General features: G+C 64.7%; 37 protein-coding genes and 1 pseudogene. 25 read left to right on the top strand and 13 right to left on the bottom strand.

The window, feature by feature from the left end; all coding sequences use genetic code 11:
- Window positions 1-898 precede the first annotated feature (898 nt).
- Window positions 899-3,316: a hypothetical protein gene (locus tag ACWD0F_RS47765; protein ID WP_449889155.1), complete on the top strand. Its 2,418-nt coding sequence runs from the start codon at window positions 899-901 to the stop codon at window positions 3,314-3,316.
- Between the two features lie 13 nt (window positions 3,317-3,329).
- Here the strand turns inward: ACWD0F_RS47765 and ACWD0F_RS47760 are convergent, their stop codons facing one another.
- Entirely contained in the window at window positions 3,330-3,785 is a 456-nt protein-coding gene (locus ACWD0F_RS47760; protein WP_449889153.1) for a GntR family transcriptional regulator, read from the bottom strand.
- Between the two features lie 138 nt (window positions 3,786-3,923).
- Here ACWD0F_RS47760 and ACWD0F_RS47755 point away from each other — a divergent pair, with 138 nt between their 5' ends.
- The 4 genes from ACWD0F_RS47755 to ACWD0F_RS47740 all read left to right on the top strand — a co-directional run bounded on the left by ACWD0F_RS47755 (window position 3,924) and on the right by ACWD0F_RS47740 (window position 7,574).
- A complete protein-coding gene (locus ACWD0F_RS47755; protein ID WP_449889152.1) occupies window positions 3,924-4,193 on the top strand; it encodes a hypothetical protein in 270 nt (89 codons plus the stop codon).
- 498 nt (window positions 4,194-4,691) lie between these two features.
- Window positions 4,692-5,381 carry a GntR family transcriptional regulator gene (locus ACWD0F_RS47750; protein WP_449889150.1) on the top strand — a complete coding sequence of 230 codons (690 nt, stop codon included), beginning with the start codon at window positions 4,692-4,694 and terminating at the stop codon, window positions 5,379-5,381.
- Window positions 5,381-6,289, top strand: a complete 909-nt coding sequence (locus tag ACWD0F_RS47745; RefSeq protein WP_449889149.1) for a phosphotransferase family protein — start codon at window positions 5,381-5,383, stop codon at window positions 6,287-6,289. The genes ACWD0F_RS47750 and ACWD0F_RS47745 overlap by 1 nt, the downstream gene beginning before the upstream one ends.
- A gap of 133 nt (window positions 6,290-6,422) precedes the next feature.
- Window positions 6,423-7,574, top strand: a complete 1,152-nt coding sequence (locus tag ACWD0F_RS47740) for a DUF3800 domain-containing protein (RefSeq protein WP_449889147.1) — start codon at window positions 6,423-6,425, stop codon at window positions 7,572-7,574.
- Here the strand turns inward: ACWD0F_RS47740 and ACWD0F_RS47735 are convergent.
- Window positions 7,571-8,818, bottom strand: a complete 1,248-nt coding sequence (locus ACWD0F_RS47735) for a hypothetical protein (RefSeq protein ID WP_449889145.1) — start codon at window positions 8,816-8,818, stop codon at window positions 7,571-7,573. The genes ACWD0F_RS47740 and ACWD0F_RS47735 overlap by 4 nt on opposite strands.
- A 446-nt stretch (window positions 8,819-9,264) precedes the next feature.
- Between ACWD0F_RS47735 and ACWD0F_RS47730 the strand changes: the two genes are divergently transcribed.
- The 12 genes from ACWD0F_RS47730 (at window position 9,265) to ACWD0F_RS47675 (ending at window position 18,873) form a co-directional block, all read left to right on the top strand.
- A complete protein-coding gene (locus tag ACWD0F_RS47730; RefSeq protein ID WP_189138686.1) occupies window positions 9,265-9,432 on the top strand; it encodes a hypothetical protein in 168 nt (55 codons plus the stop codon).
- A gap of 22 nt (window positions 9,433-9,454) precedes the next feature.
- Complete coding sequence (locus ACWD0F_RS47725) at window positions 9,455-9,784, top strand: WhiB family transcriptional regulator (RefSeq protein ID WP_449889142.1); 330 nt, start codon at window positions 9,455-9,457, stop codon at window positions 9,782-9,784.
- The gene (locus ACWD0F_RS47720) at window positions 9,784-10,167 is read left to right on the top strand and encodes an RRQRL motif-containing zinc-binding protein (protein WP_449889141.1); all 384 of its coding nucleotides are present in this window, start codon (window positions 9,784-9,786) and stop codon (window positions 10,165-10,167) included. Before ACWD0F_RS47725 ends, ACWD0F_RS47720 begins: the two co-directional genes overlap by 1 nt.
- A gap of 50 nt (window positions 10,168-10,217) precedes the next feature.
- Complete coding sequence (locus tag ACWD0F_RS47715) at window positions 10,218-11,171, top strand: DUF2637 domain-containing protein (protein ID WP_449889139.1); 954 nt, start codon at window positions 10,218-10,220, stop codon at window positions 11,169-11,171.
- The gene (locus ACWD0F_RS47710) at window positions 11,171-11,575 is read left to right on the top strand and encodes a hypothetical protein (RefSeq protein ID WP_449889137.1); all 405 of its coding nucleotides are present in this window, start codon (window positions 11,171-11,173) and stop codon (window positions 11,573-11,575) included. The genes ACWD0F_RS47715 and ACWD0F_RS47710 overlap by 1 nt, the downstream gene beginning before the upstream one ends.
- Window positions 11,572-13,836, top strand: coding sequence for a cell division protein FtsK (locus ACWD0F_RS47705; protein ID WP_449889135.1), 2,265 nt, complete (start codon window positions 11,572-11,574; stop codon window positions 13,834-13,836). The genes ACWD0F_RS47710 and ACWD0F_RS47705 overlap by 4 nt, the downstream gene beginning before the upstream one ends.
- A gap of 138 nt (window positions 13,837-13,974) precedes the next feature.
- A complete protein-coding gene (locus ACWD0F_RS47700) occupies window positions 13,975-14,193 on the top strand; it encodes a hypothetical protein (protein ID WP_449889133.1) in 219 nt (72 codons plus the stop codon).
- A 26-nt stretch (window positions 14,194-14,219) separates the two neighbouring features.
- Window positions 14,220-14,666 carry a single-stranded DNA-binding protein gene (locus ACWD0F_RS47695; protein ID WP_449889131.1) on the top strand — a complete coding sequence of 149 codons (447 nt, stop codon included), beginning with the start codon at window positions 14,220-14,222 and terminating at the stop codon, window positions 14,664-14,666.
- A 290-nt stretch (window positions 14,667-14,956) separates the two neighbouring features.
- The gene (locus tag ACWD0F_RS47690; RefSeq protein WP_449889129.1) at window positions 14,957-15,883 is read left to right on the top strand and encodes a bifunctional DNA primase/polymerase; all 927 of its coding nucleotides are present in this window, start codon (window positions 14,957-14,959) and stop codon (window positions 15,881-15,883) included.
- Window positions 15,884-15,906: 23 nt separating this feature from the next.
- Complete coding sequence (locus ACWD0F_RS47685) at window positions 15,907-17,085, top strand: DUF3631 domain-containing protein (protein WP_449889127.1); 1,179 nt, start codon at window positions 15,907-15,909, stop codon at window positions 17,083-17,085.
- A 172-nt stretch (window positions 17,086-17,257) separates the two neighbouring features.
- Entirely contained in the window at window positions 17,258-17,455 is a 198-nt protein-coding gene (locus tag ACWD0F_RS47680) for a helix-turn-helix transcriptional regulator (protein WP_449889125.1), read from the top strand.
- Window positions 17,455-18,873: a tyrosine-type recombinase/integrase gene (locus ACWD0F_RS47675; RefSeq protein WP_449889124.1), complete on the top strand. Its 1,419-nt coding sequence runs from the start codon at window positions 17,455-17,457 to the stop codon at window positions 18,871-18,873. The genes ACWD0F_RS47680 and ACWD0F_RS47675 overlap by 1 nt, the downstream gene beginning before the upstream one ends.
- 544 nt (window positions 18,874-19,417) lie before the next feature.
- On the opposite strand, the gene ACWD0F_RS47670 is transcribed toward ACWD0F_RS47675, so the two are convergent.
- Window positions 19,418-20,140: a DUF6338 family protein gene (locus tag ACWD0F_RS47670; protein ID WP_449889122.1), complete on the bottom strand. Its 723-nt coding sequence runs from the start codon at window positions 20,138-20,140 to the stop codon at window positions 19,418-19,420.
- Between the two features lie 364 nt (window positions 20,141-20,504).
- On the opposite strand from ACWD0F_RS47670, the gene ACWD0F_RS47665 reads away from it, so the two are divergent.
- Window positions 20,505-20,987 (top strand): hypothetical protein, encoded by a 483-nt coding sequence (locus ACWD0F_RS47665; RefSeq protein ID WP_449889120.1) that lies wholly within the window; start codon window positions 20,505-20,507, stop codon window positions 20,985-20,987.
- A gap of 1,454 nt (window positions 20,988-22,441) precedes the next feature.
- Here the strand turns inward: ACWD0F_RS47665 and ACWD0F_RS47660 are convergent.
- The 5 genes from ACWD0F_RS47660 to ACWD0F_RS47640 all read right to left on the bottom strand — a co-directional run bounded on the left by ACWD0F_RS47660 (window position 22,442) and on the right by ACWD0F_RS47640 (window position 29,674).
- Complete coding sequence (locus tag ACWD0F_RS47660) at window positions 22,442-23,509, bottom strand: integrase core domain-containing protein (protein WP_449889118.1); 1,068 nt, start codon at window positions 23,507-23,509, stop codon at window positions 22,442-22,444.
- Window positions 23,510-24,311: 802 nt separating this feature from the next.
- Window positions 24,312-26,270: a 5'-methylthioadenosine/S-adenosylhomocysteine nucleosidase family protein gene (locus ACWD0F_RS47655; RefSeq protein WP_449889116.1), complete on the bottom strand. Its 1,959-nt coding sequence runs from the start codon at window positions 26,268-26,270 to the stop codon at window positions 24,312-24,314.
- Between the two features lie 103 nt (window positions 26,271-26,373).
- Entirely contained in the window at window positions 26,374-27,018 is a 645-nt protein-coding gene (locus ACWD0F_RS47650) for a hypothetical protein (protein WP_449889115.1), read from the bottom strand.
- 29 nt (window positions 27,019-27,047) lie between these two features.
- On the bottom strand, window positions 27,048-27,929 hold the full coding sequence (locus ACWD0F_RS47645; protein ID WP_449889114.1) for a 5'-methylthioadenosine/S-adenosylhomocysteine nucleosidase family protein: 882 nt from the start codon (window positions 27,927-27,929) through the stop codon (window positions 27,048-27,050).
- Window positions 27,926-29,674: a hypothetical protein gene (locus tag ACWD0F_RS47640; RefSeq protein ID WP_449889113.1), complete on the bottom strand. Its 1,749-nt coding sequence runs from the start codon at window positions 29,672-29,674 to the stop codon at window positions 27,926-27,928. The genes ACWD0F_RS47645 and ACWD0F_RS47640 overlap by 4 nt, the downstream gene beginning before the upstream one ends.
- A gap of 131 nt (window positions 29,675-29,805) precedes the next feature.
- Here ACWD0F_RS47640 and ACWD0F_RS47635 point away from each other — a divergent pair, with 131 nt between their 5' ends.
- A complete protein-coding gene (locus tag ACWD0F_RS47635) occupies window positions 29,806-30,495 on the top strand; it encodes an NUDIX hydrolase (protein ID WP_449889112.1) in 690 nt (229 codons plus the stop codon).
- 173 nt (window positions 30,496-30,668) lie between these two features.
- On the opposite strand, the gene ACWD0F_RS47630 is transcribed toward ACWD0F_RS47635, so the two are convergent.
- Window positions 30,669-31,967: a hypothetical protein gene (locus ACWD0F_RS47630; protein WP_449889110.1), complete on the bottom strand. Its 1,299-nt coding sequence runs from the start codon at window positions 31,965-31,967 to the stop codon at window positions 30,669-30,671.
- An 83-nt stretch (window positions 31,968-32,050) separates the two neighbouring features.
- Here ACWD0F_RS47630 and ACWD0F_RS47625 point away from each other — a divergent pair, with 83 nt between their 5' ends.
- Window positions 32,051-33,259, top strand: a complete 1,209-nt coding sequence (locus tag ACWD0F_RS47625) for a plasmid pRiA4b ORF-3 family protein (RefSeq protein WP_449889109.1) — start codon at window positions 32,051-32,053, stop codon at window positions 33,257-33,259.
- A gap of 146 nt (window positions 33,260-33,405) precedes the next feature.
- Here ACWD0F_RS47625 and ACWD0F_RS47620 read toward each other — a convergent pair whose 3' ends face one another.
- Window positions 33,406-34,914: a hypothetical protein gene (locus ACWD0F_RS47620; protein WP_449889107.1), complete on the bottom strand. Its 1,509-nt coding sequence runs from the start codon at window positions 34,912-34,914 to the stop codon at window positions 33,406-33,408.
- 546 nt (window positions 34,915-35,460) lie between these two features.
- Between ACWD0F_RS47620 and ACWD0F_RS47615 the strand changes: the two genes are divergently transcribed.
- The gene (locus tag ACWD0F_RS47615; RefSeq protein ID WP_449889106.1) at window positions 35,461-36,657 is read left to right on the top strand and encodes a tyrosine-type recombinase/integrase; all 1,197 of its coding nucleotides are present in this window, start codon (window positions 35,461-35,463) and stop codon (window positions 36,655-36,657) included.
- A gap of 764 nt (window positions 36,658-37,421) precedes the next feature.
- Here the strand turns inward: ACWD0F_RS47615 and ACWD0F_RS47610 are convergent.
- Together ACWD0F_RS47610 and ACWD0F_RS47605 are read right to left on the bottom strand one after the other, a co-directional pair.
- Complete coding sequence (locus tag ACWD0F_RS47610; RefSeq protein WP_449889104.1) at window positions 37,422-40,817, bottom strand: NB-ARC domain-containing protein; 3,396 nt, start codon at window positions 40,815-40,817, stop codon at window positions 37,422-37,424.
- 204 nt (window positions 40,818-41,021) lie between these two features.
- Window positions 41,022-42,555 (bottom strand): annotated as a pseudogene (locus ACWD0F_RS47605) (ISL3 family transposase).
- 385 nt (window positions 42,556-42,940) lie between these two features.
- On the opposite strand from ACWD0F_RS47605, the gene ACWD0F_RS47600 reads away from it, so the two are divergent.
- The 4 genes from ACWD0F_RS47600 to ACWD0F_RS47585 are packed head-to-tail and all read left to right on the top strand — an operon-like array spanning window position 42,941 to window position 49,561.
- Window positions 42,941-43,270 (top strand): CU044_2847 family protein, encoded by a 330-nt coding sequence (locus tag ACWD0F_RS47600; protein ID WP_449889102.1) that lies wholly within the window; start codon window positions 42,941-42,943, stop codon window positions 43,268-43,270.
- Entirely contained in the window at window positions 43,254-44,933 is a 1,680-nt protein-coding gene (locus ACWD0F_RS47595) for a VMAP-C domain-containing protein (RefSeq protein ID WP_449889100.1), read from the top strand. Before ACWD0F_RS47600 ends, ACWD0F_RS47595 begins: the two co-directional genes overlap by 17 nt.
- A 1-nt stretch (window position 44,934) precedes the next feature.
- A complete protein-coding gene (locus tag ACWD0F_RS47590; RefSeq protein WP_449889099.1) occupies window positions 44,935-45,909 on the top strand; it encodes an AAA family ATPase in 975 nt (324 codons plus the stop codon).
- The gene (locus ACWD0F_RS47585; RefSeq protein ID WP_449889097.1) at window positions 45,899-49,561 is read left to right on the top strand and encodes a caspase, EACC1-associated type; all 3,663 of its coding nucleotides are present in this window, start codon (window positions 45,899-45,901) and stop codon (window positions 49,559-49,561) included. The genes ACWD0F_RS47590 and ACWD0F_RS47585 overlap by 11 nt, the downstream gene beginning before the upstream one ends.
- Before the next feature lie 586 nt (window positions 49,562-50,147).
- Here ACWD0F_RS47585 and ACWD0F_RS47580 read toward each other — a convergent pair.
- Entirely contained in the window at window positions 50,148-53,837 is a 3,690-nt protein-coding gene (locus ACWD0F_RS47580) for an NACHT domain-containing protein (RefSeq protein ID WP_449889095.1), read from the bottom strand.
- Window positions 53,838-54,285 lie beyond the last annotated feature (448 nt).

The raw sequence follows: 54,285 nt of genomic DNA, 5'->3' as shown, positions 1-54,285 counted from the left end.
GACCTCACCGCGGCATCAGGCAGTTGGCCCCATCGCAAGCCGAAACCGAACCGCCAACCCCCATCGACCTGGCCAACCATCAAGTCCACGGCAGAGCCATCCTCGGCGGCCTCATCAACGAGTACCGGATCGCCAGCTGATCAGGTGACCGGCTGACACCACCCGAGAACCGGCAGGTCAGACACCGCATCCTATTTATGAGCCCCACAGGGTGTTCACGCTCCCTCAGCGCGGGACGTACGTCTCGGCGCGCGAAAAGTGGCCCACTGAGGGCGGTAAGAACTGAGGCTTAGGAGCCGCCAGAGGCGCTCTCGGGACCTCTCCCCTGTCAGTTCCCCTGTCACGAGGCATCTGGCAGCGCACCGTAATCGGGCCGTTTCGGCTGGTCAGACCTAAGCGCGCCCTGCAGGATTCGAACCTGCGACCGTCGGATTAGAAGACGAAGCGGCACGGCAAAGCAAAAGTGCCTCTGAGCTGGACTAACAGGCGAGCATCGGCCTTACGATCTAATGGTTGGGCGAACATTGGGCGATGCTCTCAAAGCCTGAGCCGATCGGACGGTCCTCACTTAAGCTGCTGAGCGCTGGGAATTCCCCGCCCCTCGGACTCGGCTCTCAGCGAGGCGTTCAGGGCCATCCTGCATGAGACGACTCCGACCGGTCAGAGTTTCGGCTCCCGCGCCGCCGTCCCAGACGAGCACTGAAACCGACCGTCCCTCCGCCACAACGGCCTCTTGATCCTTAATCACATGCTGCCTGATCACATGCGCGAGCCGAATAACGCTCGTCTGAAACCACCCATACAGCATGACCGTAACGTGATGGCCTCTCCTCCCGCTATATGTAGTGAAGAGTAGTGACTGGAAGGCGCCTCCCCTGCGGCCCACGGAAGGAAATACGTGGATCCATACGTGTATGGCCGTTCACAACTCGAAGAGATCCTTAAGGAGCACTCTTCTCCCACAGGATTGAACGAGGCCACTACTAGGATTCAAGTGATTGATCGGCTATTGATCGGTTGTCTGGCTTGGAAACCAGAGGATATTCGTGGCGAGGAGCATCATGACGGCGAGTACGTTGATTATGCGATGGGAACGCCTGCCACGAGTTTGATAGTCGAGGCAAAGAAAGAAGGAATCCATTTCAATCTTCCTCCGGGGGTCGCCGGACGTCAGGTGCACCTTTCCTCGCTCCGTGCAGATCCTGTTACAAGATCAGCCATTCAACAGGTTCTTGGGTATTGCCAGAAGCGTGGTGTACCCATAGCAGTCCTTAGCAATGGTCACCAACTTATTGCCTTCTTCGCCTCTAGACAAGATGGCGTCCCACCACTTGAGGGACGGGCGCTGCTCTTCTCGTCGCTCGAAGAGATGCACGAAGACTTCCCCACTCTGTGGAGCCATCTATCCAAAGAAGGCATAACTACTCGTAATCTACAGAGAGCCCTGTTGGGTAAGACTCCACGAGCCCTCTCCCCCGATAAACTTTCCAACAGAATTCGTGGCTATCCTGGATTCCGTCCTCGGACTCAACTCGAGACCGATTTGAATATCCTAGGCAGTCTATTCATTCAAGATCTAGAAGATGAAGAGGCAGTCGAGCAAGATTTCCTGCGGGAATGTTACTGCACTAGCGGCGCTCTATCGCAATACGCCTTGGTAAGCAAGGAGATTCTGCGGGCACGCTATTCCCCACTCCAACGAGAGCACTCCGGACATGTTGCGCCGACACACACTAAAAAAGGAATAAATGCCACCTTAACTTCTGACATCACAAACAGGGCGCTCAGCAGAAGACCTATAATACTACTCGGGGATGTCGGTGTCGGTAAGACCATGTTCCTTCGACACCTGATCAATATAGATGCCGGAGATATCCTGAAGGACTCGCTTATTCTGTACGTTAACTTCGGCAAAGAGCCCGCTCTAGCTTCTGATTTGGAAAGCTTTGTCGCGCGCAAGATCGGCGATCAATTGCGGGACACCTATCAGATAAATATTAGGGCCGGCAACTTCGTTAGGGCTGTGTACAATGGCGAGATCAACAGATTCAAACAGGAAATCTACGGATATCTGGAGGAAGATTCCCCATCTGAATATCGACGCCGCGAACTCTCCATGCTGGAAGAGCATCTACAAAGCGCCTCAACTCACCTGCGCCGCTCCCTTGACCATATAAAGGGCACGGCTGGCCGATCACCGTTGTTCATTCTAGACAATATCGACCAGCGCCCGAAGGACTTCCAAGAGAGAGTTTTCCTTATCGGTCAATCACTCGCGGAAACATGGCCTGGAACTGTCTTCATATCTCTTCGTCCTTCGACCTTTCATGAGTCGCGCACCAGTGGATCTTTGGCAGCCTACCAGCCTCGCGTGTTCACTATCTCTCCAGCGCGTACCGATCAGGTTATTGCCAGGAGACTCCTATTCGCACGCCGTCAAGTGGAGACAGCTGGGATAGTCGGCGCCTTTCCGGTAGGTATGGCTATTGATGCAAACGATCTGCGAACTTACATGGATGTACTGTTGGAAGCTTTCAGCCGGAACGAAGAACTTAAGGAGCTCATTGACAATTTGAGCGGCTCAAACCTCCGCCTCGCTCTGAACTTCCTGTACACATTTATAGGAAGTGGCTACGTCTCTACACAGCGCGTCTTGGAAGTTGCCCAAAGAGGCGACCTCTACAATGTTCCAATGCACGAGTTTATCAGGGCTATTATTTTTGGCGATCAAGAGTACTTCGAGCCCAGAACCTCTAGCATCTGCAATCTGTACGACATCAGCGAAAATGATGGACGAGAGCATTTTCTATTGGGCAATATGCTTGGCCACGTACAACGGCTCGGCGAAATGGCCGGGCAGGATGGATTCGTGCCCGTAGAGGAGATATTCGGCTTCACTCAAGGACTGGGATTCTCGCAAGAGCAGACTGGAGCCCAACTGGAACGTGCCATGGGTAAAAGATTGCTCCAGCCTATCACCGACGACTCAAGGGATGGCCCATTTCGCATTACGACGGCTGGAAGCTATACATATAGCAGCCTAGCGCGGAAGTTCGTCTATGTTGACGCCATGATTGTGGACACTCCGATAGTAGATGTTCGCTATAGTCGCGACATCTTGGATGTGAATACAATATTTGATCGACTCGACAGGGCAGAGATTTTCCGCGCATACCTAGACCATCAGTGGACATTCCTAGAAGACCTCGGTGTGGATACACCATTCAGGTGGGATATCGTCTCTTCGGATCTACAGAGGGATATTGACAACGCGCGCGAAAAGGCTGAACGCGCACGTGCCAAGCGCACAAGCTAATCGGGTGCGGTCATCAATCGTTCCCGAGTGACTCATCGACAATAAGTTCCACGTGGTCACCACGTAGCACTCTTCGATGCTTACGCGCTCCCGGGATGACCTCCAAGACGGGTACTCCCTCGGGCATCCCACCGAACTCCCGCAATTCCCCTGGGGTTGCGAGATCTCGCCGCTCGTCTGGCGTCGGCATGCGTGCAATGACATGAGCACCGGATGGGATGCGGTACGGCTCTCGGGTCGGCTCAGTGGCCACCATTGATCCCCGCTTGCGAACCGTGGTGATCCTTCCCTCTGCCCGCAGGTAGGCCAGGGCCTCGCGAACGGTGTCGCGGCCCACTTCGTACATCTGCGCCAGTTGAGCCTCGGAGGGCAACCACGCTCCTGGTCGGTAGCGGCCAGCGGTGATGTCGTCGCGGATCGCGTTGGCGACCTGGCGATACACCGGCGCCCCGGAGCTGTAGTCGATCACAGCACACAAGTGTCACGCGGCTATGTTGCCATGAGCCTTGTGGCCATGAGCCCCTAGCGTTAACGTGGGCAAACATCAGTCAGCAAGGGTTTTCGACTGACCTGCCTGTCCAATGCAACACGGGGAGATCGATACCGCATGACTTCCGTATTCGGTGTCTCGCCTCACGACCTGCGCGGCGCGTTCAGGCGCTTCTACGTGTGGCGCGACCAGCTCGGCGTCTGGCGGGCGAGGCCGCTCCCCAAACTGACCGCCGACGAGATCGCCTATGGCGTCAAGCCGCAGCTCGAAGCCGACACGCTTCTAGAGCTCGCCTTCGCCTGCGCATGGCAGCGGTGCCGTCGCAACGTCTTCCGCTACCTGCAGGAGTACGCCGCAGAAGGGCCGAGCGGTCGTGTCGGCTCCTGACGTGCCCGTACTGTGCTGGGAACCCTACCTGCGTCCTCCGGGGCACTACATTCGGGTCACTGAGACATCGTGCTGCGGAGTGTATGAGTGGGCGAGCCAGGGTGGGCAGTTCTTCGTTCTCCGTGCTGCGTATCCCGAGGGCTACGAGGAGGCCGGTAGGGGACGCTACAAGCGCGCGCGTGAGCTTTGGGTGATGCTCACCACGGAGTTCGAGAGGACTCATAAATGTAGAGACCTGGACGATGCTGACTTCGTAGCCGGGTGGCGCGGTGACACGAGGCTGGCCAGAACCCGAAGGCCTAACGGCCCACGAGCGTCGTAGCTCCTCCTGGTCCGCGCTCAGAGACTTCATGAGACTTGTAGGCCAACCTGGTGCCACGTCGCGTCCATGGCTCGATCGAGGGGAAGACTCCAAAAGAGGCGTGGAGCCGCGATACTTCGCAGGTCCTGGTCTGTCCGCCCTACCCTAGAGACGATGTGCCTCGGCGAGGGAGCGCGATGAGCAAGGCGAAGGATGGCCCCACCTACGTTCGGATAGCTGAGGACATCCGACGCCGCATTCGCGAAGGAGATCCCCCCGCCGGTGGCATGCTGCCCTCCGAGGCGATCCTTGCCCGCACGTACGGCGTGGCACGAGGAACCGTACGCCAGGCCGTCGCCGAACTGGAGCGTACCGGGCTGGTGGCCAGCGAGGCAGGCCGCGGACGTCGGGTCGTGGGAGAAGAGCCACCAGGCGGACGCCGTGCGGCCTCGACCCAGTACGAAACGATCGCTGAGGCGATGCGCAAGCGCATCGAGAGCAGTGAGCTCGCGGCCGGCCAACAGCTACCGGGTGAAGCAGCGGTCGCGGAGGAGTATGGCGTCTCGAAGGGAACCGTCCGACAGGCATTCCAGTTGCTGGCCTCTGAACAGATGATCGCCTCCGTCCACGGGAAGGGATGGTTCGTCGGAGGGCCCGATCATGCGCGTACGCGGGCTGACGACGTCGCCGCCGCCCTACGACAGGACATAGCCAGTGGTCAGTTCGCCATAGGTGCCGTGCTCCCTGGAGAGAATGCACTGGCCCAAGAGCGAGGCGTTGGTCGTATCACTGTCAGGCGAGCGTTCGCGCTGCTAGAAGCAGAGGGGATAGTCGAGAAGCGCGCCGGAAGAGGCCGCGTGGTCAAGACGCAACCAAAGGGCTCCTAGTGACCGTGTTCAAGTCAGCCGCAGTCCCCTTCACCTCTCAGGAAGCACATGCGACCCTTCGTGACGCCTGCAGGGTCGCCGGCCTAGCGAGCGACGACGCGCGGTTGATCCGCCTCGGGGAGAACGCTCTGTTCGTTCTGGCCGCCGAAGGCGTCGTTGTGCGAATCGCCCGAAGCCTGGATGTTCTTGAGGACGCCCGCAAGGAGGTAGCCGTGTCGGCCTGGCTCCACGACGCGGGGCTGCCGACGGTGCGGACGACTCACCACGCGCAACCTCTCATCGCCAGAGACAGGCCCGTCACTTTTTGGCACTTCATCGAGAACGGCGATGGTCCCGCGACTCTGATTGACCTAGCTGAGGTCTTGCGCGTTCTTCACCACTTGTCCGTTCCTGCAGATCTGGCCCTTCCGGAGATCGACATCCTTGGGCGCGTGGCAGAGCGCATCTCCTCGACCGATGTCCTCTCGGACGAGGAGCGTCAGTTCCTATTGAGAAGAGAGCGCGAGTTGCGGACGGCGTACGAGGCCCTGCGCTTTCCCCTCGCTGCCTGTGCTGTCCACGGCGACGCTCACTCCGACAACCTCATCAAGGCCACCGACGGCACCATGGTGCTGATCGACCTTGAGCGTTTCGCATTCGGCCCTCCCGAGACGGATCTCGCCGTCACCGCCATCGAACACAGCTTGGGTTGGGGCACCCGCGCTGAATACGATCAGTTCGCCGAGCGGTACGGATTCGATGTCCTGACGTGGGAGGGCTATCCCGTGCTCAGGGACATCAACGAGTTGAAGATGACGACGTGGCTGATGCAGAACGTCAGCGAAGACGAGGCCATCGCACGCGAGTTCCGCAACCGTCTCTTCTGCCTCCAGAACCCGAACGCGCCGCGACGGTGGCGAGCTTTCTAAGGCATCGACCCATCCCCCACGTCCGCAGAGCAAGTTGCCGCTGGAGGAAGACTGCACTGGACGGCATTATCGTAGAAGCCACCAGCGGATCTGGTGGCCGCGCCACCGTTCATCGATATGAGGAGCTGCTATCATGCACGAGAGTGCAAATGCTGGGGCCGAGACGTCGCGCTTATATGGCCTCGGATTCGAGCGCAATAACAGAACCGCCGCTACCCAAGACGGTGAGCTATGGGGAAGGTGGGTTGCGACCGATGAATCCGGTTGGGATGGGGAGCAACTATATGGCCGCACAGATCGGTACCTTGTAATCGGTTCGGTAGCAATCGATGATGCTGCGGCGGCGGCGATTGTAGAGCATCTACGCCACAGCGCAAGTTTAGCGCAACCCCCTGAATTGAAGTTTGGCCATTTCGCGGGCCGGCGAAGCAACGACCGAGTGAAAGTACTCAAAGACCTCTTGAAGCCGAATGGCCCGCTGGCAGACCGGGCGAAGATTTACATAGTCGACAAACATTACTTTGCTACAGGTAAGATTATCGATTTATTACTCGAAGAACATGCTTACGCGCGAGGCATCAACTTGCATGCCGGTGGTATTGCACGGGACCTTGCTCGTACGCTGTTCAATGAAGGCGCCCGTGCGTTGGGACTCGACGGGTTCAACCGTCTGGTTTCTACCATCGTAAACTTTGCATCCATGCGCAACCGGGACGGTTTGCAAGTTACTGTCGATGAATTGTTCGACGAGATTGAGCGTGCATGGGCACGCTCGTACCGCCGACAAGTAACGGGAATTCTCAATCACCTGCGGGGCACCCGCAGGGAAGCAGAGAACCACTTGCGTGCACTCCGTGGTAGTGATTGGGTACCGACGATGGAGCCGCTTATCCCCTGTCTAACCAGTCTCATTGGTAGATGGTCTGCCGAGATTGGCGGCGTGAGCGTACTGACGGATGAGCAACGGGTCTTCACTGACGACGTAATGGATAGAGCGCGCAAAGTAGCCTCTTGGGAAATGGGTCCCCTCGGGCGCTTCGTTCAGGTACCCGCCACTCGTACTGTAAGGTCGGTCGTACGGGGGGTCTCACAAGACCACCCCTCGATTCAACTCGCCGATTTGATTGCTGGTGCCGGCCAGGCAGTCGCACGTCGGCACACAGGAGTCGCATCTCCCGCTGGCGAGGAGTTATGGCCTGTGGTGATTCCGCTGATTACCGACAACGGCATGCTTTCACATGACGAACCGAGCCGTTTCGCCACCGCTGGACCGCTGAGCAGCTAGACGCCGAGTGACGGGTACTTCTCGGCAACCAGGTCGTTGAACGCCTGAACCGAAGCCTCGCACTCGTAGCCCACGAGATCGGTTCTGAGGTCTCTGATGTATCGCAGGTAGCGCTGAGACTTGAGTGGCCCGGCCAGGTTGATGGCTTCAAGCGCGACCATGGCGGCCCTCGCCGGCTGTCCCATGTGGCCGTAGCTCGCCGCCTGCACCAGGCGGTCAAAGGCGAGCGTCCGCACGTACATCGGGTCGCAGAGATCGACCGCCTGGCCAACGAACTCCATGGCCCGCGACGGGATCCTGAGGTCGCGGTAACAGTGCGCCCCCTCGCTGGCCAGCTCCGCCGCGTCGAAGTATCGCGACCACGGCGGATCGTCATCCACGCTGCGCTTGTTGAAGAACTTCTCCGCCTGGAGCAGCGCGCGGGCGCACTGAGCCTCGTCACCGTTGCCTGCGTGGGCTCGCGCCTCCATCGCGTAGAACAACGCCATGGGTGTGGCGGTGGCTACGTCCTTGCAGCCTTCCTGGGCGGCGCGGGCGAGCTGGATGGCCTGGTTGTACCGGCCGAGGTAGTTCGCTTGATGGCTCATGTCGGCGAGCAGCAGGCCGCCCATCATGCGGTCGCCCGAAGCCTGCGCGAGGCGCAACCCCTGGAGGAAGTAGCGCTGAGCGAGGCCATGCCGTCCGAGGTCATATGCCGTCCAGGCGACCAGTTCGGTGATCTCCGCAGCCGCCGTGTACAGCGAGCGCCCTACGGGCTCGCTGAACTTGCCATCGAGCATTGGTACGACTTCGCGGTTGTAATACTGGATAAGAGCAGTTCGGGCGTGCCCTCCGCCGAACTGGAAACCCATATTGGCGAAAATCTCGGTGGTCGCACGGACTGCGTGCACGTCCCACTCGCCGACAGATGGCCGAGCATTCTCTCTGCCCTGGAGAGGCTCAGGACGCGACAACAACCACGCGATAAGGGACTCTCCCCAAGCGTCCGGTACGACGACGGATTGCAGGGCAACAGGATCGTCAGCTAGGTCTCGTCGGGTAAGACCCAGCAGCAGACTTCCGACCTCGGAGACCCCGCCACCATGGGCGAGCGTGGCCTCAAGCGTCTCCGGGGTGACAACGCCGGCCAGGCCGACATCGTCCAGCGAGAACGTCACGCCAGCCTTCCGGCTGAGGGCCTCGGCGATGAATCGTGCCGTGGCCGGTCGTGGCTGCACGCCATCAAGCCAGCGTTTGACGTCCACGTGTGTACAACTCAGGCTTATGCCGTCTTCGTCGGCAATTTGTCGCACTCGCGAGGCAAGTCCCGAATTGGAGCAATCCGCGCGCCGCATAGCTTGTGCCAGCGCCAAATTGGGTGTTCGGGACACGTTCACCTCCGCACATCCGGCCTCGGCAATCATGGCGCGGACAAGGCTTCCGCGGCTCGAAGTCGACAAATTTGGTCTGGGTGTTTCGCCTGGCCGAGGGCCCGATCACCCCCAAAAAACACCCCCTGTGCATTCAGTCCCGGGGGCGAGCACGGTGTTGGCGGAGCGCGCCGTGAGGAAGGCTTGAGTCAGCAGGAACGAGCGAGGCGAGACCCGCAGGAACCCAAGACAGTCGGTGCCTAGGGCTTGACTCTCAGTGACTGTACATGTTCTATGTCTCTTAGAACCTGCTTGCAGGTTCTCGAACCGAAGGGCTCAACATGCTTGTCCGTCCGCGAAAGGTGCTCCCCACCGTCCTCATGATCTGCGCCGCCCTCTACGCCCTGAAGGACCCCGAGGGCGCGGCAACCATCGTCAAGGCGGCGGCGCACCTGGTCATGAGCGCGTCCGAGTCGTTCGCGCGGTTCGTCCAGACCGTCAGCAACTAACCGCAGGAAGAGAGACCCACCAGTGGCACACAACACCAACCGCCCGATCCACCCGACGCGCATGTCGCTCGCCGAAGTCGAAGCGACCTGGCGCGTGGACGGCGAAACGCCGCTTCCTGAATGCACCTACGACCCCGAGCTGCACACCGGCCCGCGGCTCACGATCGAGAGCACCGAGGAGCGCGCTGCCCGCGAGTCCGTCGCCCGCGAGGTCTGCGCCACCTGCCCGGCCCTGCTGTTCTGCGAGCTCTACACGCTGGAGACCCGCCCGACCTCGGGCATCTGGGCGGGCCGGACGCCCGCCGAGGTAACCGAGCACGCCGCCGAGCTGGAAGACCTGGAGGTGGCCTGATGCCAAGCCGCATCCGCGCCCGCTTCTGGGACCCGACCGGCGACCGCTACAGCATCCCCACCTACCCGTGGAAGATGGCCCCGCCGCATCTGCGCACCCTTCGCCAGCTCACCGCCGAAGGACTGCGTCCTGGCGGCCAGGGAGTTCAGGCCCAAGTGCTGTGGTGCTCCCGCCGCTACGGTGCACCCGGCGTCCGCGCCGCCTACCTGTACGACGTCCGGTTCGCCCTGCCCAAGCGCACCGCGACCCTCAGCCAGCGCGTCGCCTTGTCGAAGGCGAACGCCGCACGACGTACCTGCCCGGAGTGCCTGACGGACGTCGGGTACGTGCTTCCCCGCCACTTCGGCACCTGCCTCGGCTGCGCGGAAGAGGTAGCCGCATGAACGCCTGCACCGCCGCACCCCGCCCCCTCACCGAGGGCGAGCGGACAGCCGTGGCCGTCACCGCCGCCGTTACCGGCGCGCTCGGCCTGATCGGGTTCATCAACAGCTTCGAGCGCGTCGCACACGCTGCCGGCCCCTCGTTCGGCTGGTTCGCCTGGACGGTCCCGCTCGGCATTGACCTGGGCATCGCCGTGTTCTCGGCACTCGATATCGTGCTGGCCCGCCTCGGCATGCGAGTGAGCTGGCTCCGGTTCATTCCGTGGGCGCTGACCGGGGCGACGGTCTACCTCAACGTGGCCGCCTACCTCAGCGCACCCGGTCGTACCGACTGGTTCGCGGTCGTCGCCCACGCACTGCTCCCGCTGTTGTGGGTCATCGCCATCGAGGTCGGTGCCCACGTCATCCGCAAGCGCGCCGACCTGGCCAAGCCCGATCACATGGACGGGATCCGGCGCTCACGCTGGCTGCTCGCGCCGATGGCGACCGTCGCGCTCTGGCGCCGCATGGTGCTCTGGGAGATATGCAGCTACCCCCAGGCCCTCGGCCGCGAGCGCGAACGCATCCTGGCCAAGACAGAGCTGCAGGACCGGTACGGCCTACTCTGGCGCTGGAAGGCCCCCCGCCGCGAGCGAGCCCTGTACTACCTCGGCGAGCTGACACCCAAGACCATTCCGATCAAGGCAGAAGCCGTACGTGTCGATCCGGAGAACGTTCCCCCGGCCCTGCCGCCCGCGCCGCGCAAGCGCTCTGCCTCCAACCGCACCCGTGCCAAGAAGTCCCTGCCGCCGACGCCGAACGTGGGTGACCTCGTCCCCCTCGGACGACGCGTTGCCGCTGATCTCAAGGCACAAGGCGAGCCCCTGACCCGTGACCGCCTCCGAGACGCCATTCGCCGCGAAGGACAAAGCATCTCGACCGACCGGGCCGGGGCGCTCCTGTCGCGCCTGAAGACCGAGAGCTCCGCGAAACAGACGACGCCCGTACGCGAAGACGAGGCCGCCTGATGACCCTGAGCATCACCGACACACACATGACCTCGGACGACTGCCCGAACGTGGCTGAACCTCGCGGCCGCCGCTGGAGCGTCACCGGCTACCCCGGACGAACCTTCGACCGCAACCAAGCCATCACCGCCATGCTGCTGGCCGAACTACTGGCTCAGCGCCCGTTCCCGGAAGACCGTACCGAGCTGCTCGCCGCCACGTGGCGCGCCGAACTCGGCATCACCGAAGCGGGCGGACCGCACACTCCGACCGCCACCGAAGAGCCCGCAGACCGACCGGACGAGCAGCGGTCCGACCGCGCATCGTCCCTGACCGCTACATGGGGCGCGGCCTCATCCGCCAAGACAACGACCGCGCCCCAGGACCCCGCGACCAGCAAGTCAAACGAGGTGCACACATCATGACCCACCAGCAGGACAATCCCAACCACGAGGACGACAAGGACCAGGACCGGCCCGCCGCTCCTGACCAGGAGAACGGCAGGGACGCCGACATCGTCCACCTGGACGCCGCCCGCGCGGGACGTCAGCCACAGACTCCCGCCGACCGGTCCGAGCCGGACACCGAGGACAGCCCCGCGGACGCGGACGGACCGGTCCTGGAAGGCGCGGTCGTCCGCGTCGACCAGCCCGGTCCGACCGCAGCGGACTGGCGGACCGCGCTGGAGGCGAAGGCGCGCAGCCGACAGCCGATCGTCCCGCTGTGGCTGCGCTCCCGCGCCGAGGCCATCGAGAGCCTCAAGTGGATCGGTGTTCACTACCTGCACGTGGCCGGATACCAGGCCGCCCGCGTACCGCTGTACGGCGGACGGCTGGCCGCACGCGCCCCGCGCGGATTCCTGCGCTTGGTGGGCGGCGTCATCAAATGGACCTTCGATCTGGAGGGTGAGCCGGTACGACTGGCCGCGGTCCAGAAGGCCGACCCGGAGGCGTACCTGAAGCTCAGCAGGCAGCGTGATTCCCGCGTACGGCTACGCGCCCTGGTCTCCATCGCTGCCCTGGTCACGCTGCTGATCGCGGGCGTCATCGTGGCCGATCAGACGGACCCCGTGCAGTGGATGGCGCTCGCGATCGCCATTGCCACGCTCGGCATCCTCGGCAAGCCCGCCGACCGGCCGCTGATCAACCGCGCGGTCGTGCCGTCCACGGTGGAGAAGCTGACCAGCGATATCGTCGTCCGCTCCCTGACCGTGCTCGGCATCGCCGGCATCAACCAGGCCATCGCCAAGAACCCCAAGGACGCCATCCGGTTCGTCGCCCCGATCACCCGCGACGGCCCCGGCTGGCGAGCGGACATCGACCTGCCGTACGGCGTGACGGTGGCCGACGTGATGGACAAGCGCGACCGCATGGCCTCGGCGCTCCGCCGCCCGCTAGGCTGCATCTGGCCCGAGGGCGACTCGACCATTCACGAGGGACGGCTGATCCTGTGGGTGGGGGACAAGGACCTGTCCAAGACCGTCATCAAGTCCCCACTGCTCAAGGCCAGCTCGCACGACGTCTTCAAGGGCATCCCGTTCGGCTGCGACCCGCGAGGCCGTGCCATCGTCGTTCCGCTCGTTGAGCAGAACATCCTGATCGGCTCACAGCCTGGCCAGGGCAAGACCGCCTCGGTGCGGGTGCTGGCCTCTGGCGCGGCCCTCGACCCGAGCGCCGAACTGTGGATCCACGAACTCAAAGGCACCGGCGACCTCGACCCGCACGAGCAGAACTGCCATCGCTACGTGTCCGGCATCGAGGACGAGGCCATCGGCTACGCCGCCGACTCTCTGGCACTGCTCCGCAAAGAGGTGATGCGCCGCGCCGCCGCCCTCAAGGCCCTGCCGCCGGACCTGTGCCCGGACAAGAAGGTCACCCGGCAGATCGCCGACAAACGCTCACTGGGACTGCATCCGCTGGTCGCCATCTTCGACGAATGCCAGAACCTGTTCGCCCACGCCGAGTACGGCGACAAGGCGGGCGATGACGCCGAGTTCATCATCAAGCTCGGCCGCGCCCTCGGCGTGATCCTGGTGCTGGCCACCCAGCGCCCGGACAAGGACAGCCTGCCCACCGGCATCAGCGCGAACGTCACCATCCGGTTCTGCCTTCGCGTCGCCGGCCAGCTCGAAAACGACATGATCCTCGGTACGTCCGCCTACAAGAACGGCGTCCGCGCCACCGTCTTCCAACCCAAGGTGGACGCCGGTATCGGCTACCTGCTCGGTGCAACCCCGATGCCCAAGGTCGTGCGTACCGCCTACCTGGACACGCCCGCCACGCAACGCATCGCCGACCGTGCCCACGCGCTACGTGCCAGCACGGGCGCACTGAGCGGGCACGCCCTCGGCGAGACGCCCGAGCAGCACACGCCCACCTTCGACCTGCTCACCGACATACTGGCCGTGGTCCCGCCGGCCGAGGCCAAGGTGTGGAACGAGGCGATCGTGGATCGCCTCGCCGAGTTGCGGCCCGACATCTACGGCCCGTGGGCGCGCCTGGAGGGCGGCGCGAAGACGGCCCAGCTCACGACCGCGCTCAAGCCGTACGGCATCAAAACCATGCAGGTATGGGGCACGCCCGAGAGCGGCGGCAAGGGCGCGAACCGCATCGGCGTAGCCCGAGACGACATCACCAGTGCCATTACACACCGTGATCGCGGCAGAGGTTCCAGCGCCGCTTCCTAGGGCCGCGATCGCCTCTAGACCTAGAGGCAGACCCTTCTAGGTCTAGAGGCCCGCCTAGAGCCTGAAATGGCACTCCACCTGCGATCTAGCACCTAGACCCGACCTGCGGAAACTCCGGAAACGGCCCTGGAGGCCCACATGGCCACGTTCCTCACGCTTCTAGCAGTCTGCCTACCGTCAATCACTCTCAGTTACATCATCGTCTGCCTGGCATGGCCCTGGGGCCGCTGCATCCGATGCCGCCCCGGCGGCAAGAACCGCACCTGCCGCGCCTGCAACGGCACCGGCATGCGGCCCCGCCTCGGCTGGCAGCTCTACGTCTACGCCCGCCGCCTGTACCGCGACGGCACCCACTAACCCAGTCCCACGGAAGGAAGCCCGCCATGTCCGGCGAGACCACTATCACGATCATCGGCAACCTGACCAACGACCCTGAACTCCGCTTCACCCAGACCGGTACGGCCGTCGCCACCTTCACCATCGCCTCAAGCCCGCGCGCCTACAACAAGCAGCTTGAGCAGTGGGAAGACGGCGAGCCCCTGTTCATGCGCTGCTCGGCTTGGCGCGACCTCGGCGAGCACATCTGCGAGTCCCTCACCCGAGGCACCCGCGTCATCGCCTCCGGACAGCTCCGGATGCGCACCTACGAGGCCAGCGAGGGCGAACACCGCACCGTCTTCGAGATGACCGTGGACGAGATCGGCCCGTCCCTGCGCTTCGCCACCGCCAAGCCCACCAGAGCGGCCCGCAAGGCCCCTACCAGCCACAACAGCAGCCCGCCCGACACGTGGGCCACCACCGCCCCAACGGGCGACAAGCCGCCGTTCTAGCCCCGTCGACGCAACACCGGGATACGGCCTCGGCGACCAGCCGCCAAGCACAACCGCCGAGGCCACCCACCCCGATCACGAGAAAGGCACTGCCAGCATGGCACCCACCAGCACCCGTTCCCACCGCCACACCCGGACGACCGCACCACGCCCGCACCTGGAAGACCTCAACCACCTCGGCCGGGGCCGGTTCACGCTCGACGCGCACACTGCCACCCCATTGGACGCACTCACGCACGTGCCTGCCGAGGGCTACCACCTCCGGCTCCTTGGGGCTAAGGAGGCGTCCAATGGGGTGGCCTGACCTGACCCGCGCCGCTCTCGAGGCCGCAGCCCGTGGCTGGTGTGTCTTCCCGCTCACCCCGCGCGGCAAGAAGCCGTTGCGCGGCTTCACCGACTGGGAGCGCCACGCCACCACCGACACCGACCGCATCGCCGCCTTCTGGCCACGCCAGCCGTACAACGTCGGCATCGCCTGCGGCCCGTCTCGCCTGGTCGTGATTGACCTCGACCAGCCCAAGCCCGGCGAGCGCCCGCCCGCCGGCCTCGCCCAGCATCACCCGCAGAACGGAGAGCATGTCTTCCGCCTGCTGTGCGCCGAGCATGACCAGCCGTACCCCGACGACACTTTCACCGTCTGCACACGGCGCGGCGGCACCCATCTCTACTTCACCGCACCCGAGGGCCTACGGCTACGCAACAGCGCAGGCCACAAGGGCGGGCTCGGCTGGCTGATCGACACCCGAGCCTGCGGCGGCTACATCGTCGGCCCTGGCAGCCACGTCACCCAGCCGGACGGCACCGGCCCGTACGAGATCACCCGCGACCTACCACTCGCACCGCTCCCGGCCTGGCTCGCCAACGCACTCGCACCTGCCGCACCGCCCTCGGTAAGCGCCGCCGATCTGCTGGCCAGCCTGCCCAGCCACCGCCTGAACCGGTACGGCGAGGCCGCGCTACGCGGCGAGATCGAACGCGTGGCCACTGCCCAGCGCGGCACCCGCAACCGCACGCTCAACACCGCCGCCTTCAACCTCGGCCAACTCGTCACACGCGGCGTGCTGCCCGCCGCGGTGGTCACCACCGCCCTCCAATCCGCCGCCGAGAACGCCAACGCCGAAGGCGACCCGAACCCGCCACGCGAGATCGCCGCCGTCATCGCCGCGGGCCTGGCCGCAGGCATGAAAGCCCAGCCACGCCGTTGCAAGGCCGCATGAACACCACCCAAGGAGCACCAGCCATGAACGACCGCACACCGAACGGCGCCGCCCTGCTCGATCGACTACGCGCCGCGCTTACCCGCTACGTCATCCTGCCCAGCCCCGAGACCGCCGACGCCGTCACCCTGTGGATCGCCGCCACCCACGCACAGCCCGCATGGGCACACGCGCCCCGCCTGGTCATCCGAGGCCCGGAGAAACGTTGCGGCAAGTCCCGACTCCTGGACGTGGTGGAGGCCACCTGCCACGAACCGTTCATCACCGTCAACTCCTCCAGCGCCGCCGTCTACCGCTCCATCACCGAAGACCCACCGACCATGCTCGTGGACGAGGCCGACACCATCTTCGGCCCCAAAGCCGACGGCAACGAAGACCTCCGCGGCCTGCTCAACGCCGGACACCAGCGCAACCGCCCGGCCAAGCGCTACGACGCCGCCACCAACCGCGTCGAAAGCATCCCGACCTTCTCCATGGCCGCACTCGCCGGCATCGGAGCCATGCCCGACACCATCGAAGACCGCGCCGTCGTCATCCGCATGCGCCGCCGCGCCCCCGGCGAGAACGCCGCCCCCTACCGCCACCGCCGAGACCGGCCCGCGCTACGTGACCTCGCGGCCGACTTGAACCTGTGGCTCCGCGCTGACCTGTCCACTTTGGAAGAGGCAGAACCCAGCATGCCGGTAGAAGACCGCGCCGCCGACACCTGGGAACCGCTCGTCATCGTTGCCGATCACGCGGGGGAGACCTGGCCGGATCGCGCCCGCGCCGCCACATTGACGCTCACCGCCGAAGCCGACGACAACGGCCAGACCTCGGCTCGAGTACGCCTGCTCGCTGCCTGCCGCACCGCGTTCGGCCCCGACACCGCCCTACCCACCGCCGTCCTGCTGGAGCGGCTCAAAAGCGACCCCGAGAGCGAATGGGCCGACCACGGCCCGGCCGGACTGACCGCAATGAAGCTCGGCACCATGCTGCGCGAGTACGACATCCGCTCAGCCAACATCCGCTTCCCCAACGGCATGCAGGCCAAGGGCTACCAGCGCGCCGACTTCGCCGACTCCTGGGCGCGCTACTGCCCGACCCTCGGACCCATCCCAGAGGCCGATGTGGTGCCGATCGACAGGGAGGCCCGTCCCAGCCGTCCCAGCCTCATCACCGCAGGTCAAAGCGGGACGGCTCCCATCGCCGGGACGGCATGACCCGTCCCACCAAAACAAGCCGTCCCAGGCTTGACCTGCGGAAATAACCCTGGGACGGCTGGGACGGCTCCCCCTCCACAACCAGCCGCGAGAACCCTCAGCGACCGGCCGCCAAGCACAACCGCCGAGGCATCACCCAGCACCGAATCACATGCCGGAAGGAACGCGCCTCATGGCCACCATCACCCGCCTCCGCGCGATGCTCACCGTCCCGGAGGTCTGCGCCGAACTCCAGATTTCCCGGTCCACCTTCTATGACTGGCGACAGAAGGGCCGTGCCCCGCGCTGCGTCACCTTGCCGAACGGCTCACTCCGCATCCGCCTCGCCGACCTCGACAACTGGCTCAACTCCCGAGAGGACGCCGCCTGATGAAGAACACCACCTACGACGTGCGCTTCTACAAGACCGAGATCCGCAAGAACACATCAGGCAAGGTCACGTCCTACCGCGTCCGCTGGTCCACCGCCGGAAAGGAATGGAAGAAGACCTTCCAGAAAAGCGCCCAGGCAGACGCCTACCGCAGCAGCCTCGTCACCGCCGCCCGCGAAGGCGAAGCGTTCGACCTAATCACGGGCGAGCCCGCGAGGTGGGGGCGTACTCAGCAACCGGAAATGACCTGGTACGAGTTCGCCTGCAAGTTCGCCGATTTCAAGTGGAAGGCGGCCTCGGCGAAATACCGGCAAGACATAGCCCGCGCGCTCACCGCCGCCACACCAGCCATGCTCACCAGCAACAAAGGCAAGCCCAGTGACCTCGCGCTCCGCACCGCCATGCGCCGATGGGCGTTCAACACCAAACAGCGTGCCGAGGCTTCCGAGGAGACCGCTCAGGTACTTGCCTGGCTCGCCAAAAACACCTTGTCCGTTTCCGCACTCACAGAGCCCGCCACGCTGCGCGCCGTTCTCGACGTCGCCAACACCCGGTTGGATGGCACGCCCGCCGCCACAAGCACGATCCGCAGGAACAAGACCATCCTGCAGAACGCCCTGGACTACGCCATAGAGCTGGAACTCCTCACCACCAACCCGATCAAGTCGCTGAAATGGAAGCCGCCCAAGGTCACGTACGAGGTGGACAAGCGCAGCGTGATCAACCACGCACAGGCGCGCCACCTGCTCGCCGAGGTCGGAAAGCAGCAGCCGAGCGGGCAGCGACTGGTGGCGTTCTTCGCGGTGATGTACTACACCGCTCTACGCCCCGAGGAAGCCGTCAACCTCAGAGGGGACAACGTGCTCATCCCCGATCTCATCAGAAACGGGGAGACCGGTGAGACGGAAGAACCCGCCGACGATTGGGGAGAACTACATCTTGCCAACGCCGCGCCGTTCGCTGGCCGGGAATGGACCGACGACGGCAGTCTGCGCGAGGAACGCGCGCTCAAGCACCGCGCCAAAGGCCAGACACGGACGATCCCGTGTCCGCCCGCCCTTTCCAAGCTCCTCCGCGCCCATCTCGCCGAGTTCGACACCGGCCCCGAAGGACGGCTCTTCACCGGCGTGCGAGGAGGAGAACTGCCGAGCATCACCTACTGCCGAGCCTGGCGTAGAGCCCGCGAGAACGCCCTGACGCCGCGAGAGACACGCTCGCCGCTGGCCAAGCGCGTCTACGATCTCCGCCACGCCTGCGTCTCCACCTGGCTCAACGCAGGCGTCCCCGCCACCCAAGTAGCCGAGTGGGCAGGCCACAGCGTCGAAGTCCTGCTCAGGATCTACGCTAAGTGCATCGTCGGCCAGGACGAGGCCGCCAAGCGACGCATTGCCGAGGCGCTTAAGGACGACGAGCCATGACCGGTCCACACACGGAAGCGTGGGCAACCGTGTGCGCACACCTCGACGCGAATGACCCAACCGCATTAGCAGCTCGGGGCTTGATTGTCTCTGGGCGTTCAGCGAGGACCAACACGGATGGCAGGACATCCTGGAACCGGGTGGTACGGCGCGGAATGCAACCCAAACTGCAACACATGACAATCTTCGTACGCACCAGTGACCATCCATCCTGGCGAGAGTGTGGGAGATCAGCCCCGAAACGCACAGTCGAGATCGGAGCGAGATCCCGTCGTACGACTACCTGCCCCCTACTTGCGCCAACTCCTATGGCGCTGACGAGAATTCTGTCGGACCTCTGTGGGAGCGTTGATGCAGAGGCGTCACATGTGTTGACGCCCGTCGTTTCGAGTTCGAGGAGGTTCGAGGATGACCGAGAAGCAAACCGTCCGGCTAACTGAAGGCCAACGGCCTGTGACCAGCGTGGTTGGCGGTCAGCGGCCGGTAGAGATGACGGTTCAACAGGTCGGAGGCGAGACTCACGGTCAGCGGCCAGTCACGACGGTTACGGTACAGACGCCTCCGCCTCCGCCGCAGGTGCCGGACAAGTAGCAGACGGAGATGGCGGCGGGTATGTGACGAACATCGTAACGATCCTTCGGGCGGAGATACAGACGGCGGATGCCGAATGAGTTTTAGTCTCGTCGCTCGTCGCCCCGCGGTGCCTGATCGGGGCCAGCAATATCAGGTCCCGATCAGGAGCATCCTCTGAGAGGGAATTGAAGGAAGACAAGAGCCCGTCGATATAGGAACCGTCCTCCAAAGTGCAACCGACGTAGATATGAGAAGCCTGCGGAGGAATCTTTCGGTTCGGGTAGTCCTCAAAGAGAGTCCACCAGGCCGAAGAGGTGGAGGGGTGAGGAAAAGGTCCCGCGACCCAACGCAGCGGACGCCGCGCTCGAAGCTTGGGCAACGCGAGCGCGAACGCCACCACGGTTGCGAGGAGCAATAATCCTAGGAACCACATCGTCAAGAGCCCCGGTCGGGCCTCGAAGTACTTCTGAGGTTCCTTGATCAGTCGGTCGACATCGAGCACCCATGACCAAAAGGGCCAGGTCGCTATCAACACACTGAGCTCTGTAAAAACGCTGATAGCAACCACTGAAGCCGTTTCGCGAAGGGCGGTTAGCTTCCGCTCGACCCCGAACCGCTCTCGGCTGACCGTGTAGACGAAGCCGGGAAGCAGCAGCACTACGAAGAGCAGCAAACCGGACAGGGATGTGGGCATGAAGCACCTCCACGCGTAAGCTATCCCTCCGCTGCGCTTTGCTATACTAGTATCCATCTTTTGGCCGACTCCGCTGGCGCACGAAGGTGCAGCGCATGAGAGCTCCCTGCACCTGTCGCTGTTCACGAGACTGTTCAGACGTCTCCAAGGGAAGCATCGGTATCCGATGGACCAGGGCTGAGGAACGATGCCCTGGACCACCGATCGCCCCCCGTCACCTACGGCGGCCAGCCACGGGAGGGCGATCGTGAGGGTGGTATTGGTGCGGAGGGTTCGCTGTACTGGACGAACCCAGACCTCGGCGAGCGTGCAATGTCGGTGCGGTCCTATATCGTCAAATCGCTATCTAGATGAAGGACACCCCATGCTCTACCGACTCCGACCCATAGCGACCCTGGAATGGCTCGATCTCCCTGGCCCATATGCCTTAGAAGCTGCAGCTAAGCACGGCGCCGACCTCGACCAGCTGACTTGGCGACCCACTGAGAGTCGCACCTTCAGCAACGACCTTCTGCTTATCGCACTCAGGCACGGCGTAGCAACGAAGTCCGGCATCCTGCTCGACGCTCGCCACACTGTCGATTTGGGCCACGCCGACGAGGTCCGCCTCGGGCAACAAGCGCTTGACGAGAGCCAGAGTCAGCTGCACGCCTCTCATGGCAAGCTTATGGAGAAACTGATGCCAGGATCGACTGCGATAAATGAAGACCTCGCCGACCGCATCCGCGTGACTAGCGAACGAGCGGCTCGGGATGCCGACGAGGAACTCGCCGAAGTCCTCGCGGCTCCTATAAGGCCGGAACTCGCGCAGCACTGGGCTGACCTGGGCGGGGTGCCGCCTAAGTGAGCGGCCATGGTGACCAGCTGTCCCTACAAGGGGTTACTCGACTGAAACCCTACTTCCGCTGTGGGATATCCGCTGTTATACGGCGGTGCGGGGCTGAGGTCGGCGCATTCGATGGGTGCGGCGGGCCGGAGCTCGATGCCTGGCCCGGTGTCCCGCCGCTGTCCGGGATCGGCCCCCAGGCCGCACGCCCGGACGGCCGGCGGGCGAAGGGCCGAGGGTCCGGCCGTGTGCCGCGCCGCCGCTTGATCCTCACAAGAACGATTCAGCAGGTATCGCATACGCCTGCCATTGAGCAGGAAACTGGTTTGGGGCAGACGTTGGCCAGGGCCGACCCAACTCCCGTCCATCAGTTCTAAGCCCCCACAGACTGCTTCGTGAGCACGAGGACCGCACGGCACACGGAGTGACACTGATGCACCCAGGGCGCGAGGTGAGCACATCGTCGCTCATGAGCCGGCCGAGCGATGCATCGCCGAGATCCTCAAGGACGGCCCCGGCTGGACGAAACCGCGCAGGGTGTCGTGGGCAAGCATTGGGCGTGGACGCCCGCAAACGATCAGTGAGAGCCGTAGACGGCCGGACATGCGAAGAGAGCCTCTGTGTCCCATCATCGCAGGTCAGGGGCTCTCTTGTGCTGGTCCAGAGAAGCGCGCCCTGCAGGATTCGAACCTGCGACCGTCGGATTAGAAGCAAGATCCTTTAGTACCGCACAGTGCCGTTGGGGGGCAGTTCGTGCCGCCTTCGCGCGCTTTGCGTGTCCGGCAGTGCCGCGTCCTGACGGCGCGTGACGGGGCGTACGAGCACGTACCGAGCACCGCAACATCCGGGACGACGGCCACCACGACGTTACTACCGCCGGACCGTACGCCCCGCAACGCTAGTGACGCTACAGATCGTTGGTGCCAGCGCCACGGATGCCCCACCGCCCGATAACCCGCAGTCCAAGGTCACTGGCTGGACCGCAGCCGATGAAAGACAGGAGTAAGGCCCAGAACGCACGCCAAGTTCGGATGGCACCCCTTCAACGCGCACGTGACGCACCGGCTGCGCTTTCGCTTTACCATGGTCCAGCAGAGGCGTGGGCGCCTCTTGAGGAGATTGCTCACTAAACGGACTCTGCGCCTGATTCGATTTTCTTTCTCGCCTTTGGGGCCTATGGGATTGGAGTACACAGCGCGGTGTACCTCAAGAGCTTCTCGATCCGCGGATTTCGCTCTCTTCTGGACGTATCGGACATTCCGGTCAGCAAGCCCACGATCCTGGCGGGCCACAACGACGGCGGGAAGAGTGCCGTGCTGGCTGCTCTGGCATTTCTCCTCGGCGAGTACACGCTGGAAGACGACGATCGAACGTACCTGCTGCCCCAGGCCGGGCACACGGCCGTTACAGCTCTTGAAGGGTGTCAAAACTCGGCCCAAGGCCCTGACCTGCCTCTTCATGACTGCATCCGTTGGTCAGCCAGCGCGCTGATACTCGTTGATCAGCCCGCCGAGAACGTGACGCCGCTCGATCCGGCCCAGCGGCAGCGGGATCACGTCGGAGCCATCATTGATGGGAGCTCGGAGGGCGAGGGAGCGGTGCGGCCGGTAACGATTGTAATGATCGGCGTATTCGTTCAGCACGGTGCGAAGGTGCCGTTCGCCGAAGATCAGCAGTCGGTCGGTGCACTCTGTGCGTGCGGTGCGGACCCATCGCTCGGCGAACGCGTTCGCGCGAGGCGACCGCGGCGGGATCTTCAGCACTTGAATGCCGTCGCCTGCGAAGACCTCATCGAAGCTGCTGGTGAACTTCGTGTCCCGATCCCGAATCAGGAACCGGAACGCGCCGGCCCGGCCCTTCAGATCTGCGAGAAGATTACGGGCTTGCTGGGCAACCCAAGCGCCATCAGGGTGCGCGGTCACGCCGAGCACGTACACGAACCGGGTGCCGACCTCCACCACGAAGAAGACGTACAACCGGCGCAGCGTGACGGTGTCCACCGTGAAGAAATCACACGCCAGCGTGCTTGCGGCGTGGGCGCGGACGAAATCACGCCAGCGGTCATCGCCCCGTCGCGGCGCCGGACCCAAGCGCCCCCGTTTCAAGATGCGGCGGATCGTCGCACCGCTAACCTGATGGCCCAGATGCCGCAGCTCGCCACGGACACGCTCGTAACCCCAACGAGGATTCTCCCGCGCCAGCCTCTGGATCAACGCCACGACCGCCGAATCGGTCGCAGGCCGTCCCATCCTCCGGTGTGGGTAGGTCCAGTGGCGTGCGATCAGACGCCGGTGCCAGCGCAGCAACGTCCCTGGCGTCACCAGTCGGTGAGCACGCAGCACCGCCGGCAGTCCCCTGGCCAGCGCGGACAGAACCGCTCGATCCGCCCATGACAGCCTTGGACGGGACACCTGACGGCGCAGCACGGCGACCTCGTGCCGCAGGACGAGGATCTCCATGTTCTTGGAGGCGTCGCTACGGGGCAGCAGCGTCAGCCAGCCCACGATGCGGCAGAAGAACATGTAGAAGAAACGGAGCGTCACGAGCCTCGAGCATGCCCGACCCAGGCCACTGCTCCGACCAGGAAACCGAGAGCAACCCGCAGTTCAGGACCGTGAACGGAGTATTGACACCCTTCACGTCAAGGGGGCCGAGTTCGACGACGTCGTGGTCGTGATCGACGACAAGGCGTGGACCATGTACAGCCTGAACGAGATGCTGACTGATCCTTCCGGCGCTAAGGATCGCATTGTCCGTACGAAGAATCTTTTCTACGTTTCATGCTCCCGCGCTAGAAACCGCCTCGCCATCGTTCTCCTGAGTGACCTGTCCCCAGCGGCAGAACGCACTGCGCGTACCTGGTTTGCCGGAGGACTCGTCCATTCCTGACCGGGACAGGAGGCCAACGAGGAGCGCGAGGCTACATCACCCACCGAGGCGCCGCACAACATGTCAGTTGCTGCAGGAGGTTAGCCACCGCCGTCTGGGAACGCGACCTGCGGCACGCCCTACGAGAGCACGAATGGTTCTACAACCGGTGGGGCTCAATAACCCAAATCACTGCCGCTCCCGAGCCCTTCGACCGGCGGGTGGAACGCAAAGAGACGCCTAATGGCTGGGGCCGGGCCACCTGGGATCAGGTTTTGTGATCTTGTCTATGGTGTACGCCACCACCCGGTGCCTGCTGTCCTTTGCCCGCGCTTTTGCTATGCCGCGACGTCTCCAAAGGCGGAACTACTGGTGCTAACCATTGGATCATGGCCCCATCAAATAAGTCACGCAGGATCGGCTGCTTCGCCGTCAGGGCTCGTAACCAAGGCTAGATTGTGATGCCTTTTCGAAGGGTCAAACTGACCTCAATGGTGGCTGGTCCAACCCGCCATTGAGCAGCACATCCCGGACGAACTCGGCCGCGTTGCGCGCAGCGATCTCGTGCCAATCGTCATTCTTGCACATCCCCCAGTCGCAGATGGCCTTCACCACGATCCAGTCCACCTTCTCCTTGGCCGCGGCAGCGTAGACGCCAATTCCCTCCATCTCGCCACCGATCGCGTCCGGATTCGCGTTGATGAGGCTTTGACGTGCTGTCGGCGAGTTGAGCAACAGGCTCCCGGAGAGCATCACGCCGTAGTGAACTCGCGGGCCATCCTTCGCCAACCTGGCGCTCTGGCACCGGTCGAGCAGCGTTACCGACGGGGCGACACGCTCACCTCTGCTTATCTCGATCTCTGTCCCCCACGTGGGCTCGATGATCTTTTTGTGATCGATGCCTCGCAGTTGAGTACACACCAGGATGTCTCCGAGCTGTTGCTCGCCTTCGCGCAGGCCATAGCAAATTCCGGTGAGCAGGAGATAGTCAGGCCCCAACTGATCGATCAGCGACTTGGCGGTCAGCTGAGCGCCTCCCGGATCCACGGCCGCCGGCCGCGTCTGCGCCAGCAGGACCCGGGAACGGCTTACCACGCCGAGTTCGAAAACGGTGTGGTGCTCCAGGTGGCGGCGCAGCGGCTCTACTCCCGTGACGCGGGTGACGGACCGGATGACGGCGTCGCGTTCCTCGTTGGTGGCGACCATGATCAGGACCGACGACGTTCCCAGCACCGGTTCCATCCTCCTCCGGAAGTTGTCGACCCGTTCCTTTCGTGCCGCAGACGTCCGCCATCCCACAACCAGCACAAGTAGCACGACCACGATCGCCATGACCGCGTTGAGCCATCCCAAAACCCATGCCTTCGAGGTCAGTGGAGCGAGGTCGGGTGGAGTGACAAAGATCGTGCGCCAGGCCAGCCAGCGCAGCGCCGACTCGTAGGTCGCGGGCCGGCCGGCGCAGTCGAGGAGACACTCGTCGCGCTCCCAGCCGGCCAGTACATAAGCCTCGATCAAGAACACGAGCCCAGCCCCCATCAGAACGAGAAGCCCATCGAAACCGGACATGGCGATCTTGCGTCCTCGGGCATCCGTTCGTGACCCCGTCGCCAAGAACGTCACCCCATCGGGGTCCTCGCCGATCGACTTCCGCATGACGTCTCGCATCGCATACGTCGTCGCCCCGTCCAGCAGACAGAGCAGTGGTTCGTTGACCTCGACCATCCGCGGGCGCACCCTCAGGTCTTCGACGGCGCCCATCATCTGGGCGCGAACCAGTCCTCGCAACCGCTCGGTGATCTCGCCGAGCAGGCCGTGCGCCAGAGCAGGGTCAGCGCAATGACACAGCGACATCGACCAGTGCTGAAATCTCAACTCTTCGGCCACCGACCAATCCCGGCGGTCACGCACGGATAATCCCAAGATCCATCTGACGGTCGTGGTCCAGACTGCCGCGGTTCCCAGCACGCAGACGTGCAACAATACGGCCATAACCAGTACCAACGCGGCCCACAGCGCGGGATCCCAGCGGGACGCGCCTCCCAGGAGGGCCAACGCCGCTGCCAGCATCAACAGCACGGCCGGAGGGAGCAGGAACAGCACCAGATCCCAGCGCTTGTCGAGCAGACGTAGCAGCGGGATACCGGGCCTGTCTGCGAGCCGGGAGTTGTGAGGAGACTCCAGTACCGCGAAAGCCTCTGGGCTCTGCCAGACGAGTCGGCCGTCGCGCGCCGCCACGTACAGGATGATCGCCACGGGCGCGCGCGATCTGAGCACCCCAAAAATCCCCCTTGGCCGGATCACGTCGGCCACGTCCCGGCAGCGCTCGGCGCGGCGCACGGCCGTGGCCGCCTCACGCGCGGCCCAGAACGAGATGTAGAGCCGATCCGAGCCAGCCGTTCCCCGCGGGTGGGTCTCCGGCGGAAGTTCAGAGGGCACACGTCCACCCTGACGTATCCAGGCACGCCCGTCACGGCCATGTCTGGACCGTGTCCTGAAGAAGGTCTTTCGGGGCAGATTGTCAAGCGGTGATGCCAGCCGGTCAGCCGCCATGATCCACATTACAAACGCTGGTGCAGGCGGGGCCACTGGTCTCCCAGATGCTGGTGAAGATACGGAGCGCGAATCCGTAGAGCAGCCCCGGTGGCCGCGCGACCAGGCACGGCGAGTTGCGGCCGTGTTCGGTGTCGCCATACAGGGTGATGTAGGCGACCTCGTCGGTCAGGATGATGCGATACAGGTTCGGCATGTCGTAGAAGCGCAGTTCGACGACGTCCAGGTGCTGCGCGGCCTCGCGCACGTACTCGGCGTTGTTGCGCACCTGTTCGAGCAGCATGCCGGATCGGAACCCCCGGTCGAAACGCCGCAGTGAGTCCTCTCGCCTGACCAGCCAGGAACCCGGCCGGGGGTCGGGCAGCAGCACCCGGACCGCGTCGAGGGGCCGTACCGCGCCCGACCAGATGGGCGCGAAGGTGTCTCGGGTGAGCTCGTTACCGCGCCCGGTGAGCACGCCGACCCACCGCGCCCTGGCGAGGTCGGCGGCCAGTTCGTCCGCCGCACTCCGCTGCCGACGGTGCAGTTTGCGCACCCCCAGCCCGGTGTAATAAGAGAGCAGGGCGACGGCCCAGTCGCGGGCACGCGCAGAGAGAACCCACCCCACCGCGACGGAGAGCGCCGTCGCCGCCATCGAACTGACCATACCCAAGGTGAAGTCGTTCATCGCTCGGTCTCAACGTAAGGAAGCAGGCGACGCAGGACCTGGGCGGCGTGCCAGGCCGCGACCCGCTGAGGTGCGTCGGACTTGTTCCGGTCGGCGCGATCAGAGATGCCGCGCACCACCATCCACCGATGCTGCCGACGGGAGGTGGCGGAGCGCTCGTGGCAGGCCTGCCCGAGCCCGCCCGCCTCCATGTCCACGGCGAGGATCTTGTCGTTGAACGAGGCCAGGAACGCGATCTCGGCGGCGTCCTCATCTGCGATGACTGCTTCCCCCGATCCGATGGGACCTGCATGCACGGCCAGCGAGCGTGAAGTCCCCTCGGGATCAGCGATCGTCAGGCGGCGAGGCGGATCGAGATCGGTGAGGAAGGCGTTGACCGCGTGCCCGACCGCCGCAGGCACTGGCCGGGTCTGACCGCGGCGCGGGGTGCCGGAGGGCGTGACCTTGCGCAAGTCGTAATAGACCATCTCGGTGGCCAGGATCACGTCGCCGATGGCCACCGACTCGTGGAGCCCTCCACCGATGCCCGCCAGCACAGTGATCTCGGGGTCGAAAACGCCGACCAGGTTGGCGTAGGCAGCCATGGCAGAGCGTTGCCCCTGTTCCAGCGCCATGGTGGCGGCCACCGACACCCCATTCACGACCGCCCGGTAGAACGTCAGATCTCCGACGCGTTCACTGCGCAAGCCAAGGGCGAGCCGCATGGCCTGGGTCTCGAGCGGGAGGATGGTGATCACCCCCACCTGGGCGCGCTCCGCAGCACGGTCACGCGGCACCGCCGCGTCCCGCAGCACCTTGGCGTTGCTGCCCACCGCCGAGTCGCGCACGGTCATGGTGCCGCCGTAGTTCAGAATGCCGTCGACGTGCTGCTGGCTCACGATCGCTCACCATCCCCATGGTCGTTGGGCTCCTGTTGCTGATTGGACCGGTACTGGTTGGTCCGGGAGGCGTTCTGGCCGATGGCCGAGTCACGGATTTCCATCCGGCCCATGTTGAGTACAGTCGCGCTGATGATCGTCTGTGCCCGCTTCTTGAAGTCGGAGGTGTCCACACCGTGCGCCTCCAGGAACTTCTCCGTCGCCCATAAGAGCCGCTGTTCGATGATCTTCATCAGGCCGAGGATCTCGGCGCGGTCGTGCTCGGCGTCATGCCACGGGGTGGCGCGATCCTCGCGCACTCGGTGCGCCGTCCCGACGGCCGAACCCCTGTGCGGCAGAACCGTCCAGTCGACGCGCGCCAGCAACCAGCCCAGGAGCAGTCGCGGTACACCGGCGATTCGCCTCATGGCGAGGATCTCGTCCGGCAGGCTCAGGACCGCTTTGAGGCCCTCCCTCACCACGGATGCCCATCCTCGCTCGCCGTAGTGATCGAGGATCTCGTAGTCTCGAGGGAGCCGGGTCAGGGCGCAGGCCGCGAAGTCCAGGCAGAGCGTCCTGGCCTTGATCGTGACGCGGACGAACACCGTGACGACCACCTCTCCGGTCGGCGAGGTGGAGATCTCCAGGAAGTGGTGGAAGAGGCCGTATGGAGTGTTAATGATCTTCCTGCGCTCCTCCGGGTCGAGCGGGCGGCGTAGGCGGTCCCGGTCGTTGGACAGGACCATCTCCTCGACGTAGATGCGATCCCCGATGCTGAGGCCCGGCAGCGAGGTCGGCTCGCCTCCGCCCCCGACCTCCTCAACAGCCTGGTGCAGGACGTCAACCAGCTCGTCCGGATCGAAGTCGCGCACCTTGTCCGCGTTCTTCGGCGCGTCCGGCTTCGGAAGCAGGGGCACTGTCAGCGGAGGTAACCACTTGTGCACGAGTTCTCCCGCTCCGACGAAGATGTCCTGCCGATCTTCGAAGTAGCCAGTCAGACGGGGTGGAATGTCGTCCTCGTCCTTGCCCTCGTCGTCTTCCTCGCTCTCCGTCACAGGCCGACGGTAGATCGCGTACTCGGACTCCTGCTGCTCACGAATGCGTTTCATACGCTGGCTCGTCCGTCCGATTCCCAGCGAATCGGACACCCACATGCGGTTGGCAACCAGCCGCCGACCTGCGGCGCCGGTGAAAACGAACAAGGCCAGCGCGGCAACAAGCAACACGGCCATGCGAAGCACGCTCCCGACAGGCTGATACTGCAGCACCGCCGCGAAAAGGGGGACAACGATGAGTGCGATACAAGCCATGGCCAGCAACTTCACCTCACGTCGTAGTTCCTCCAGCCCGCGCTTGTGCCGGCGGTACCGACTGCGGTGCAGGAAGCCATCGATTGCCTCCAGCGCCCGCCGTCGTCCGACCGCGGGGAGCGTACGAGCCAGGCGCCGCAGAGCCAGCCAGAGCAGCAGGATGCACACCACCGTGAGAGCCAGCGCGGGTAGGGCCAGCCATGCCCCGACGAACACCGACAGAAATCCGAGCCGCTCGCAGACCTCCAGCATCAGCGCGCGCTTGGCGTGCCCGACCACGGGCACCAGGTCGAAGCCGTACGAAGGCGCGACCCGGTGCGCGGGATCGAGCAGCACCCGCCAGGTCACCGAGTCACGAAAGTCACGGTCGAAGTAGACGCCGGCACACAGTTGCCGGGTGGCCTTTCCCTGCGGATAAGCGGGTTGCCGACCAGGTGAATGCACATCGTTGGTCATGTCGCCCCTGCCTCGGAAACGAGTTTAGGTAGCTATGACCTTAAGTCCAGCAGATATAAGGTCAGCATGACCTAAAGGAGAGAGTCTTGTCACGCGATCACCAAGCGGGAGTTGACGTCACTGTCGACCTAGTGATCCTCACCATCCGGGACAGCGAACTACATGTTCTTCTCATCGAACGCGGAAATGAACCGTTCAGGGGCTGCCAGGCTCTCCCCGGCGGCTTTCTACGGCCAGCCGAAACCCTGGAAAACGCTGCCCGGCGCGAGCTGAAGGAGGAGACGGGCCTGGACACGGCCTTGCTGCACCTCGAACAGCTCCGCGCCTACAGCGAACCGAACCGCGACCCCCGCGGTCGCGTGATCACCGTGGCCTTCCTGGCTCTCGGCCCCGATCTGCCCATCCCCGAGGCCGGTACAGACGCCTCTGACGCTGTGTGGGAGCCGGTGCCGTCGATCTTGGCCGAGCCTGGCCTGCTGCCCTTCGACCACCTGACCATCCTGCGCGACGCATTGGAGCGAGCCCGGTCGCAACTGGAGTACACAACGGTGGCCACCGCGTTCTGCCCCGAACCGTTTACCATCTCCGACCTGCGCAAGGTCTACGAGACCGTATGGGGGCTCAAGCTCGACCCGAGCAACTTCCGCCGCAAAGTCACCCGCGCCGACCGGTTTCTGGAAGCCACAGGGGAACGGCGGCTCACAGAGCCGGGCCGTCCCGCCCCCCTCTACCGCTGCGGCCCTGCCCACCTTCTGCACCCGCCACTGCTGCGCGAGGGGCACCTTGCCCGCCTCCACACGACCACACCTGCCCTCCGCTAAGGGCGTGACCCGCCGACCATCTCCCCCACCGCCTCCTCCCTGCCGCCGATCCACCTGCACGGCCCCAGACACGATGCATGGGCGTGCCGCCGTTTCAGATCGGCAGGCGCAGAAATCGGTCGTCGCCTTGAACGGCCCGGGGCGTGCAGCTCGGGCATCCGGGAGTGGTTCAACTATTCGATGCGGCGAAGGTCCATGCCGTCGGATCCGTCCCACCAGTTGTTCGCGGCTGCTCGACGGGATCGCTCTGCCAACTCGCCGGTCAGCCCGGTGCGTTCAATGCACCATTCGACCCACTGAGGCAGCAGATCGAGGGTGGCCTCGGCGTACTTCTTGATGTATCCGTCTGCAACGAGGATCACGGTGTGCTCGATCCGATGCGGAGAGCAGGCATAGTAACTGGGCCCGGAAAGGCGGGACCAGGTATCGGCGAGCGTGGCGATGTCCTCTCGTTCAGGCGTGTGGCCGTCTCGATCGCGTAGCCAGGCGGCGAACTCGTCGATGATCCGGTTGAGGTCCTGCTCGGGCTTGGGCTCGCGAGCGACGGTGAACGACTCGCAGAGGGCTCTGGCTCGCTGGCGCAGGCGGAAATGCTCAGCGATGAGCTGTTGCGACTCGTTGCCGACCAGCAGGGCGCCCAGGAGGTCAGAACGGCACAGCGGATCCAGCAGGTCGCGGGCGGTGGCCTGGTCGCATGGAGCCGGTTCGGTGGAGGTGGGCGCCGCGTGCGCTCCCACGGCGGCTCGCCACTCGGCGAACGCATCCTCCGGGGAGGCGAAGACGCCTGCGTGCACGACCCGGTCTCCGGCGCAGCGGTCGATGTCCCAGCAGTACCAGTGCGGATCCTCCTCACCCCAGGCGAAGGGCGCCAGAAGCGCGTACCGCGAACCATACTCGTCGGCCAGCAGCAAGGGCTGTCCAGCCGGAGCGGCCCGGAGCATCTCACCCGGCCACCCGGGAGCGATACCGGCCTTGGCCAAGGCCGTCGCGGTGTCCTTGACAGCTTCGCGGACGGCAAGATCGGGGTCGCGGCGCAGCAGTTCCCCGCCGGACGGCCCGGTCATCGCGGCGATCCCGTGCAGCATCCGCCACAGGTCACCCACCGGCCCGCCGGTGCGCGCGGCGATCCGGATCTCGTCACGGACAAGGTCAGCCAGCGAGGCCAGGTACTGGCCCCAGTGGAAACCCATGGTCTCGCTCTGGGTACGCGCCCACATCTCCTCGCCGACCAGGTCGACGGCGGCGTTCTCCAGCCGCAGCGGTGAATGGGCGGGCAGGTCGGCGAGGCGCTCGACGATCGCACCCAGGGAGTCCGGCCACCACTGATCCCCAGCAGTCCTCAGCAGCGACTCGAACAGCACAGAACGAGCATCCGGCGAGGGCTGACGGGCGGCGAGTTGCAGCGCACGCTGAGCAGGATTGCCGCTGAATCCCCGCGTGGGGTTGGCCTTCGCCTTACGCTTCTTCGCCACGGCACCCGATCCTACGGCGCCTCATACGCTGGGAAGGGCTCGTTCGCGCGGCGCGTGCGGCTGAGGCCCGTACTCTGAACGCTATGCGGGAGGAGTTGCGGGCGTTCACCGAGTGGGTGGGCGGGGGCAGGAAGCTGACCCAGACGGGGAACCTGACGCTGTCGGACGCGCGGGCGCTGGTGGCGCTGCTGCAAACCGGCGACGAGATAGACCCGAAAATCGGCGACCGGGTGTTCCGGACGAAGAGCAGCACCGAACTGCCCGAACTGAACCTGATCGTGGAATGGGCCAAGGCGGCCGGGCTGGTCCGGGTGGTCAAGGGGCGACTGCTGCCGGTGAAGAAGGCGGCACCGCTGCTGAAGGATCCGGAGCGGCTGTGGGAGGCGGCGTTCACGGCGCTGGAGAAGGTGGGCGAGGCGCTCTTCCCCAGGAACTACTGGTACGCGTCGCTGGTCGGCGAGGAGTTCGCGCTCATCTGGCCGGCGCTGCTGCGCAGGTTGTACGGCGGGCCGGTGCCCATCGCGGATCTGCGGGAGCTGGCGTGGGAGATCGCGTCGCCGTACTACGAGATGCACGACCCGCAAGCGCAACGGCGGATGACCGGCCACGACATCGACCGACTGCTGACCGTCCTGGTCCGACTCGGCGCGGTGGAACTCACGGAGGAGACGGCGATTCTGACGCCGGTGGCGGTGAACGCCGTACGGCGCAGCCGGGGTGAGGCCGCACCAGGAGAGCCCATCTACCAGATCCGGGTGACGCTCCAGGAAAGTGCGGATCCGGTGATCTGGCGACGCCTGCTCATCTCACCCGGGATCACGATCGACAGGCTGCACCACATCCTGGTCGCGGCCATGGGCTGGGAAGACTGTCATCTCCACCTGTTCACAGCGGGCGGTGTCCTGTACGGCAAACCGTCAGCCGAGTGGGATCTGAACGTTGTGGACGAGAGAAGGACCTCGCTAACGGAGGTGCTGCCGCAGGTCGGGGCAGCCATCGAATACGAATACGACCTGGGCGACAGCTGGCGGCACGACATCGTGCTGGAGGAGATTCTCACCGCGGAGGAAGGAGTCCGTTATCCGGTGCTGGTGGACGGAATGGGCGCTTGCCCGCCAGAGGACGTCGGCGGCGTTGGAGGCTACGCATACTTCCGTCTCGTGTTGGCCAATCCCGAGCACGACGAGCACGACGACTATGTCCGCTGGGCCGGTCTGGAGATCGCGCAGGAGTTCGACCCGGCCCGGTTTGCCGTTGCAGCCGCACGCCGAGCGCTGGCCTCGGGTAGATGATCAGATGCGCCTTGCACGTCAACGGCCCCTGCTCTTTCCTCCAGTCGTCACTCATCACGGCAGGGCCGACCGCCTCATCCCGGAGCATCCCTGTACTCCGAACACATGCCTCGAGGTCGTCCCCGTTCGAATGCGCGCCCTAGAAGCTAGGCGCGTGCTGGGGGCAGATCGTAGCGACTGATGGCCAGATACGTCTCCGGCGTCGCCGCTTCGAGGAGCCCCTCATCGCTTTCCAGTTCGAGTTCTGGCTCCTGGGGACGGCGCAGCAGATTACTCCAGTCTCTTGTCGCTCCTCGCTCGTAGGCGTCGCGGAGCCGGGGGCGGAGCCGAGGGCGGGCTTCCTCCTGTTGCTCGCGGAAGATTCGCCGCTGGGTGAGTCGCTGTTGTTCCTGAGCGTCGTCGCTGAGTTCCTGGTCATCGGCCGACTGGTCCTCGGCGCGCAGCCCCGGAGTGCTCTGGGCGATGGCGAGGTCTTCCTCGTGGAGGCGCTCGCAGGCGGCGTACAGCTTCCGGGACATGCCGAGGTGAACTTCGGTACCTGGGATGCGGCAGGTGAGGAAGTCATCGAGGCCCATGGAACGGATTCTGGTGCGCAGGGTGTGCCGCTCGGTGTAAGGCGCTACTCCGCGGGCTGCGGCCCGCATGTCGCGGGTGAGGTCGTCGCCTTCCAAGGGCGTGGTTAGCCCGGAGCGCCGACGACGGGACGCGCGGTCGGCGGGAACGAGCACGGTGCGTAGCCGGGCGGCGGGAGCGGAGCGCAGCGCCAGATAGGCGAGCATTTGGGCGCGGGCCGCGCCGATGAGCGCGTCGTCGCTGTCGCCGAGCCGGTCTTCGAGATTACCCGGGCCGACCCCTGACTCGTCGCCGATGTCAAATCCGGCCGGGGTGAACGGCGGCCGCCCGGGGTGCAGGTCATGGTCGATGGTGAGGAAGAGGTCGTCTCCGGGCCGCACGGACGCTCCAACCAGGACGGTACGGTGGGCGTACAAGCCGAGGATCTTGCTGCCGACGGCCAGTTGCGCCCACCCCTTGCGGAGCGTGCTGAGGCCCACGTCGCCGCCCTTGGCCTCGATCAGCCAGTACAGGCCCTCTGCCTGATGCTGCCCCCATAGGTCGGGCAGCGTCAGCTTCGGATTCTTGAACGTGTCGCGCAGAGCGTTGATCGGGCCACCAAGTTCGAGGTGCTCCGTCTGACCGAGGCCCAGCAGTGAGCGGCAGGCCCACTCGGCCATCGTCATACCCAGCCGGTAGGAGGCTGCGTTCTTCGCGCTGCGCTCGGTGTTGTATGCGTACACCGGGTTCAGGGTCAGGCGCCGGCCCTTGGCGCCCTGCACGGAATGCGTGCCAAGATAGGCGTACAGCGGGGAAACCCGGGCGACAAGCTCCCCGTGTGCATACCGCGGCTGATTCTGCAAGTGCGGGGTGACGTCGCGGCCCACCTCAACGGCGGCCTTGATGATCTCCCGCCAGGTGGTGGTCGAGACGTACCAGCCGTCGGTCGCCGGGAACCCGCCCGACCCCGCCCACGGCTTGAGCTTGGCCGTCCGCCACTGCCTCCTGGGCTTCCTCGCAGGCCGGTCACGAAAAAGGACCGGTACGTCGAAGCTGTCGGCGTAGGTAAGCGGTGGCTCGTCGGGGACGGGTGCGGGGATCATGTGGAGCACTCTGGCACGCCCGGATCGCCTCCGGCACCGGATATGAGGCCGACCGATTCCCAGTGAGAGCCATTCGGTTGGCCTGGGAACGGATGTGAGGCTCAAGGACTCGGGTACATCAATCAAAGCCTGCCGTCCGATCGGCGCATCGCCCTCGCTTCGGGGCATCGCCCTGCTCACTCGGCTGGTCTCCCACCGCCTGGCCGCCGCTCAACACCCGGCGCGACGAGCCGCGCTTTATCTTGCTCAGGCGAGCTGCCCACGCAACGCCGACCAGCACCAGAACGCTTCGAAGCTGTCTAGCAGGCCGTCGACCTGTACGGCGAGCTGACCCGACTCAACCTGAGCTTTCCCCCCGCACTCCGGACACTTGTCTCGAGGCCATCCCCGATCGAGTGCGAGCCCTAGCTGGCGCGGCTGCCGTCGCACACTGTGGGGGTGGAGGTGGGACCGATGGCAAAGACTCGTGTGCAGGTCAACAGGCGATGCGGATGCGTGGACACGGCGACGGGACGTCAGCGAGGGGTGGCGTGTCCGCGTCTGCCGGTGGATGACGATCACGGCAGCTGGTATTTCGCGGTGCAGGTACGCGGCCTGGACGGGCAGCGGCAGCGTATCCGCCAGGGTGGTTACGCCGATCCCGAGGAAGCGCAGGCGGCAGGCCGGGCTTTGGCCACTGCCGACCGCGACGGCACAGGAGCCGGATGCACCGTCGGTGAGTGGCTGGCACGCTGGCTGGCCACCAAGGACGCTCTGCGTCCGTCAACCCGGCAGGGCTACGCCACGCATATCCGCCTCTACCTCGTCCCGCAGCTGGGACGGATCCTGCTCCACCAACTCAGCTCGCGCGACGTCAACGGACTGCTCGCGACGCTCGCGTCCCGTCCCTCGCCGACCGGCCGCCGACTATCGTCCGCGACCGTGGTACGGATCCACGCCACCTTGCGGACCGCGCTGAACGCCGCGGTGCGCGCCCGGCTGATCCCGGTCAACCCGGCCAACGGCGCCGAACTGCCCCATCCCCGGCGACCACATCCGGTCGTCTGGACCGCCGGGCGGACCGCCCGCTGGCAGCAAACCGGAGAACGTCCAGCAGTAGCAGTCTGGACCGAACAACAGCTCGCGGCCTTCCTGGCCGGCGTCGCGCAGGACCGCCTGTACGCCGCCTGGTGGCTGGCCGCGCTGCGCGGGCTGCGCCGCGGTGAGCTGGCCGGGCTGCGCTGGACGGACGTCGACCTGCAGGCCGCGGAGCTGACGGTGACGCAGCAGCGGGTGCATGCCGACGGCCGGGTCGTGGCCGGGCCGCCGAAGAGCGCCGCCAACTGCCGGGTGGTCGCCCTGGACGCGGAGACCGTGCGGGTGCTGACCCGGCACCGCGAGCGGCAGGAGAAGCTGAGCGCGGCGGCGGGCACCCGCTGGCAGGACTCGGGCTACGTGTTCACCACCGCGGACGGCGCGCCGCTGCGGCCGGACTACCTCACTGGCCGGTTCCGCCGGCTGGTGGCCGCCTCCGGGCAACCGCCGGTCCGGCTGCACGACCTGCGCCATGGTGCCGCCACCCTGGCGCTGGCCGCGCGCACCGATCTGAAGGTGGTACAGGCCATGCTCGGGCACGCCAGCATCGTGCTCACCGCCGACACCTACGTCTCGGTGCTGCCGGAGGTGGCCCACCACGCCGCCCGGGAGACGGCCCGGCTGGTGCTCGCCGCCGCGTCCGCGCTGGGGCGGCCGCTCGGCGGCTGACTCAGCTTTGCCTCATATCTGCCCCATGCCGCACCAGAGCGCCGACGCGGCTTGGGCTTCCGCTGGTGGAGAAGCGCGCCCTGCAGGATTCGAACCTGCGACCGTCGGATTAGAAGTGCCGCGCAGCGCCGTTTGGTGGCAGTTCGTGACGCCTTCGCGCGCTTTGTGTGTCCGGAAGTGCCGGGTCCTGACGGCGCGTGACGGGGCGTACGAGCACGCACCGAGCACGGCCCGGAACTATCCGCGATCACCCGGCGACCACAACAGGCCATCGTCTCCAGTTGAGTCTCTGCGAGAGAGACAGCCTCGGCAACAGCCTTCACGCACCACTCAAGCCCTGGGCTACCGAGTCGCCCTGGAACCCATCGCCTGACGAGCCGACCCCGACGAAACCGGCTCGGCGGCGTCCTCCACGAGTACTCACATGCGGCTTGAACTGCACGGATGGAGTTTTCGGCAGGCGCAGTCACCTACCGCGAAAACGTCTCCCGGGTCCGCACCCCAGATCATGGCCGGCCTGCGTAACCTGGCCATCGGCCTGGCCCGCCTCATCGGCTGGACCAAAGGTTCAGTTGCTGAATTGTCTAATCCCACTTGATGCTTGACGTTACTGAATTGACGTTACTGAATCTGCTGCCGAATTTCGGCATAAGGACCGAGGGCGGCGCTACGCGGCCCTGCCCCCCGGCCGCACGCTGCGCGTGCGGCCGTGCTCGGGCCGCATTAGGCGTCGCAATCAGTGCTGCCAAGAGTAAATTGACCAGCTATGCCGGTGAATGAGAGTTGACCGTCAGCGCGAACGTGTAGAAGCCCGAAGCTCCGCAAGCCGCTATAAGACCCCCCGCTTGCCAGTACACATCGTTTATCGTGGCACTGGAACGTAGAACTGCAGCGCAGTTACCGTTGCAGTTGAGGTGCCAGATCCGCACTGTCCCGTCGCTTGAGCCGGTGGCTAGCCAGGTGCCGTCCGGGGCGATGGCCACTGCGTTTACTGCGTCGGTGTGGCCGGCCAGAATAGCGCGCTCGCTACCGTCCACATTCCACAGGCGCACCGTCCCGTCGCTTGAGCCGGTGGCTAGCCAGGTGCCATCCGGGGCAATGGCCACGGCTTTTACTGCGTCGGTGTGGCCGGTTAGAATGGCGCGCTCGCTACCGTCCAGGTTCCACAGGCGCACCGTCTCGTCGTATGAAGCGGTGGCTAGCCAAGTCCCATCGGGCGCAATCGCCACCCCGTACACCACTTCGGTGTGGCCGGTTAGAATAGCGCGCTCGCTACCGTCCACATTCCACAGGCGCACCGTCTCGTCGTATGAAGCGGTGGCTAGCCAAGTCCCATCCGGCGCAATCGCCACCCCGTACACCTCATCGCTGTGACCGGTGAGAATAGCGCGCTCGCTACCGTCCACATTCCACAGGCGCACCGTCTGGTCGAATGATGTTGTGGCCAGCCAGGTTCCATCCGTGGCGATGGCCACTGCGTACACTGCGCCGGTGTGGCCGGTTAGAATGGCGCGCTCGCTACCGTCCAGGTTCCACAGGCGCACCGTCTCGTCGTATGAAGCGGTGGCTAGCCAAGTCCCATCTGGCGCAATCGCTACCCCGTACACCTCTTCGGTATGACAAGCCCAAATGGCATGCTTGCTATGGTCCACGTTCCACAGCCGCACTGTCCGATCGTCGGATGTGGTGGCCAGCCAGGTCCCGTCCGGCGCAATCACCACGTCGAACACCTCCCCAGTGTGGCCGGTCAGGACGGCACGCTCGCTACCGTCGGACTCCCACAGCCGCACCGTCCGATCGCCGGAGGCGGAGGCGGAGGCCAGCCAGGTGCCGTCCGGCGCAATCGCCACCCCGTACACCTCCCCAGTGTGGCCGGTCAGGACGGCGCGCTCGCTGCCGTCCACATTCCACAGACGCACCGTCCGATCAGCGGAGGCGCTAGCCAGCCAGGTCCCGTCCGGCGCAATCGCCACCCCGTACACCACTCCGGTATGGCCGGTCAGGACGGCGCGCTCGCTGCCGTCCACATTCCACAGACGCACCGTCCGATCAGCGGAGGCGCTAGCCAGCCAGGTCCCGTTCGGTGCAATGGCCGCTGCGGTCACTCCGCCGGTGTGGCCGGTCAGGACGGTGCACTCGCTACCGTCCACACTCCACAAGCGCACCGTTTCGTCGAATGAAGCGGTGGCCAGCCAGGTCCCGTCCGGCGCAATCACCACGTCGAACACCTCTCCAGTGTGGCCGGTCAGGACGGCGCGCTCGCTACCGTCCAGGTTCCACAGACGCACCGTCCGATCAGCGGAGGCGCTAGCCAGCCAGGTCCCGTCCGGCGCAATCGCCACCTGCTGCACCTCTCCGGTATGGCCTGCCAGGACGGCGCGCTCGCTACCGTCCAGGTTCCACAGACGCACCGTCCGATCAGCGGAGGCGCTAGCCAGCCAGGTCCCGCCCGGCGCAATCGCCACCTGCTGCACCTCTCCGGTATGGCCTGCCAGTGTACGGACCGGGGCCGAGTCACGGCTCTCCGGCATCAGCAATTTCGGAAGCAGCACCGGACCGGTCGCCGGCAAAAGACGCTCGATCTGACTGCGGAGATGCGGCAACGCACTGAGATGCGTCAGGCGGTTACCCTCACTCAACTCCTTGGTCTCCAGGCCACCCAGCAGGTATCCGACCTGGGCGATCAAGCGGCAAATTTCCACCGCCTCTGCTGAAGTCGAGTGCTTCAGATCTGCCTCCAACGCTAACGGACCCGCATACTCCAGCCTGGCCAAGATCCAGTAGATATCGGTCACCAGCCGATCAAGCTCCGGACGGCAGTCCTCCTCGGTCAGATGGTAGGCGAGCTGATCCCAGAGGAAATGCCCCGGCGACAGCCGCCACCACTCCGACCTCTCCGTAGCCGGTACTAGCGAACGCGCCTCACTGATCAGCGACCGATTGGCCTCCACCAACCGATTCGGATCCACAGCCAGTTCGGACCTAGCAAACGACCGCACCACGTCATGCAGCGCCACCACCCGATGCCTGCCGCCCACCCACCGCAATGTCAGCAGCGACAACCCCGCCAGGTCCTCACACAACCTCTGCGACTGCTCCACGGACAGACCTGCGGTCCCCCGCCACAGCAAGGCCACCATCTCCAGCGGGACATCAACATCCTCGCCGAAGATCCCCAGCTCCAGGAACCGCCCGCGCATCTCCGGGGCCAGCGCCTCCACGCTGTAATTGATGGTCGCCTTCACCGCCGTCTCCCGTTGACCGCTGTCGGCGATGTCAAGCGCCGAGGGCCCCGCCCTGCGCAGCCGGGCAACAGCCTGCTCCGCCGCGGCGTCCACCTGCGCGTTGCGGCTCACGTCTTCCACCAGTCGGGCGTTGACCAATGCCAGCAGCAGCGGCCATCCCCCCGTCACCTCCAGCAGACGACGCCGCACATCCGCGCGCATGAGTGGCAGATCACGCCCCAGCAACCGTGAAGCCACCGCGGGCGCCATAGCATCCACTTCCACCTTGGTCACCCCGACAGGCAGCGTCCGCGGCCGACGCGTCGTGACCAGCAGCCGAGAACGCCGCGCCACCACCAGGAACGGCTCCAGTTGGGCGCTGGTCCATACATCATCAACGACCAGCAGCATCCGTCTCCGCTCGGCCATCAACTCAGCGAGATGATGCGCCAACTGCCCAGCATCCGTCATCTGCGGAGACTCTCCCGACAACGTCTCACACAGACTACGGATCAACTCCGCACCCTCGGCCGCGGCCCGATCCCGGCCGATCGTCGCCCACACAATCCCGTCCGAAAAGAACCGGCGCACCCGCCGATCATGACAGGCGGCTACCGCCAGCGACGTCTTCCCGAACCCGCCGGCCCCCCACAGTACGGTCGTCACCCCCACCGTGCCACCAGCAGCGCTTGTCAACGCCTGCACCGTGGCATCCAACTCATCCCGGGCAACCCACGCCGAAGGCATGGCCGGCACCTGGAACAACCTCCCCCGTACCCGACGCTCAGCCAGCCAGGGGGCGAGCCACGTCAACCACACCGCCGCAAACGTCACCACAACCAGACCGGTGATCCAGGCCATCTGGAAGTCCGTGATCTCATCGGGGAGATAGTCACTAACCACGTTGACCGGTAACCCCACCCCGATGGTGAGCACGACCAGAGCCCCGGTCGCTACTCCGGCAGCGCGTTTCCTCCTACGAGCCATATCCACCTCAACGATGGCGGCCCTGCCCGGCCAGCAATCCGATCTCGACGCTCACAGTACTCGGCATGAATCAATCGGCACGGGAGATCGAACGTGATCGGGCCTGTCCAGTAATCGGCTCTGTCGCAGAAACGGTGGTGACTGATCGTGATGTCAGCCGAGCAGGATCCGGTGGCGTAGCAGCCGGAAGCCGGCTCGTCCGTACATCTGTCGTTTGATCATTTTTGTCTTGTTGTTGACGCCTTCGGTGCCGCCGTTGTGATGCGGGAGGGTGAGTCCGGCGTTGACGGCGGCGCGGTCCTGGTCGAGGCCGGTGCAGAAGCTGTGGAGGTGGGGCAGGTTCGCCTCGCGGGCCACGGTGATCCAGGAGTCGAGGCCTTCGGCATTGTCGGGGTCGGGTTTGAGCAGGGCGGCGAAGTCACGGACGGAGGTGGCGAGGATGGTCATCTCCGTGCAGCTGGAGCTGAGCTGGCCGGCCAGCTCACGGTCGGCGTCGGAGAGCTTGTCGGGGTTGCTGAGCAGGAGCCGGGTGACGCGCTTGGCGGAAATCGTGGGCCGGTCGGCCTCGACTCTGCCCTGGTTGATGTAGCGGTAGAGGAGGTTCTGGCTGCCGGTATACCCGAGTTCCTTGATCTCGGTCAGGAGCGTCTGCACCGGGACGGCCGGTTCCTCGGCACGCCGGGTACGAAGGTGGTCGCGGTAGGGGTCGACCAGGGTAGGCCGGTATTGCGGGGCGCGCCGCATGCGCTCGGGTTCGCTGGCACGCGCGTAGCGTTTGACCGTGTTCAGCGACAGGTGCAGGCGGCGGGCGGTCTCCAGCAGGCCGACACCGGCATCGATCAGGTCATGGACGTGTCTCCATCGTTGCAGCGTGGTGGTCGCGCGCTTGCCGTCCTGCAACGGTGGCCCGTGCTTGGCCCAGCAGGAACTGTGAGCACCGACCTCCTTGCGGACGGCCTCGCCCAGGCCGTTCCACAGATGCCAGCGATCACTGACCTGCACCGCGTCCGGGAGCGCGTCACGGATGGCCTGGGCGTAGGTCGTCGAGCCGTCGCGGCACACGATCTCCACCCCGGGATGGGCGCGCAGCCATGCGGTCAAGGTTTCAGCCTTGCGGTCGGGCAGCACGTCGATACGCTGATTCGTCTCCACGTTGATCAAGATCGTGGCGTAGGAGGCGCTCTTGCGCAGGGCGAAGTCGTCAACGCCCAGAACCCGCGGTGCGGCGGCCAGCGGCAGAGGCAACGCCAGCAGCAGGCGTAGCGCCGTGAACCGCGTGAGCGGGATGGCCATCACCTGCTAACGTGCGCGCGGCGGCACGCCCGGCTAACTCCTTGACCACCGCGGCGACCTGCGTGGCCAGGCGGACGGTTCGGCGTTGGTAGCGCCGCAGCAGCCCAGGAATCTGCTCGCGAAAGGTTCTCCTGCAGCCTGCGGTCGCGCACACCAGGCGACGCACGCGCACCTCAAGAACGACGGGGCGGGCGTCAACAGGGACATCGGCAACGATGCGCTGGTGATAGCCGTGCACCCTACTCGTCGTGATGCCACAGTCCGGGCAGGCACCTGGATGATCTGGGGTCTGCACGCGTAGCCGTATCGCACGGTCCTCATCGGCTACATCCTGGACGATCAGCGGCGACAACCCTGCAAACACCGTGCTCACCAGCGCCGTGGCATCGATCATCGCTCACTGTGACATCTACAGACGATCAGTCACCACCGTTTCTGCGACAGAGCCGTTTCTGCGACAGAGCCGATTACTGGACAGGCCCCACGTTCACGTTCGCCGTCGATCAGGTGCGCTACAGCGCGGACTCGACGTTGCAGGTGACGCTGACCGATCCCGGGCCTGCCAGCGGGAGCGCAGAAGTTAGAGTGCTTGAACTGTGACTGGAAGGTCGCCACCGAGGCATTGAAAGGCAATAGGGGATGACCCAAGAGGCCTTGTCCGATCCGCGCCGGCACCCGAGATTCGGTCTCTGCTATTACAGTTACTCGTATTGATCGCTAAATTTGTGGTGCCATGGAGGGTAATCGACACTGAGAGAGGAACTATGGCATACCAGCTTGTGCGGTGGGACATCGATGGGGGCTCGGTGGTGATAGAAACCCAGGATGACGAGATCGGCGGCTGGGCGCCGGCGTCGCCCTTCGGGCTTGGCGTCGTCCATGACGCGAAAGTCCGCTTCCAGGACGCGCTCGTTCACGTGCGCGACGCCGCATCCGTCGCGTTGCAGACCTTCCGTGACATTCCCGCAGGCCCTGACGAGGTGGAGATCGAGTTCGGGGTCAAGCTGGGCACCGAGGCCGGCGCAGTGATCGCCAAGACGGCGCTTGAGGGCCATCTGACCGTCAAGCTCAAGTGGTCGGGACAGAGCCCTGGTGATTCACCCCGCTAGGCCGGCCAATGTGTGGCGCGCCCGTATCGATGGGATATGGGACCAGTCCCGGCAAACGCTCGGAGCAGGATTCCTGGTTGCCCCCAACTTGGTGCTCACCTGTGCCCATGTGGTCAGCGAGCCGGGACAGACGCTGAGGGTGAGCTTCACCCAGGCTGACCGGCATGATTTGCTGGAGATCCCCGCGACCGTGTACGCCAAGGGTCCGTGGCGCCGCAGGAACGATCCAGGTGATGTGGCCGTCCTCAGGCTGGAGCGCGAGGTCGACCTGGCGCCGGCCCACCTACTGCCATCGCCGAGCACCACGACAGGGCAGAGCGCGCACGGCTTCCCCTTGGATCAAGGGGAAGCGGGCGCACCATTGTCGCTCGCGCCGATCTCCACCGAACTGATCGGGGAATGGTGGCACCTGACGGCGGCCACGCCGTATGCGGAGGTGCCCAGGCGGGGTTTCAGCGGTGCGGCGGTCTACGACGAGACCACCGGGTCCGTCATAGGCATGATCACCGATTACTCGGAGAGCCTCAACAGGCTGACCGGCCGCATGCTACCGATCACCACTATCCGCAGACACTGGGAAGAGCTGGACGACCTGCTCGACATTGCGTGGCTGCCGGCGCTAGAGCGGCGTGAACTGCGTGAGATCGTCCATGACGCGGCCCTAGCCAAGGGAACAGACCTGCGGCTGTTGGTGGCTCAGACCTTCCCGGGAATGGGCGGCCACCGCGATTTCCGCTCGGCATGGGACGCGATCCGCTATGTAGGCGAAGAATTGCCCGGCGACGACCGCATGAGCCGATTCCTTCCCAAGGTCACCGCAGTGCTGGACGACGCGGCCACGCAGGGCAGGTTGAAGGGCTGGATCAACCGGCACCTGCAGGTCCGAGCACAGCCGTCGGCGAAGGAGACCTCGGTCATCGTCCGGCTCGATCCGGTCAGAGACGGCTATGATCTGAGTCTGTCCACCTTGGTGGACGGCGAGCCCTACCCGGGAATGAACCCGATGGTCATCAGCAGGCCGGAGTTGCGCGCCCGGGTCGAGGAGGGGTTCGCAGCGGTGCGCATGGACGTCGCAGGCACTGAACCGATGATCGAGTTCGTGTTGCCGCAGTCGATGCTGAATGAACCCGTGGACGAGTGGGATTTCGCGAAAGACACACCGCTGGTCGGCTATAAGGTGGTCGTTCGCTACGCCGACCGGCTGATCGCCCTGGACAAGTGGGATCCTTGGATTGTCCGCTCCAGAAACCTGCGCCAGGAGCCCAGGAACTCACCGGAGTTGGTTGGATGCCTCGGCGACGACCCGAAACGGGTTTATCTGCGACTGCTGCTGCGTAAGAAGAACTGCGTACTCGTCCATGCGGCCCAGCCCGACGATGCACTCCTCAGTTCGGAACTGCATGCCGGCCTGCCTGTGATGGTCTGGCCCCGCGCGCGGTGCACTGAGCCGGATCACGGCACGTGTACGGCGCATCTCCGCCACGAACAGCTCGCCCATCTGATCGGCGAGGTGCATGCTGATGAAATTCCCGAACTGGTGCGCGTCTTGCGCCTGGAGGCCGCGTTGGAGGATTCCGGACAGCCGGCCTGCGGCCTGACGCTGCTTTGGGACGACCCGAGGCGGATGCCCGACCCGCCTGCGTACATGCCTGAAAGGGAATGACATGTCGGACTGGCACATCTATAGCGGTGTCCCCGGCGCCCTCGGCGACATCTCCCGGCTCCCCACCCCTCCCAGGTGGCGTGATTTCAATGGCGGCCCGCCGCTCAGTCCGCCCGAACACGTCCCAGAGGGCCTGGACCACGACCATCAGGCGGCCAGTTACCGCCCGGACCCTTCGGCCGTCGAGCAGGTCAACGCCGCCCTCTACTTGCGCAGGCCGCTGCTGGTCACCGGGCGACCCGGAACGGGAAAGTCCACCCTGGCCTACGCGGTGGCTCGCGAACTGGGCATCGGGCCAGTGCTCTACTGGCCGATCACCAGCAGATCCACGCTCAAGGACGGCCTGTACCAGTACGACCCGCTCACCCGCCTGTACGCCGCAGGCCGGACCGCCGATCCGGACGACATCGGCCGTTACATCCGGCTAGGCCCGCTGGGAACCGCATTGCTGCCCTACACCCGCCCCCGGGTGCTACTGATCGACGAAATAGACAAAAGCGATATAGACCTGCCTAACGACCTGCTCACCGTGTTCGAGAAAGGCGAGTACGAGATCTTCGAGCTGGCCCGGACAGATGCCGGCCCCAGCACGGTCACCACCGCCGGTAACGAGCCCGTGCAGATCTCAGGTGGTCTGGTCAGGTGCCATGCCTTCCCGCTGGTGGTGCTGACCAGCAACGGCGAGCGCGAGTTCCCGCCAGCGTTCTTGCGCCGATGTGTTCAGCTGGAGCTGCACGAACCGGACGCGAACAAGCTCAGGGAGATCATCGAAGCGCACCTGGGAGATCTCGCGGAGAACAGCGACGACCTGATCAACCTGTTCCTGACCCGTAAAAATCTCGGCCAGCTCGCCACCGACCAGCTGCTGCACGCTGTCTACCTGACCAACGAGGCGGCCAAGAAGGGCGCCGTGGACCGTAGGGCACTGGCTGAACGGATCATGCCCTTCCTGGGCGGACCGCCTGATGGCAGATGACCACCCCGCCGAGGCGCTCGACCCGCGGGCTCGTCAGCTGAAGGCCGACAAGCGGGCGCAGGCTCTCCATGAGCTACGGCGAAAGCTGCGCGCCGTCGACCCCGATCTGACGACCAGGGACATCGCCGAGGCATTGTGGTTGGCCTGCCACGTCACCCCCGAACGTGCTCCGGAGGCACCCGAAGCCTCTCGCGACGAGCCTGGGCGACTACCTCGGCACCCGGTGGCGCGGCACGACTCCCCGCCGCAGGCGAAGCCCGCCGTACCGGAGCAGGGTTCCGCTGCTCTGCACGCCGCCGGGGATGGCGGGAAGAGCGGCGCACAAGCGGGCGATCTGGTCGTTCCCCTGGCGCCCATGCTCGGCAACGTGCTGGCGATCCAGCGCGCGCTTCGCCCTCTCAAACGGCGCCGCCCCTCGCCTGTGCGCCGCGTGCTGGACGAACGCATCACGGCCGAGCGGATCGCCGACACCGGCCTATGGGTGCCGGCGATGTCAGGAGTACCGGAGCGGTGGCTGGACCTGGTGCTGGTGGTGGACACAGGCCCGTCCATGAGGATGTGGCGACCGTTGGCGGGCGAGCTGCGGGATGGTCTCGTCCGGCTCGGGGCTTTCCGTGACGTGCGGGTCCACTATCTGTCCGGCGAAGGGGTGAGCCAGCGCCCCGGTGGTCCCGCCGCGCAGGCACGAACCTTGCTGGACCCCGCGAGACAGCGGATCATCCTCGTGCTCAGCGACTGCTCGGGAAAGCACTGGTGGAACGGCCACGCACCGGCGATGCTGCGCGAGTGGGCGCTGTCTGGTCCTACCGCCGTCCTACAACCCCTGCCCGAGCGCATGTGGCGGCGCACCGCCATGGCCGCCGTCCCAGGTACGGCCAGGCCGTTCCAGCCGTTCGCCGCCAACTCCGGGCTGGGTTTCCTCCCCCGCGACGGAGCCATCCGGTCTGACGCGGTGCCGGTGCCCATTCTGGAGCTCAATCCGTCGTGGCTGGGTGACTGGGCCAAGCTCCTGGCCGGCTCGGCAGCCACGGGACTGACTGTCTCCTGTGCCCAGATCAGCGTCAGACGACATTTCGCCGCCGAACGGGTCGAGCGCGAGAGCGCCCTGCCCGTCGCCGACAGAGTTCGCCGCTTTCGGGTCGCGGCCTCACCGGAAGCAGCCCGGCTCGCCGCTTACCTTGCGACCGCCAGCCCTTCGCTGGCCGTCATGCGCCTCGTCCAGCGGACCATGCTGCCGCGCTCGAACCCGGCTGTCCTGGCTGAGGTGCTCCTCAGTGGCTTGCTGCAGCCGGTGAGCGATGACCGTTTCGTGTTCGTGGATCACGCGAGGGAAGCACTGCTCACGAGCCTGCCGAGGACGGAGTCATGGAACACGATCCGGGTGCTCCGGCAGGTATCGGCCGAGATCGAACGCCGAGCGGGACTCTCGTCCGAGACGTTCACCGCGTGGCGGTCCAGCGGGGCCGGCGGCGGGCGAATCGAGTCGGACGACGCCCCCTTCGCAGTGATCAGCCCTGAGGCCGTCCGCCTGCTTGACAACCTCGCCATCCCGTTGCGTTCCGATCCCTCCCCGGTGACACGGCATGGCGCCGGCGCCGCGAAGAAGTCCGGCGAGCGGCTGTTGCTGGCCAAGCCCGGAGCGCATGTGTTGTTGGTGGGCTCCGGGACGTTTCCGCCGAGCTCTCAACTGCCCAGCGTGCCGGCCGTGGAGACGACCATCGGCGACCTAGGAAGCTGCCTCGTCGATCACACGGGGCTCGATCCTTCGCGACTTACTCTCCTGATGGACCCTGCGAGCCCCGGAGAACTCGCCGCAACGCTGGATTCCGTCGCGAGCCAAGCGAATGACGCACTTCTGATCTACTACGTGGGCCACGGCCTGGTGGATGCTTACGGTGAGCTCAACTTGGCCACTCAGGCCACCAGCGACCTGTCCCAGGGCTCCAGCCGGTACCAGGCGCTCCCGTACGAGGAATTGCACCGGATCGTGGGCTCCAGCAGGGCAGAGCTGGTGATCATGGTCCTGGACTGCACATTCGCCGGTCGAGCGCTGTCGCATGCCAGGCGCGGCATGTACCTGCTGGCCTCCGCCAGCCGGGACTCCCTCGCATGGGCTCCTGCGGGTGAGCGGCACACCGCCTTTTCAGGCGCCTTGATCAGGCTGCTGGCACAGGGGGATCCCGGTGGGCCTCCGCTGCTGACGCTGGACTACGTCTACCGATCCCTGACGCGGAGCCTCGTTGAACGAGGCTTGCCCAGACCTCTACGGCTTGCCACCGATCTCGCGGATCTGGCCCCACTGGCTCCGAATCCCGCCCTCCGAGCACCCGCCGCCCGCCTACCGGCTCTCGTTGATGGGGAGGTCACCTGGAATCCCTACCGCGGGCTGGCTCCCTTCGGCGTGGAGGACGCGCCGTATTTCTTCGGACGGGAGCAGCTCACCGCGTTTCTGGTCCAGCGCGTTCTCGATCAGTTCTCCGCAGGAGCACCGCTGCTCGTGGTCGGACCTTCGGGGTGTGGCAAGTCGTCCTTGCTCAGGGCCGGTCTGATACCGGCCCTTACTTCGGCTCTTCCCAGTAGCCCCATCCTTTTCCGACCGGGCGCGCATCCTGTCGCCGAACTGGCCAGGCAACTGGGACTCGACTCTCAGCACGATCTCCACCGATCACCGGAGCTGCTCCGCGCCCATGCGCTCCCGCCACGTCAAGTCATCATCATCGACCAGTTCGAAGAGGTGTTCCTAAGCCCTGATACTCAGGAACTCCAGGCCTTCCTACGTCTCGTCCAAGACTTGTGCGCAGAATCGCGCGACACAGCAGTGGTAATCGCACTGCGAGCAGACTTCCTGGGTCACTGTGCTTCGTACCCGGAGCTTGTTCCCGCGTTGAAACACATCGAGGTTGTCACCTCGATGAGCTCGGCGGAACTCCGTGAGGCCATCGCAGGACCTGCCCGCGTCGCCGGTCTCGAACTGCAGGACGGGTTGGTTGACGTACTGCTCAGCGATCTCGGCATTGATCTAACGACAGCCGGGCCATCGGTTCTGCCCTTCCTTTCATGGGCCCTGTCGGCCATCTGGCAACGGCGGGAGGGCCGCGTCCTGACGCTCCGTGCCTATCAAGCCAGCGGCGGCCTTGGCGGGGGCCTGGCCCAGGCCGCCGAGGACACGCTGAACACCCTGGATCCTGCAGGTCAGCAATTAGCTAAGAGCATGCTTCTGCGTCTGGTGTACCTCGACGAGGGTCATGAGGATACACGGCGTAGAGTGGACCTCGCCGAACTGCTGCCGAATCCTAAGTCGCAGGAATACGAGCTGGCCAGGCAGGTCATCGGACATTTCGTCGACGCTCGCCTGGTGGTCGTGGACCACAACGGCGCCGAGATCGCCCATGAAGCGTTGATCCGGTCCTGGCCCCGGATTCGCGCGTGGATCGATCAGGATCGTACAACTCTGCTGGCGTGGCGGAAGTTGTCGGAGGATGCGCGGGAGTGGGAGCAGCATGGGCGCGACTCCTCATACCTGTACCGAGGCAGCCGCCTGGCGGCAGCGCGCGAGACCTTCCGTGATCGAGAGGACCAGATCACGCCGAATCAGGCAGCCTTCTTGGATGCTTCCGAGAAATGGAGCCGCCGTCGCTTCTGGCAACGGTGACCCTGAGGGCCAGGGATGCATTCTTCTCACAGCGACTGAACCATAAAGTGAGGGGAAATCGCACCGGTGATGCAGGGGAGTATCTCTTGCACGAGAAACTGTCATCGATCTATGACAACGTCCTGCACCGCAACCCGACCGCTACCGCAGCCTGTGGGTGCCGAAAATCACGTCCGACGGCCCCACCTGCAAGTCTTTGACAAGCAAAGATCATCTCTTAAGCGGACGCTCAAGCGATGTTGTGCAGTCGCTCAATCGAATTGAGCGACTGCACAAGCCATTTTGAGCGATCGCTTAGACGGTCACCTTAAGATCCGCGTGTCCGCCAATAGCTGCAGGTCACCATATGAGTCGAGTATTCGAGCCCCACAGGACCGGAACACCGCCAGCAACGCGGCCAGCGAGGGTAACGTGCCATCTGGGAGCATCGGCGGATTCACCTTCTACCAGGGTGTTACAGACACCGCCGATGCTCCTCCGGCATCTCCATATCCGCCCCGCAGACCAGCGAAGGCACGCAGAACCATCCCCCTCGCCACATACATGACGATCAGGAAAAACTGCGAAACACGAGGGGTGGGAAGCGTCACTCTGCGAACCAGTTCTGCGCAGCGGCCAGATCTGCCAACGGAGGCAATCCGTGACCGGTGGATTTGCGATGTTCGGCCACAGCAACCCATCGGAAGGGGTAGCTGCTCGGCTCTTGCAGGATCTGCGCCGCCAAGTCTTCTCGGACGCATTCGACGACCCGCGGTTCGAGCAAGAGGTCGTCCTGGGCCGGGATCAGGGGAACCACAGTTGGTCCGAGGGCTCGCAACACCGTCAGATATTCAGCGATCGGTGCGTTCGGTATTTGGTAGGCCAGTGTCTTATAGACAGGCCACGATGCTTCCCCAAAGCTCGCCATCTGCGTGAGTTGTTGCGTACTGAATCGGTAGATGTCATGATCGCCCGCGGGTTCGCTGAGGTGATGAGCAATTAGCAGAAGGCAAGCCGGGGACACGGCCGTGGTGATAGGCAATATTTCTATCGGGAGACGCCGTGCGGTCCCCCAGATGCCCAGGCGACTCGAACTGCCAAGCAGGGCCGAGACCAACTCAGCGGACAGACCGACGACAATGTCGTCGAGGTGGGCGAGACAGGCCTTGACCACCGTGGGGTCGGCGACGCTGATCAAGGCCAGCGCCCATGTCGCGCGACTGAGCGGGTCACCGTGCTCGGCAAGCTGCATCAGCCACCAGTTGGTGTCCCGACGCGCCCCGCGCAGGCTCTGGAGAAGATAGCCGTAGTCGGGATCCGCGCCGAGGCAGGCGGAGCCGCTGTCGCGGTCACCGCCGGTCGTCCAGCGCCGGTCGGAACTCGCCGCGCCGATGACAGCGATCTCGGCGGCCAGCCAGCATGGGCCGAAGATTTGTTTGATGGCGCGCGCGGTGTTTCCCCACGGCGAGGTCGTTCCATTCTGCCATTTGCTGAATTTACTGGCATTCTGGAGCTGACTCATGCGCACATCACGCTGTCTGAGACGTCGCCAGGCGTCGGTGCGTCGGCCGGCCGCAGGCGGCGTGAGAGGTGGCGAGGCCGCTGCAGATAGCAGAGGATCGCGGGCCATCGCCAAAAAGTGCTGGGGCGCCAGGGCGCAGAGTAGGTCGGCGGCGTGTCCCTGCGCGCCGGCGGTGAACTGGTCCGAGCACAGGCCATTCAACACGCTTTCGACCATTCGCCGCTCCACCACCGATCCCGGCGGTGGATTCACTCCTGCGGCCAGCGCCGACACCACATCTCCCGGAGCGTTAAGGGTCAACCTCTCGATCTGACCGCCACTCAGATGGCGACCGCCGCTGACCGGTATCGCTAGACGTAGCCACGCGGGCTCAGTACTCGTGCCGAGGGCAGCGTCGATGTGCGGTCTCCACCATGTGTCGAAGGCCGAGTCCATATCCAGCCATGCCACAACGCGCATGCGCTCAGCTGACAAGGGCCCGTCGGGGTTGCTGGCCACCTGGGCGCAGAGAGCATCGGTTAGTGCGATTCCGCCGTAGTCGGCCGATAGCCTTGGTAGGTCTTCGTTGGTATCGATGGCGACAGCAAGCAGCCGAACGGCCAGATCATCAGCGAACAAGACGGCGGCGCGCCGTTGCGTTTTCGGCCGCGCGGCGAAGACGCCGTCTGTCAGCAACGTCCATGCCGCTTGCCACACATGGCCAGCTCGACCGACACCCTCGAGCAATTCCTCGAGGCCTTCGGCCAGGCCCGGGAGCTCGTTGGCTGTTGCGAAGCCGGCATAAAAGCGGGCAGTATTCAACCAATAAGGGCGGCTCAGCAAATGCTGCAATAGCGTGGAGCGCTGTGTTTCATGCCCACGGGTAGCGGCGTAATCGTAAAGGTAACGCGCCGCGAAATACTCCCGGACCGATTGCACGTCAAACTCGAAGGTGCCTTGCGCCTTGCTGGCCAGCGCCCACACACGGTCGGTGACGCCAGTGAACAGATCGTCAGCAAGGGTAACGTCCTTGCCGACATCGAAAAGGTAGCCGTTGATTGCCTTCTTGATGTCTTTGATCGACAGACCCGGCTCTGTTGCGTTGCGTTCAGCCCTGCTCTGTAGATGCCAGCCTAAAAATGCTGTCACCTCTTCAAGATTGGGCCGATGCTGGCGCACCAAGGCGCTCTTTTCGGTCTCTCGATCTAGGAAGGTCTCCATGTAGGAGCTGTATAGGTCGGTGCGATTGTCCGGGACTGCTTCACCGCGCTTGTGCATCAGGTACAGCAGGATCGTCAGATGCATCGGGTTGCTGGCCAGCTGCGTAATATGGGGTTCACTGGAGCGCTCATCGAAGATACGTTGTAGCGCTCGGCGCGCCGCTCCTCTAATGCCACGGGCATCAGACCACTTGCGCAGATACGACACGCGCAGGTCGTTGCCCAATTTGACTAGGGACAAGATCTGAAAGGTTTCGGTGGACGGTTCGGCAAGCTCCATGGCGCTCGGTCGAGTGGTCACAACCAATTGAGGGGCCGTGGAACTCGTCGTCAGCCTGGCGGCAAACTGGCTGATTTCGGTTACTAGCCGGCTGCGCGCTGCCGACTGCGCCACCTCATCCAGCCCATCCAGCACGAGCAGGAGCGGAAACCGCTCCACGATCTCGTGGACCATCTCCACTGTCACCTGCATACCGCCACTGCATCGCTGCAACAGGTAAACCAAGAACTGCTCGAAGGACGACTGCTCGCGCCTGCGCCGCCGTCCACGGACCGGGCGATCGTCGGCGGACAGTGGATCCTCGCCTGCAACCCAAGCGCTGTAGGTGGTCAGATCGGCGCGCACGGCCAAGCGCGGCCGGGTCACCGTAAAGCGTTGGTCCATGCCTGTTGCGAGGTCTGCCTCGCGTCCTAGGTAAGCGGCGCGGTGTACCTGGCATAGAAACTGGCCCAGTGTCGACTTACCCTGCCCGGGCTCGCCCCGAACCAGAGTGAACGGGTGACGCGCTGCCAGCAGGTAGGCCACGGCGCCGCCGACCTGCTGCGGTACAGATCTATCGCCGCGACGCCCGAAGGTGATCGGCACGCTGACCCCACGATTGATGGGTTCGGAGATCTCTTCTGCCTCCACGTCGACGAACAGCTTCAGCAGATCGTGGGAATCGAGATCGACCTGCTTGAACTTAACCTTCTCGTCCTCGTGCCACTGCGTGGCCATGACCTTCAGCAACAGCGCCCGCAGGCGTTTCTCTCCCGCCTGCAGTCGGTCGTCCTCGATCAAGCACCGCACCAGATCGGGGCCGGCCAACATGTCGGAGTAGGCGAACTTAAGATCTTTGGGAGCCGCGTCGATACGAGCATCGAGGTCAGCCTCCCACCAGCACGTCATGGGGATACCGAAGTTCATGGAGTGCTCGGCGAGCCGTTCCTCCAACTGGTCCATCGAACCGCGGCGCGGTTGGCTTGTCCCTGCGACGGATGTGAGCAGGACATACTGCGACGCCCCTTCAGCGACCAGGCGTCGAATGTTATCCGCCTCCCCCCGGATAGCCGCATCCAGCCAGGCCACAGGGCTCTTCACAGCTCGATCGTTGGCCCATTTGACCTGGTACACGATGCTGCCACGGCTAGAGTCGCGGCGCACAGCGTCGCGCCCCCCGTCGCGCTGCCCGACTGGAAAACACGTGACGTCCGGGAACACGTGAGCGAGCAATGCTCCGCACAACTGCTGAAAACGCTTTTCACCCAGCCGCTCATACAGGTACTTCCACGAGCCCCTACTGTCTCCGACCGCCACTGCTCCGTACCCCTCCTCTAGGCGATCTTTCAGCGCGAACCAGTTCCTTCACTCAACCGGACACAGCGATCTGGCGGCATCACTGACGTATCAGGTGTGAACTTGCAGAACTTGACGCCGCTACAACAGCTTAGAGATGTGGATCATTGCCGTGAAGCGGTCGAGGTGGGCACGCTCCGGCACGGCATCCAATGCCGCGGCCACCTCGACCAGCAGGGTGTGCCCAGTCGCAGGGTGGAGTCTAACGCCAGCGTCAGGAAGGTGGCCCTCTCAAAACTCTCGTCACTTTGACGAGAGCGGCGGGCTCCGTCGGCCACACCTTGGCAGGCGCCTGTTAGCGGTCATGTGGAAACGGCTCTGGCACAAAGATCGTGATGCGGTCACATTGAGTGAGCTATGCCAGCAGGACGCGCTTGCGGAGTAGGTCAAGGTTCGCGCGGCCGAACAT

This window comes from Nonomuraea sp. NPDC002799 (assembly GCF_053592075.1).
The sequence above is the reverse complement of the archived record's forward strand: the minus strand, read 5'-3'. Positions and strand labels throughout refer to the sequence as shown.

What these genes read in the sequence shown, in the direction of transcription:
- ACWD0F_RS47625 (WP_449889109.1), top strand. Translation starts at nt 32,051, where the DNA reads ATGCGGGAGGAGTTGCGGGCGTTCACCGAGTGGGTGGGCGGGGGCAGG.
- ACWD0F_RS47670 (WP_449889122.1), bottom strand. Translation starts at nt 20,140, where the DNA reads ATGCCCACATCCCTGTCCGGTTTGCTGCTCTTCGTAGTGCTGCTGCTT.
- ACWD0F_RS47620 (WP_449889107.1), bottom strand. Translation starts at nt 34,914, where the DNA reads ATGATCCCCGCACCCGTCCCCGACGAGCCACCGCTTACCTACGCCGAC.
- ACWD0F_RS47665 (WP_449889120.1), top strand. Translation starts at nt 20,505, where the DNA reads ATGCTCTACCGACTCCGACCCATAGCGACCCTGGAATGGCTCGATCTC.
- ACWD0F_RS47675 (WP_449889124.1), top strand. Translation starts at nt 17,455, where the DNA reads ATGAAGAACACCACCTACGACGTGCGCTTCTACAAGACCGAGATCCGC.
- ACWD0F_RS47730 (WP_189138686.1), top strand. Translation starts at nt 9,265, where the DNA reads ATGCTTGTCCGTCCGCGAAAGGTGCTCCCCACCGTCCTCATGATCTGC.
- ACWD0F_RS47685 (WP_449889127.1), top strand. Translation starts at nt 15,907, where the DNA reads ATGAACGACCGCACACCGAACGGCGCCGCCCTGCTCGATCGACTACGC.
- ACWD0F_RS47700 (WP_449889133.1), top strand. Translation starts at nt 13,975, where the DNA reads ATGGCCACGTTCCTCACGCTTCTAGCAGTCTGCCTACCGTCAATCACT.
- ACWD0F_RS47590 (WP_449889099.1), top strand. Translation starts at nt 44,935, where the DNA reads ATGTCGGACTGGCACATCTATAGCGGTGTCCCCGGCGCCCTCGGCGAC.
- ACWD0F_RS47640 (WP_449889113.1), bottom strand. Translation starts at nt 29,674, where the DNA reads ATGACCAACGATGTGCATTCACCTGGTCGGCAACCCGCTTATCCGCAG.
- ACWD0F_RS47720 (WP_449889141.1), top strand. Translation starts at nt 9,784, where the DNA reads ATGCCAAGCCGCATCCGCGCCCGCTTCTGGGACCCGACCGGCGACCGC.
- ACWD0F_RS47755 (WP_449889152.1), top strand. Translation starts at nt 3,924, where the DNA reads ATGACTTCCGTATTCGGTGTCTCGCCTCACGACCTGCGCGGCGCGTTC.
- ACWD0F_RS47585 (WP_449889097.1), top strand. Translation starts at nt 45,899, where the DNA reads ATGGCAGATGACCACCCCGCCGAGGCGCTCGACCCGCGGGCTCGTCAG.
- ACWD0F_RS47750 (WP_449889150.1), top strand. Translation starts at nt 4,692, where the DNA reads ATGAGCAAGGCGAAGGATGGCCCCACCTACGTTCGGATAGCTGAGGAC.
- ACWD0F_RS47705 (WP_449889135.1), top strand. Translation starts at nt 11,572, where the DNA reads ATGACCCACCAGCAGGACAATCCCAACCACGAGGACGACAAGGACCAG.
- ACWD0F_RS47680 (WP_449889125.1), top strand. Translation starts at nt 17,258, where the DNA reads ATGGCCACCATCACCCGCCTCCGCGCGATGCTCACCGTCCCGGAGGTC.
- ACWD0F_RS47650 (WP_449889115.1), bottom strand. Translation starts at nt 27,018, where the DNA reads ATGGCGGCGACGGCGCTCTCCGTCGCGGTGGGGTGGGTTCTCTCTGCG.
- ACWD0F_RS47740 (WP_449889147.1), top strand. Translation starts at nt 6,423, where the DNA reads ATGCACGAGAGTGCAAATGCTGGGGCCGAGACGTCGCGCTTATATGGC.
- ACWD0F_RS47695 (WP_449889131.1), top strand. Translation starts at nt 14,220, where the DNA reads ATGTCCGGCGAGACCACTATCACGATCATCGGCAACCTGACCAACGAC.
- ACWD0F_RS47690 (WP_449889129.1), top strand. Translation starts at nt 14,957, where the DNA reads ATGGGGTGGCCTGACCTGACCCGCGCCGCTCTCGAGGCCGCAGCCCGT.
- ACWD0F_RS47710 (WP_449889137.1), top strand. Translation starts at nt 11,171, where the DNA reads ATGACCCTGAGCATCACCGACACACACATGACCTCGGACGACTGCCCG.